Source organism: Ralstonia sp. GX3-BWBA (genome assembly GCF_003290055.1).
Taxonomy (GTDB): Bacteria; Pseudomonadota; Gammaproteobacteria; order Burkholderiales; family Burkholderiaceae; genus Ralstonia; species Ralstonia holmesii.
On record NZ_QMKS01000012.1, the window covers coordinates 1 to 57,208 of the forward strand.

The following is a 57,208-nucleotide window of genomic DNA, read 5'->3' on the forward strand; positions in this document are numbered from 1 at the left end:
TTGGCCTTTGACTTTCCTGCCCTATGCGGCGCCTTGAATTTCTGTGAGCGGGCGGAAAAAGGAAGGAGGCCTGTTTGAGCGCAGCGAGTTTGCCTCCTTCCCCGCACGGTCGCATAAATTCAAGGAATCTTTCGCCGCATCGGGCGCGCCTTTCTTTGCTTACTTTCTTTGGCAAGACAAAGAAAGTGAGTCAGCCCCGGCAGGGGATGAAACAAGGGATGCACCACAAACAAAAAACCAAAACCCAAAACCCAAACCCCCTACATATTCCGCCGATACTCCCCCCCCACCTCAAACAACGCATGCGTAATCTGCCCCAGCGAGCAAACCCGCACCGCGTCCATCAACACCGCAAATACGTTCTGATCCTCGATCACCGCCCGCTGCAGACGCTGCAGCATGGCCGGCGCTTCCCCAGCATGCCGTGCGTGAAAATCCTGCAGCCGCGCGAGTTGGCTCTGCTTCTCCTCCTCGCTTGAGCGCGCCAGTTCAATGTGCGGCGGCACCACGCTCTCTGCGTCCGGATTGCGGAACGTATTCACACCGATGATCGGCAGCGAGCCGTCGTGCTTGCGCTGCTCATACAGCATCGACTCTTCCTGGATCTTGCCCCGCTGGTAGCCGGTTTCCATCGCGCCAAGCACGCCGCCGCGCTCAGCAATGCGCTCGAACTCCTGCAGCACGGCTTCTTCCACCAGGTCCGTCAGTTCATCGATGATGAAGCTGCCCTGGTTCGGGTTCTCGCACTTGGCCAGGCCCCATTCGCGGTTGATGATGAGCTGGATGGCCAGCGCACGCCGTACAGACTCGGCCGTCGGCGTGGTGATGGCCTCGTCGTACGCATTCGTGTGCAGGCTGTTGCAGTTGTCGTAGATGGCGATCAGCGCCTGCAGCGTCGTGCGGATGTCGTTGAAGGCGATCTCCTGCGCGTGCAGGGATCGGCCTGACGTTTGCACGTGGTACTTCAGCTTCTGGCTGCGCTCGGTCGCGCCGTACTTGTCACGCAGGGTCACCGCCCAGATGCGGCGCGCGACGCGGCCGAGCACGTTGTACTCCGGGTCCATGCCGTTGGAGAAGAAGAACGACAGGTTCGGCGCGAAATCGTCGATGTGCATGCCGCGCGCGAGGTACGCCTCCACATACGTGAAGCCGTTGGCCAGCGTGAAGGCGAGTTGCGAGATCGGGTTCGCGCCCGCCTCGGCAATGTGGTACCCCGAGATCGATACCGAATAGAAATTGCGCACCTGGTGGTGCACGAAATATTCCTGGATATCGCCCATCACCTTGAGCGAAAACTCGGTCGAGAAGATGCAGGTGTTCTGCCCCTGGTCTTCCTTGAGGATGTCGGCCTGCACCGTGCCGCGCACGTTCTGCAGCACCCATGCGCGGATCTTCGCCTCCTCGTCCTGTGTCGGCTCGCGCTGGTTGTCCGCGCGGAACCGGGCCAGGTTCTGATCGATGGCGGTGTTCATGAACATTGCCAGGATCGTCGGTGCCGGCCCGTTGATCGTCATGGATACCGACGTGGCAGGGCTGGTCAGATCGAAGCCGTCGTACAGCACTTCCATATCGTCGAGCGTGGCGATGGACACGCCCGAATTGCCGACCTTGCCGTAGATGTCCGGGCGCAGCGCCGGGTCTTCGCCGTAGAGCGTGACGGAGTCGAACGCGGTGGAGAGCCGCTTGGCGTCCATGCCTTCGGAGACGAGCTTGAAGCGCCGGTTGGTGCGGAAGGCATCGCCCTCGCCCGCGAACATGCGCGTCGGGTCTTCGTTCTCACGCTTGAAGGCAAACACGCCGGCGGTGTACGGAAAACTGCCCGGCACGTTTTCCCGCATCAGCCAGCGCAGTACTTCGCCATCGTCTTCATAGGGCGGCAGCACGACCTTGCGGATGGTGGTGCCGGAGAGCGTGGTGTGCGTAAGCTGCGTGCGGATTTCCTTGTCGCGGATCTTCACGACGTATTCGTCGCCGGAATAAGCACGGCGCAGGTCAGGCCACATGGCGAGCAGCTTGCGTTCGGTGGCGCCGAGTTGTGCGTCGCGCTCGGCCGCTTGCTTGTCCAGTGCGGACAGCGTCTGCACGGTGGCGCCCGCCTGCTCCAGCATGCGGTGGCTGGCCCGCAACTGCTGGCGCTCCCGCGCGAGGCGGCTTTGCGCATCGACGCGGCGGTGGTAGCTGCGCACCGTATCGGCCAGCTCCGCCAGGTAGCGCACGCGCGCGGGCGGCACGATGGCGTCGTGGCTGGTGGAACATTTGCCGGCCGGACGCGGCAACGTGCGCTCGGCCAGCGCCATGCCGCGCTCGGTCAGCCGATCGGCCAGCGTGTGATACAGCGCCGTCACGCCGTCGTCATTGAAGTGCGAGGCCTGCGTGCCGAACACCGGCATGTCTTCTGGCCGGGCATGCCATTGCTCACGGTTGCGCTGCACCTGCTTGGCGACGTCGCGCCACGCGTCTTGCGCGCCCTTGCGGTCGAACTTGTTGATGGCCACCAGATCGGCAAAGTCGAGCATGTCGATCTTCTCCAACTGGCTGGCGGCGCCAAACTCGGGCGTCATCACATACAGCGACAAATCGACATGCGGCACGATGGCCGCATCGCCCTGTCCGATGCCGGAGGTCTCGACAATGATGAAATCGAACCCGGCGGCACGGCATGCGGCAATCACGTCGGGCAGCGCGTCGGAGATCTCACGACTGGCCTCCCGCGTGGCCAGCGAGCGCACGAAGATGTTCGGATGATTGATCGCGTTCATGCGAATGCGATCGCCCAGCAGGGCGCCGCCCGACTTGCGCCGCGACGGATCGATCGAGATGACGGCGATGCGCAGCGCGTCCTGCTGGTCGAGCCGGAAGCGGCGGATCAACTCATCGGTGAGCGACGACTTGCCAGCACCGCCCGTGCCCGTGATGCCGAGCACCGGCGTCGGCGTGGCCATCGCAGCCGCGTGCACGGCCTCGCGCAGTGCCGGATCGATACGGCCCGATTCCAATGCGGTGATCAATTGCGCCAGGGCGCGGCGGTCGCCGTTGGCGACGGGCTCCAGCGTGGCCGGCGCATAGATGGAGAGATCGATATCGCAGCGCTGCACCATGTCGGCAATCATGCCGGCCAGGCCCATGCGCTGGCCGTCTTCGGGGCTGTAGATGCGCGCGACGCCGTAGTCCTGCAACTCGCGGATCTCCGTCGGCACGATCACACCGCCCCCGCCGCCGAACACCTGGATGTGCTCGCCGCCGCGTGCGCGCAGCGCGTCGATCATGTACTTGAAGTATTCGACATGGCCGCCCTGGTAGCTGGACACCGCAATGCCCTGCACGTCTTCCTGCAGCGCGGCGTTGACCACCTCGTCTACCGAACGGTTGTGCCCGAGGTGGATCACCTCGCAGCCCATCGACTGCAGGATGCGCCGCATGATGTTGATCGACGCGTCATGCCCGTCGAACAACGATGCGGCCGTCACGAAGCGCACCTTGTTGCGCGCCGGCGCAGGCTCGCTGGCGGGCGTGGGATCGGCCGCGCGGGCAGCGGAAAGATCGGTCATGTCTCCACCTTCGAAAAGTGGGCGCCGGCGTTGGATGTGTTGTACGACGCACAAGGCGAGGCGTGCCGGTCGGCGGGTCGAACAGACAGTATTTTCGGGGTTGACGCACTCGTCAACCGGCCGCACGGTGCGCCAGCACTTCCAGTGCTTCGTTACCTGCAGCTTCATGGTGCCCGGAGCGCGATTCCGTCCAACAGGCACGCCGCCGCCCCGCCGTGGTTTGCGCAAATGGCGGGGCGGGAACGGTCCGATCTCGGTGCAACACCCAGCTTGCACACAATCGATACAAATCGTTAGAGTCAGATTTTGGTCGGAGAGGGGTCCGGCCATAGGGGGATATTCCAATGCCAAGCCGCGCAACGATGCGCTGGTGTCTGACCGCCTTGCTGGCGTGGTCCGGCCACGCCCTGGCGTGGGACTACACGCCTGGCGCCATCCCGGGGCTGATCAGCGTGCTTGGTTTCCTGACCGTGCAATCGCAGGCGCTCGACCGCGCCATCCAGCGCTTTCCCGGCCAGCGTGAAGAGCTGATCCGCGCCCGTACCCAGTTCGACAACACCTTCCCGCAGGCGCTGGCCCGCACGCGCCGCCTGATCGCCGGCATTCCGCTATCCGACGACGAGCGGCAACTGCTGATCGAGCGCGCACTCGATATTCACCAGCCCAGCGTGATGACAGCCACCCAGACTGCCCAGACGGCCCACGCGCTGGCCGAGCGCGTGGTTGCACGTGCGCAAGGCAATCAGGATCGCGCCACGCTGCAGACGCTGCTGGCGGTGGTCTACGACGACCGCCCCGCCGATGAGCTGGGCAGCCGCTTCACACAGGCCGTGACGTTGTCTGACTGGCCGAATGCGCGCGGTGCGAGCCTCGGCCTGCGGCTGCCGTTCTCCTGGGAGCGCGTGCCGCCCACGCCGCCGCGCAAGCCCGACCCGGCGCGGGTGGCGATTGGCGCGTGGGCCAACCAGGGCGGCTCGGGGCTGTCGCGCATTGAACTGATCGTGCATCCCACCGAAGGCGACCCCGAAACCGTCCCTGACAGCCGCGAGCCTCGCTGGATGCGCGATGCCGTCAAGCAAGCTGTGGCCGCCCCTTGCCGGCTAATTGGCTGGGGTACGCAATCGTTCGGCGGGCGCCCCGGCGTGTGGGCCAGCTACATCGGCGAATCGCCCGGCCCGCACATCCCGCGCGCGCCGGGCAACACGCTGGTCGGCCGCGTCTTCATGGTGCCGACCGACGGCGCGCTGCTGATGCTGCACGTGCAGTCTCCCGCCACATCGCCCGAGCAGGCCAGCACCGTGCGCTTGCGGTACGAGCCGCTGTGGAACGCCGTGGCGGCATCGTTTAGCGTCGCGGGCGCCAAGCCGTAACCTTCCCAAGGCGTAACGCACCACTACGGCGCATTTGGCGCGGCGCTCGCACCAATTCAAGGCACTCACGCACCGATTTCGGGCCAACCTCAACGCGCCGCCCGACCACGACCTCGCGCGCACGGCCCTGGTGCGCCATGTCACCTTTTTGCACACCGTTGGAACAAGAATTGCATCTGTCGGCGCTTTTTGCGTCATTTGTGGGCACGCACTGCACCCGGATGGCGCTGATCCCTCAACCCGCACGACAACCGCAATGAACTCCATCAAAACCGGGGGCGACGCGCTCTTCATCCTGCTGGGCGCGATCATGGTGCTGGCCATGCATGCCGGCTTCGCGTTCCTTGAGCTGGGCACCGTCCGCAAGAAGAACCAGGTCAATGCGCTGGTCAAGATCCTGGTCGACTTTGCCGTGTCGACCATCGCGTACTTCTTCATCGGCTATTCGATTGCGTACGGCGTCAATTTCTTTACCGGCGCCGATGTGCTCGCCCAGCAGAACGGCTATGAGCTGGTGAAGTTCTTCTTCCTGCTGACCTTCGCCGCGGCCATCCCGGCCATCATCTCGGGCGGCATTGCCGAGCGCTCGCGCTTCGAACCCCAACTGGCGGCGACCTTCGTGCTGGTGGGCTTCGTCTACCCGTTCTTTGAAGGCATCGCCTGGAACGAGCGCTTCGGCATCCAGCACTGGCTGCAGAGCGTGACGGGCGCGGAGTTCCATGACTTTGCCGGCTCGGTGGTTGTCCATGCCGTGGGTGGCTGGATCGCGCTGCCGGCAGTGCTGCTGCTTGGCGCCCGCCACGGCCGCTACAGAGACGACGGCCGCATCGCCGCGCATCCGCCGTCGAACATCCCGTTCCTGGCAGCCGGCGCCTGGGTGCTGGCAGTGGGCTGGTTCGGCTTCAACGTGATGAGCGCGCAGACGCTCGACAAGATGAGCGGCCTGGTTGCCATCAACTCGCTGATGGCCATGGTGGGCGGCACGCTCACCGCGTGGTGGATGGGCAAGAACGACCCGGGCTTCTCGTACAACGGGCCGCTGGCGGGCCTGGTGGCCGTGTGCGCAGGCTCCGACGTGATGCACCCGCTGGGGGCGCTTGCCGTCGGCGGCATTGCGGGCGTGCTGTTCGTCTGGATGTTCACGCGCGTGCAGAACGTCTGGCGCATCGACGACGTGCTCGGCGTGTGGCCGCTGCATGGTCTGTGCGGCGCGTGGGGCGGCATCGCGGCCGGCATCTTCGGCCTCAAGGCGCTGGGCGGTCTGGGCGGTGTGTCGTTCTGGGCGCAGGTGGCGGGCACGGCAGGCGGCATTGTCATTGCGCTGATTGGCGGCACGGTGGTGTATGGCACCCTGCGCAAGCTCGTGGGGCTGCGGCTGGACCGCGAGGCCGAGTTCATGGGCGCCGACCTGGCGATCCACCGCGTCTCATCCACGCCGGAATCGGAAACGCACTGGTAAGCAGGGGCGTCGAAAGAAGGCGCGCGCGGCGCTTGCTACAGTGAAAGCGTCTTCCCTCGCCCAACTGCAGGAGTGCCGCATGCCCGATATCGATCCGAATCACCCCATTACCGTGGAGTCGAACCCGCGCCGCGTGACGGTGAGCCTCAACGGCTTCACCATCGCCAGCACGCATCTGGCGCGCACGCTGCGCGAGGCGTCGTACCCGCCGGTGCAGTACATCCCGCGTGACGATGTGCAGATGAACCTGCTGGAGCGCACGCAGCATCACACGCATTGCCCCTACAAGGGCGACGCGTCGTACTACACCATCGTGGCCGGCGATGTGCGCGCCGACAACGCCGTCTGGACGTACGAACAGCCCAAACCCGTCGCGCGGGAAGTGGCGGGCTATCTCGCGTTCTATCCGGACAAGGTGACCATCAAGGAGGAATGAGTGCGCAGGCGCGGCTGACATGCCGCTGTCATGCAGGCGGCGCACGATGTGCGTGTTCCTCTTCTCACGGATCCTCTTTCCGTGAAAGTTCCGAGACCCGGCGCAGCATGATCTGTGGCCGGGTATTTTTTTGGGCGGATGCCGGTGCTATTCTCGGCGGCACCATGCTGGACTTCCGCACTTACGGCCTCGCTGCACCTCCGCACTCGCACGACTTCATGCAGGTCGTGATGCCCGCACGCGGCATCCTGGAGATGGACGTAGACGGCCGCGGCGGCCGCGTCGACACGCACCACGCGGCGCTCATTCCGGCCGGCGCCACGCATGCGTTTGAAGCCACGGGCGCCAACCGCTTCATCGTGTTCGACATTCCCGGGCAGGCCGCTGACGCCCCCGGCCTGGGCGGCCTGGCCGATCGCGTGTTCTTTCCGCTCACGCCGGGCCTGCGCGCGCTGACGACGTGGCTGCAAGACGCGCCCATCGTCGACACGGTGCTGGCCAATGCGTGGTCGTCACTCGCGCTGGCGACGCTGGCCGCGCATCCGGCCAACCAATCCACGCAGATACGCGCACGCGCCGATGCGCGTGCCGAGCGCGTATGGCACGCGATTGAACACCGCTACGCCGAGCCGCTCACCGTCGATGCGCTCGCCGCAGAAGTCGGTGTGAGCGCGCGTCGCCTCGCCACGCTGTTCCGTGCGGCATACGGCACCACGCTGCACGCGCATCTGGCCGAGGTACGGCTGCGGCATGCGTTGACGCTGCTGGAAACCACCGCCCTGCCCATCGCCGAGGTTGCCGCGCGCACCGGCTACTACGACCAAAGCGCCCTCACGCGCCACCTCAAAGCCGCACACGGCATCACCCCCGCCGCGGTGCGGCGCTAGCCCCACCCATTTCCGTTTTTGCCAAAGCGCAGCCGTCTTCGCCAAGACGCACGGTGCGCGCACGCGCAGAGTGCCGGTTCGATTGACCTTTCCGGGCAGACGCTCCATGGCTGTTGGCGACACCTCCACTGCAACGCATCTTCATCACGGTCAGCACGACACACGGCGTGACCACCTGAGGGGCATCGGCTACGGCGTCGCGGCCGGGGCGCTGTGGGGCGTCATCTTCGTCGCGCCGAAGATGCTGCCGCAGTTCTCGCCGCTGGCGCTTTCAGCAGCGCGGTATGTGTTGTATGGCGTGTTGTCCCTGGCGCTCGCGCTACCGGTGTGGCGCACGCTGTGGCGCAAACCGACTCGGCGTGATTGGGTGGCGCTGCTGCTGTTATCGCTGCCGGGCAACATTCTTTACTACCTGTGCGTGGCGGGTGGCGTGCAGCGCGCGGGCGTGGCACCGGTGTCGCTCATCGTCGGGTTGCTGCCGGTCACGGTCACGCTCGCGGGCGCAGCCGAACGGGGCAGCCTGCCCATGCGCCGCCTGGCCCTGCCGCTGCTGATGGCCGTGGCCGGTGTGGTGTGCATCTACCTGGATGCGCCCGACGTGCATTCGGATGCGGGCGGCAGAACCTATTTCATCGGCCTGCTGATGGCCGCGGGCGCGCTGGGGTGCTGGACGGTGTATGCGGTGTGCAATGCGCGGTACCTGCGCGCGCGGCCGCAGTTCACCAGTCGGGAGTGGTCGCTGTTGACTGGCGTTGCCACTGGGGTGTTGTCACTGGCACTGGCCGTGCCGGCGTTTTTCATGCCCGGCATGGCGACGGCTTCTGCGCAGCCCGCATCGGCGTGGGGGATGTTCTGGCTGGTGAACATGGGGGTGGCGCTGGGGGCGTCTGTGCTGGGGAATAGCCTGTGGAATGCGGCCAGCCGCAAGTTGCCGCTGACGCTGTCGGGGCAGTTGATTGTGTTTGAGACGGTGTTTGCGTTGGTGTATGGGTTTATCTATGAGGCTCGATGGCCTCATGGGCTTGAGGTGGCGGCTGCGGTTTTGTTGGTGAGTGGGGTGGGGTTGGCGGCGCGGAGGCACGGGTAGGTTTTTTGTTTGGGCTGTTTTGGACGTGGTGGTCCATCCCCTGTTTCATCCCCTGCCGGGGCTGACTCACTTTCTTTGTCTTGCCAAAGAAAGTAAGCAAAGAAAGGCGCGCCCGATGCGGCGAAAGACTCCTTGAATTTATGTCGCAAGGAGGGAGGGGAGGCAAACTCGCTGCGCTCAGACAGCCTCCCCTCTTTTTCCTCCTTGCAACAGAAATTCAAGGCGCCGCATAGGGCAGGGAAAGTCAAAGACAAAAGCCAAACACTCTGGGCGCCAGCTCAGACGACAAGGCCAACCTCGCGATGGGTTGGCCTTTTTCTTTTGACGTTGAGCCCTTGATGGCGCCTTGAATTTTTGTGAGCGGGCGGATAAAGGAAGGAGGCCTGTTTGAGCGAAGCGAGTTTGCCTCCTTCCCCGCACGGTCACACAAATTCAAGGGGATGTCGCCATCTCGGGCGCGCCTTTCTTTTGCTTACTTTTCTTTGGCAAGACAAAGAAAAGTAAGTCGTGCCCGGCAGGGTACGAAAAGCGGATGGACCACCAACCCCAAAACCAAAAACAAAAACAAAAAAACCCCACCCCATTTGACGCCCCAAATTTTTCATGGATAACTGTGTCCCCTCCCCCCAACAACACAGCGAGCCACTCCATGACCGTCCAAACCTGGCTGGCCTTCATCGGCGCCAGCATCATCATCCTGCTCATCCCGGGCCCGACCATCCTCTTGGTGATCGGTGATTCGCTGGCCAACCGTGGCCGTTCGGCGTGGAGCACCGTTGCCGGCGTGGCGGCAGGCGACACGACCGCCATGACCATTTCCCTTGCCGGTGCGGGCGCGCTGCTCGCCGCTTCGGCCACGGCCTTCACGGCACTCAAGCTCATCGGCGGTTCGTACCTCGTCTATCTCGGCATCAAATCCATCCTCAGCGCCCGCCGCCTGCGCGATGACGTACAGGCGGACGCGCCCGAGGCCACCATCCCCGTGCAGCAGAAGTCCGCTGGCCGCCGCTTCCTGTCGGCCTGGACGGTCACCGCGCTGAACCCCAAGAGCATTGTCTTCTTCGTCGCGTTTGTGCCGCAGTTCATGTCGGCCGAGCAGACCTTCCTCTCGCAGAGCGTGATCCTGCTGCCGACCTTCGTCGTCCTGGCCGCCGCCAATGCGTCGATGTACGCGCTGGCCGCCAAGCTGCTCGCCAAGCGCCTGACCAGCGTGGCTGCACAGCGCCGCTTCGGCTACACGGGTGGCGCGGTGATGGTGGGCGCAGGCACGCTCACGCTGGGCATGCAGTCGGCCTGATCGCGCTTCAAGCCGCACCGAGGACACCCAATGCCCCGCAGTTACCTCCGCCCCGCGCCGATCACATCCGGTGGCGCCCACAGCCACCACCGCGTCACCAACATCGAGCTGTTCTTCGATCTGGTGTTCGTGTTTGCGGTGACACAGCTCTCGCACCTGCTGATCGGCAATTTCACGCTGCAGGGCGGCGCGCAGGCGCTGCTGCTGATGCTGGCGGTGTGGTGGGTGTGGATCTTCACGTCGTGGGTGACGAACTGGCTCGACCCCGAAAAACTCGCCATCCGCATGCTGATGCTCGTGCTGATGACGGGTGGGCTGCTGCTCTCGGCATCGCTGCCGCAGGCGTTCGGCTCGCGTGGGCTGGCGTTTGCGCTGGCCTATGTGTTCATGCAGTTCGGGCGCACGCTGTTCTTTCTGTGGGCCGTGCGTGGCGAGTCGCTGCCCTTGCGGCGCAACTTTCAACGCATCGGCACGTGGCTCGGGGTCTCGGCCGTGCTGTGGCTGGCCGGTGGCCTGTCGGAGGATTCCGTGCGCTGGGCATGCTGGATCATCGCGCTGGCCATCGAATGGCTCGGGCCGTCGATGGGCTTCTACACGCCGGGTCTGGGCCGCTCCACCACCAACGACTGGAACGTGGAAGGCGGCCACATGGCCGAGCGCTGCTCGCTGTTCATCATCATCGCGCTGGGCGAATCGGTGCTGGTGACGGGCTCCACGTTTGCCGCGCTCGACTGGAACGCAGAAAACATCGCGGCGATGGCGATGTCGTTCATCGGCAGCCTGGCGATGTGGTGGCTGTACTTCGACACGATTGCCGAGCGCGGCGCGCGCACCATCTCGCATTCGGCTGATCCAGGGCGGCTCGCACGCCTGGCCTACACCTACATTCACGTGGTGCTGGTGGCCGGCATCATCGTCGGGGCGGTGGCCGATGAATTCGTGCTGGCGCATCCGGTCGGCCACGCCCATGCGGGGACGGCGCTGGCGGTGCTGGGCAGCGCAGCGCTATACCTGCTGGGCAACCTGCTGTTCAAGTGGGCGATCTTCGGGCGGTTGCGCCCGGCGCATGTGGTCGGCCTGGTGGTGCTGGGCGGCGCATGGCTGCCAGCGGCCGAGCTTCCGGCACTGGCCGTGTCGGCGCTGGCGACGGGCGTGCTGTGCGGCACCGCGGCCTGGGAATGGTACGCACGCTCTTGCGAAACAGCGGAGCCCGCACAGGCGCACGGCCAGTGAGTGGTCACCTGAAAATTCCAGTTTTTGGACATTACAAAAGGCCACTCGCCCACATAATCTGTCAACCAACATGACAGAACACGAGGGCCCCGCCATGATCGACCTCTACTACTGCGCCACGCCCAACGGCCTGAAGATGGCGCTGTTCTTTGCCGAAACCGGCTTGCAGCACCGCGTCATCCCCGTCGATATCAGCCGGGGTGACCAGTTCAAGCCTGAGTTCCTGGCCATCTCGCCCAACAACAAAATTCCGGCCATGGTCGATCACGATCCGGCCGAAGGCAGCGAACCCGTGGTGCTGTTCGAATCGGGCGCCATGCTGCTTTACCTGGCCGAGAAGACCGGGCAACTGATGCCCTCCGACCTGCACGGCCGCATGGAAGTGCTCAAGTGGCTGTTCTGGCAGGTGGGCGGCCTCGGGCCGATGGCCGGGCAGATCGGCCACTTCAACGTGTATGCACCGGAGCGCGTGCCCTACGCCATCGAGCGCTACACCAAGGAAACGAACCGCCTGTACGGCGTGCTGGACCGCCGCCTGGCCGATCGCCCCTACATTGCGGGCACCGACTACACGATCGCCGACATCGCGGCCTATCCGTGGATCGTGCCCCACGCCGGGCACGGCCAGGACCTGAACGACTTTCCGAATCTGCAGCGCTGGTTCGAAGCCGTCGGCGCACGCCCGGCCACGCAGCGCGCCTATGCCGGGGTCGAGCGCGCCTACTCGCGCCGCCGCGAAGACATCTCCGACGACGAGCGCAACGTGCTGCTGGGCCAGACGGCCAGCTCCACCGCGCGCTGATCCTCGCGGAGCCTCCGCGCTCCGCCTCCGTTCCGCTTTCTTCTTCTGACAGGAGCCGACCATGCCGGCATCGCTGTGGTGGTTGTGCCTGGGCGCGTTCGCCATCGGCACTGAAGGTTTCATGATCGCCGGCCTGCTACCGGTGCTGGCCGCAGACCTGGGCGTGAGCGTGCCGGCGGCCGGGCAGCTCGTCACCGTGTTTGCGGTCACGTACGCCGTGGGCTCGCCCGTGATGGCGACGCTGCTCGGCAATGTGGACCGGCGCCGCGTGCTGATCGGCGCGCTGGCCATCTTTGCGGCCGGCAACCTGCTGGCTGCCAGCGCGCACGGCTTTGGGCAGTTGATGGCGGCGCGCGTGCTGCTGGCGTTGGCGGCCGGCGTCTTCCTGCCGACGGCCAATGCGGTGGCGACCTCGCTGGTGCCAGCTGGGCGCAGCGGCTCGGCGCTCGCCATCATCACGGGCGGCGGCACGGTGGCAGTGGCGCTCGGCGTGCCGCTGGGTGCGTGGATTGCCGCCCAGGGCGACTGGCGCTCGACGTTCATCGCCTGCGCTGTGTTGTCGGCACTGGCCACGGCAGGCCTCGCCTTCGGCCTGCCACGCGCCCTGCCGCACAGCGTGACCACGCTGGCGCAGCGCCTGAGCGTGGCACGCCGGCCCGGCATGCTGGGCGCGCTGGCGGTGTCCGCGTTGTGGGCGGCAGGCGGCTTTACGTTCTACACCTACGTCGCACCGTTCTTTGTGCAAGGGCTGGGGTTCGCGCCCCAGCACGTGGGCATCGTCCTGTTCCTCGTAGGCAGCTTTGCGGCGCTAGGCACAGGCCTGGGCGGCCACATGACCGACCGCGCAGGCGTGGCGCGCGTGCTGGCGGTGAGCAGCGCGGGCATCGTGCTGGCGTTCTCGGTGCTGTCGCTGTCGGCGCAGGTGCTGCACGGCACGGTGGCTGGCGCCATCGCCATCGGTGCGGTCGTGCTGTGGGGCATGGCGGGCTGGGGCTTCGGCCCGGCGCAGGCGACGCGGCTGATCCGCCTCGCGCCCGATGTGTCGCCGATCACGCTGTCGCTGCATGCATCGGCGGTGTATGTGGGGATCGCGCTGGGGTCCACGGTGGGGGCGCTGGCGCTGGCCCATGGCGGGCCGGGCATGCTGGGGTGGGCCGCGGCCGCATGCCATGTGGTGGCGGTGGTGCTGTGGCGAATGGGCGGGCGGCATGAGGCAGTACCGGCTGATGAACCTGCAGCCACGTCGGTCGCCCACTGAGAGTCGCAGCGCAGAACGCGACGCGCCGGGTTCTGAACCCGGCGCTCAAACGTCAAACCCTCGCATTCCGGGCCTGGATGTTGGCGGCCGAGCGTCAAACCCTCGTGCACCACACTTTGGGCTCGACATTTTCGACCTCAAGCACTCGCGCTGCAGGCTTCGAGGTCGACGCTCAGGCCACAAAGGCTCGGCGTCCGGCCTTCGGCACCTCGCGCTCGGCCCTTTGAGCTCGACATTTTCGACCTCGAACTGTCGTGTTCGGCGCGTTGTGCTCGGCGCCCGAACCTCCAAGAGTCACGCTCGACAGTCCGAGCCTGGCAATTGCGCCTCAAAGCCTCACGCGCCGCGCTCAGACCGCCGCAGTAGGCGCATTCCGGTCGTCGGTCGAACGCCGCCCGCCACGCCGATCCAGGTACGGCAGCGCAAACATGTAAAGCCCCGTGAACAGCAACAGCGCCAGCGGCAGCAGCGGCGCATAGGTGATCCACGCCGGCGGCTGGGCGCCCTTGCCCACACCCATGGCGACAAAGTTGGCGACGACCGTGAGCGTGAAGGCCATCGACACCCAGCGATGGAACTGGCGGATTGCGTTGCGGGCGCTCACTTTGCACCTCCGGCGGCCTGGATCATCTTCCAGCCGTTGCCAGCGGGGTCACGAAAGCCGGCATCGACACTGCCGAAGCGCTCGATGGGCTCCTGCGTGAACTCGACGCCGCGCTCGCGCAGTTGCGCATAGGTGGCCCGGCAATCGGCAACGGTCAGCACCAGCGGCGGCATCGCGCCCTTGGCGACCATGGCGCGCAGCGTCTGCGCGGTGGCCTCGTCGTGAATGGGCGGCCCGGGCTGGAACAGACCCAGCTGGAACGATGGCTGCTCCGGATGCTGCACCGTCAGCCAACGGTACGGGCCGTTGCGCACATCGGTATGCACGCGAAACCCCAGCTTGTCGACATAGAACGCCAGCGCCGCGTCCTGGTCATCCACATACAGCCCGACGACATTGATCCCTTGGCTCATCACCGCTCCTTGTTGTTGGTGGGTGACGGATTTGTACCGTCCGCCAGCTGGCGGCGCTTCTCCGAAACTGCTGTGACAAGGTCGGGCCGCTGCGCAGCCTTCAGCACACAGGCGGGCACGCGATCCAGTTGCTGCTGCGGCGCGGTGGCCTGGGCGTGGCGGCGCAGGGCGCTCGGGCTCTGCCCTGTGATGTCGCGGAAGATGCGGCCGAAGGTGCCGAGGCTTTCCCAGCCGGTGGCGTAGGCGATCTCGATGATGGGCAGGTCGGTGTCGCGCAGCAGGGTGGTGGCCTGCTCGATGCGGCGCGTGAGCAGGTAGCGGTGCGGGGGAATGCCGAAGGCCTGCTTGAACGAGCGCGCAAAATGCGCCTCCGACACGCCGCTCACTTCGGCCAGCCGCTTGACGGGCCATGCCTCGTGCGAGGCGGCGTCCATGCGGTCTTTGGCGCGAAGCAGGCGGCGCAGCAGCGCGGGGTCTTGCTGCGCGTCGGTGTGTGCCATTGCCACCGCGGCCTGCGCGAGTGGGTTAGCCCAGCTTGAACTCGCCGATAGCGTGTGCGAGCTTGCGCGCACCCTCTTCCACCTGCGCCAGCGACGAGGTGGCGTACGACAAGCGCAGCGTCGAGCGATCCGGGTCAACGGGGTAAAACGCCGCGCCCGGCACGAAGGCCACACCACGCTCGATGGCCACCTTGGCCACATCGCCGGCATTGCGGCCCGGCAAGGCGCACCACAGGAACATGCCGCCGCGCGGGCGGTTGAAGGTCAGTTCGGATTCAGGCAGCAGCGCACGCAGGCCGTTGGCCATGGCGTGGGCACGTTCGGCATAGGCGGCGCGCGTGCGCGGCAGCACGGTTTCCAGGCGGTTGCTGCGCAGGTAGGCTGCGGCCGTGGCCTGTGCAAACGTGGAGGTGTGCGCATCGGCAAACTGCTTGACCATCACCGCGTTGCCCAGCACCGGCTGCGCGGCGATCATCCAGCCCACGCGCAGGCCCGGCGCCATCACCTTCGACAGGCTGCCCAGGTAGATCACACGCCCTTGCGCGCCGTCGGTCTGCTGCGAAAGCGCGTACAGCGACGGCGGCGGGGGTGCGTCGAAATACAGATCGCCGTAAGGGTCGTCTTCCACGATCAGCAGGTTGTGGCGCACCGCTACGTCCAGCAGGCGCTTGCGGCGCTCCAGGCTCATCAGCGCGCCGCTCGGGTTGCCGAAGTTGGGAATCACGTAGAGGAATTTGGGGCGCGCCGTGGCAAGCACCTTTTCCAGTGCGTCGACATCCAGCCCGTCGCCGTCGGTCGGCACGCCGGCCACCTTGGCGCCGTACAGCTTGAACGCCTGAATGGCGGCGAGGAAGGTGGGAGCTTCGGTCAGCACTGTGTCGCCTTCGCCGATCAGCACCTTGCCCAGCAGATCCAGCCCTTGCTGCGAACCGGTGGTGACGAGGATGTCGGTGTTGGCGACGTTGGCGCCACGTGCCTTCATCAGCGTGACGATGGCCTCGCGCAGCGGCTCGAAGCCTTCGGTGGCGCCGTATTGCAGCGCGCGGGCCGCGTCGGTGGTGAGCGCGCTGTCGGCCGCGGCCTTCAGGCCTTCCACGTCAAACAGGGCCGAATCAGGAAAGCCGCCGGCAAACGAGATCAGGCCCGGCTTGCCGAGCACCTTGAACAGCTCGCGGATGGCGGAGGTTTCAACGTTTTGCAGGCGGGGTGCCAGCAGCGATTGCAGGAATTCCATGGCGTGCGTGTCTCTGTAGTTCGAGTGCCCGCCACTTTACGTGATGTGCGCCCCGTGCGCATGCCTACACGGCGTCACAGCCATGACTAAAATCCATCACCGAATCGGTAAAAAAGGAGCCACGGTATGGCCGTCCGACGCATCGTCCCCAACCTGCATGCCGCCGATCCAGCAAGCGCCCGCGCCTTTTATGCCGAACTGCTCGATCTGGAAGTGGTGATGGACCACGGCTGGATCCTCACCTTTGCCGATACGGCCAGCACGATGACACCGCAGGTCAGCATCGCCAGCGAAGGCGGAAACGGTACGCCGGTGCCGGCGCTGTCAGTGGAAGTGGACGATGTGGATGCGGTGCATGCGCGCGCCGTATCGCTGGGCGTGGAAATCGTCTACCCGCTTGTTGACGAGCCCTGGGGCGTGCGCCGCTTTTACGTGCGCGATCCGTTCGGCAACGTCGTCAACATCCTGGCGCACCGCTAACACGGCGGTATCGAAAAAAACGCCCGCATGCCAGAGGGGCGATGCGGGCGCGGCATTGCCGGCAGAGGTCTACCGGTGGTTGCCGTTGTGGGTGCGCTTGTCCTGGTGTGCGTTCGCGTTTTTGTCCTTGTCGACAACGCGCGTGATGCCGCCCGTGGCGGGCGGGTCACTGGCCGGGAACGTGTCTTCCACGGCCTTTTCCACCAGTTCCTCACGTTTTTCTGCGTGCGGATGCTTCTCTTTCTTGCCTTTCTCCATGGCGCCCTCCTGTTTCAAGCGTGGCTGAAGACACGTAAGCGAATGGCGTGCCTGCGGGCGCTCAGTACCTTAGTACTCTTCCCAGTACGGACGCGAGCCGTAGTACTCATGCACGGACTCGGCCCAGGTCGGGTCGGCCATGGTGGGCCAGCTGTCCTTGTCGAAACCGGGGGCGGCCTCAAGGCGGTCCTTGTTGGCGTCGAGCACGAAGCACTTGCGGTCAACGTCCAGCGACATGGCGCTCCACGGCACTGCAAAGAGCTTGTCGCCGATGCCCAGGAAGCCGCCCACTGACATCACCGCGTAGGCGATCCGGCCGCGCTGCACGTCGAGCATGATGTCGGTGATCTTGCCGAGGTCTTCTCCGTTCAGGTTGACCACGCGATTGCCCTCCAGCGTATCCGCGGCCATCAGCTCCGGGCCGGGGCCGGCCGAATCGGTGTCGGCGCGCCCGATGATGCGCATGCGTATGCCGGCGGTGGTTCCTACACCGGTTCCAGTGCCGGTGCCCAGCGTGGTGCCGGTTGTCGTGGTTTGCATAGCAGTTACCTCCCATCAATCAGTTGACGTTCAGGATGGTGTGCGGCGGCCACGCATGAGCGCGGCGTCTGTCGCACGCAATCAACCGTGTCAGCACGAAGCTTGCCTGCGGCGCATCGCCGTGAAAGACACGCGCACGGCATGGCGCTTGCTCGACGGTACGGCGTATCAAAACAGAAACCCCTACCGGAGAGCCCCATGAACAAAGCTGAAATCCCAGTGGCGCAACGCGCCGTGCTGTCGATGCTGCTGGACGATCACCGCGAGGTGAAAAAACTCTTCAAGACGTTCCAGCAAGAAAAGGACAAGGCTGCCGGCGAGCAAATCGTGCGCGAAGCGTGTGAAAAGTTGACCGTGCACACGCAGCTCGAGGAAGAAGTGTTCTACCCGTTCGTACGGGACAACGGAGGCGAAGCGTTCAAGGACCTCGTCGACGAAGCCGTGGTCGAGCATGCCACCGCCAAGGATCTGATCCAGCAGTTGAACGGCATGCACGCGGGCGACGATCTGTTCGCGGCCAAGTTCACGGTGTTGGCCGAGTACGTCTCACACCACGTGGAGGAAGAAGAGACCGAACTCTTTCCCAAGCTGGTCCGTCAGCACGTCGACCTGACGCCGCTGCAGGAGCCCATGACCGCGCGCAAGGAAGCGCTGCTGGCCGAAACAGCAAGCTGATACGACCACCCGATACTGGACAGAGACCATGCAAGCCACCGTCTGCGACTTCCTCGTCGCCCGCCTGTACGACTGGGGCGTGCGGCGCATCTTTGGCTACCCTGGGGACGGCATCAACGGCATGTTCGGTGCCCTGCAGCGCGCGGGCGGCAAGATCGAGTTCGTGCAAGTGCGGCATGAAGAGATGGCCGCCTTCATGGCCTCTGCACACGCCAAGTTCACGGGTGAGCTGGGCGTGTGCATGGCGACCTCCGGGCCTGGCGCCGCGCACCTCATCACGGGGCTGTATGACGCACGGCTCGACCACATGCCGGTGCTGGCGATTACCGGGCAGCAGGCGCGCACGGCCGTCGGCGGGCACTACCAGCAAGAGGTGGATCTGGTGGCGATGTTCCGCGACGTGGCTGGCGCGTTTGTGCACCAGGCCAGCATGCCGGCGCAGGTGCGGCATCTGTTGGACCGCGCGGTGCGCATCGCCATCGGGCAGCGCCGCGTGACGGCACTCGTACTGCCGAACGACCTGCAGGAAATGCCCTACACCGAGCCGGCGCGCGCGCACGGCACGGTGCACTCGGGCGTCGGCTACAGCGCGCCCAGCGTAGTGCCGCAAACCGCTGATCTGGAGCGCGCGGCGGACATCCTCAACAGCGGCCGCAGGGTAGCAATGCTCGTGGGCGCCGGCGCACTCGGGGCCAGCGCGGAAGTGGCAGCGGTGGCAGAAACGCTGGGCGCAGGCGTGGCCAAGGCGCTGCTCGGCAAGGCCGTGTTGCCCGACGAGCTGCCCTATGTGACCGGCGCCATCGGCCTGCTGGGCACCGAGCCGAGCTGGGAGCTGATGAACCACTGCGACACGCTGCTGATGGTCGGCTCCGGTTTTCCTTATGCGGAGTTCCTGCCCAAGGAAGGCCAGGCGCGTGGCGTCCAGATCGACCTGGACCCCGGCATGCTCGGGCTGCGGTATCCGATGGAGGTCAATCTGGTTGGCGACAGCGCACAAACGTTGCGAGCACTGCTGCCGCTACTCCAGCGCAAGACCGATCGCTACTGGCCCGACCGCATTGCCCGGTGGAATGAGAGCTGGTGGAAAACGTTGGAAAGCCGCGCGCTGCAACCGGCCTACCCCGTCAACCCGCAGCGCGTGTTCTGGGAACTGTCACCCAAGCTGCCGGACAACGTGATCGTCACCAGCGACTCCGGCACGTGTGCGAACTGGTATGCGCGCGATCTGAAGTTCAAGCCCGGCATGATGGGCTCGCTATCGGGCGGGTTGGCATCGATGGGAGCAGCCGTTCCGTATGCAATTGCCGCCAAGTTTGCGCACCCGGAGAGACCCGTCATTGCATTCGTGGGCGACGGCGCCATGCAGATGAACAACATGGCCGAACTCATCACCGTGTCGAAATACTGGAAGCGCTGGAAGTCTGCCAAGTGGATCTGCATGGTGCTCAACAACCAGGACTTGAACGAAGTCACCTGGGAGCAGCGCGTGATGGAAGGGGACCCGAAATTTCCCGCCTCACAGGACATCCCAGACGTGCCGTATCACCGCTTTGCAGAGTTGATCGGCCTGAAGGGCATCTACGTCGACAACCCCGACCAACTGGCCGGCGCGTGGCACGAAGCACTCAACGCAGACCGGCCCGTGGTGCTGGAAGTGAAGACCGACCCCGATGTGCCGCCGCTGCCGCCGCACGTCACGCTGCAGCAGGCACGCAACTTTGCGACCGCACTGGCGTATGGCGACCCGGATACGAGCGGCGTGCTGCGCGGAACGGCGCGACAGGTGTTGTCGGCGTTGTTTCCGGTGCATAGGGAGAAAGAGTGAGCCGGGAGGTGCCGGGCTCATGCCACCTTGATGTGGACGATGCCTATGTGGCTATCTAAAAAGGCGAAAAAGAAGCGCCACGACGATTCGCTGATCTTCTTGTCTTGCGTGTCTCAATCGGTGGTGCTTGCTGCGAGCACACACAGCGCGCGGCATCGCGGGTTGTAAGCGGTCAGGCACCCAAGGTCCAGCCCCACGCTGAAATTGCCCTGCCCGACTTTGCCTTGCCGTGTCGCCCCGTTGCCTTTTGCCGTGGCATCAAACCTTGGCACTGCAACTGGCCTGGGTCGCGTCGTGATGGTGCTCACGCAGCGCGCCCGGTATGCCGGTGCCCGCCAGACCATCGGCCGCCAGCCATGCCGCAGTGGCGGCAGCGGCGCGGTCGATGAGTTCTCCGCAGCGGGCGTAGTCGTAGGGCGACACGTCGAGGGGGCACAGCGGCGGCACCACGGCAATGGGCACCTGCCCGGCCCAGCGCTCCAGGTCTTGCACAAGCTGACGCGCCACCAGCAGTGACAAGGCGTTCAGAGCGTGCTCGATGGCGCTGCGCGGGGCGCGGCGGTCGGCACACGCAAACCCCGCTGGCAATACGACGACACGTGTGGCGCCCAGCCGGATGGCGGCGGAGATTGGCGTGTTGTTGGCGACGCCCCCGTCGATCAACAGGCGATCACCAATGCGCACCGGCGGAAACACACCCGGAATGGCGGCGCTGGCAAGCACCGCTGGCACGATGGCGCCGGAAGACAGCACCACCTCGGCGCCAGTTTGCATGTCGGTGGCCACAACATGCAGGGGGAGCGTGGCCGCCTCCAGCAGGGTCTGCCCGAAATGCCGCGTCAGCAGGCGCTGCAGGCCAGATGCATCGACTAGGTGCTCCCGTTGCCCACCCAGGCCCCCCAGCATGCTGAACATCGCACGCCAGGACCACGGCATCACATCGGCGCGCCGCACACCGCGCCATAGCGCCTCAAGCTGGGCCGTGCCCGCCGCGTGCGGGTTGCACGCAAAAAAGGCTGCGTTGATGGCGCCCGCCGAGGCGCCCACCACCATGTCCGGGACCACGCCCGAGGCCACCAGCTCGCGCAGCATGCCGGCCTCGATGGCGCCGAGGCTGCCGCCGCCGGCAAAGACAAACGCCGTTCGTTCCACTCTGTCCATGATCAATGCTGCGTTGCAGCAAAGAAGTCCAATCGAGTCAATCAGGGGACGACTGGAACTAGAGTAGGTCTGCGCTGCCGTTGCGGCTAGTCAGGCTTTATCGGCGGCGATCAGCGAGCTTGCCGTGCAACGTCTGCCATCGGCTTCCAGTGCAGAAAACCGAACAGCAACGTCAGCAACACGCTGTCGAGCAACGGGCCCTTGTGCAGCGACACCTTACGGAAGCAGAACACCACCTCCAGCGCATGCGCCGCCAGCAACGCCAAGGCCGCGACGCGCAACCAGCCGATGGCATCGGCGGACAGCGGCAGCGGCGTGGCATAGCTGGCCAACGCAACGCCATACACGGCGAGCAGGACGAGCTTGCAGAGGACGTTGAACATGCGGGTCTCCAAAGAGTCGGTGATTGAGTTGTCGTGCAGCATACCGGCCACCCCAATCACGCCAGCCGCTTCAAACACCTGGATAGACGCCGCCCTCCACCTGGCCGTGCCGCCAGCGGGGCAGTTGTCAGGCCGCCGCCGGGCCGAACCACCGCTGCAACGCCTCCTGCAGCCCCCGCGCCGTTCCGTCATCGACCCACGCCACATGGCCGTCAGGCCGGGCCAATGCAAGAGCATGATGCTTGATGCTAGCTGCGCTCGTAAATTGGTACTTCCGTCGCGTAGAGGAAGAAGGACTGGGCCGGACGGTAGAACGTGGTGGTGGCGTTAGCGTTGATCGCGAGCAGCGCGCGTTCATAGGCGCGGAATGCGCCAACGGACGACACATCATCGAACCAGAGACTGGCAACACCTTCGTAGACGGGCACATCCGTGGCACTGAAGTAGGCCAGCATGGCATTGAATTCCGGAACCTGCCTGTTATGTACGCAGCGTCGCAATGCGGCTGCGGCAAGCGGCTCGGCGGCCAAGGCCAGCTCGTGCGCCCGGGACCATCGATCAAAGAACTCGGGTAGTGACAATCCTTCTGCAGCCCGCAGGTAGTGCAGAACCTTGGCCCCACATGCGCGTTTCGGAGTCACAACCGGCTGCTCCGCTTCCACCGCCACCAAACTGAGCGAAACGCTGGCGTCTGCGAAGTTGGCGGCATCAGGCCCAACCTTTGTACGCACGTGCTCATGTGCAAAGGTGGCGGACATGTCCTGCGCATTGTCCCAGTACAGTTCCGTCACCGAATCCCGTGCAACCGTCATCGAATGTTCGGGTTCGGCGGTCGATCCGAACGCCGCATCGAAGACGTGGTTCTGCACGTAGCGCCGCAGGGTGACGGGGTTCTCATTCGAGATCGCGCCATGCACGTGCTGTACATAGGCCACGTATTCGGCATGCGTCATACCAGGGCGGCGGCAGACCGCAGCGATCATCTTGATCATCGTTGTCCTTTGTGAGTTGAGGTTGGGCTATCCATCGGACTCAAGCGGCGTCGAGGCCGTCCCAGCAGAGATATTTGACCTCCAGGAACTCGTCGATACCGAGGTGCGAACCTTCGCGCCCCAGGCCGCTTTGCTTCACACCACCGAATGGCGCGACTTCGTTGGAGATCAGGCCGGTGTTGATGCCGACCATGCCCGACTCGATGCGGGCAGCATTGCGCCAGATGCGGGCAGCGTCGCGGCTGTACAAATACGCGGCAAGTCCGTATTCGGTGTCGTTGGCCATGGCGATGGCGTCATCGTCGGTATCGAAACGGAATAGAGGCGCCACGGGGCCGAAGGTCTCCTCGCGGGCAATCAGCATATCGTGCGTAACGTCGGCTAGTACGGTCGGCTCGAAAAAGTTGCCACCGAGCGCATGCCGGTTGCCACCGTGTAGAAGCCGCGCGCCTTTGTCCAGGGCATCGACCACGTGCTCTTCAACTTTTCGCACAGCCGCCGCGTCGATCAGCGGGCCAAGCTGCACGTCTGCTTCCAGGCCGTTACCCGTACGCAGGCGGGCTACGCGTTCGGCCACACGTTCGGCAAGCGCATCGTAAATGCTGGACTGCACCAGCACGCGATTTGCGCTGATACACGCCTGCCCCGTGTTGCGGAACTTGGCTGCCACTACGCCATCGGCTGCGGCATCAAGATCGGCGTCGTCAAAGATAATGAATGGTGCGTTGCCGCCGAGTTCCATCGAGCATTTCTTCACTGTCTGTGCGGCTTGGGCCAGCAAGACACGACCGACTTCGGTCGAGCCCGTGAAGGTGAGCTTGCGGACCAGCGGGTTAGCCGTCAGCTCACCGCCGATCGCTCGCGTGTCATTGCCCGTCACTACGCTGAAGGCACCGGCCGGAACACCCGCACGCTGTGCCAGTTCGGCAAGTGCCAACGCGGTCATCGGTGTCTGGCTGGCGGGCTTGAGCACCATCGTGCAGCCGGCGGCGAGCGCCGGCCCCGCCTTGCGCGTGATCATTGCGGCGGGAAAATTCCACGGCGTGATGGCTGCGCATACCCCGATCGGTTCGCGCAGCGCGACAATGCGCTGCGCTTCCTTGGCGCCTGGAATCACATCACCGCGCACGCGCGTTGCCTCTTCGGCAAACCAGCGCAGGAACGATGCGGCGTAGTCGATTTCGCCACGGGCTTCGGCCAGCGGCTTGCCCTCTTCCAGCGTGATGAGCGTTGCGAGATCTTCACGATGCGCCAACGTCAATTCGTACCACCGGCGCAGAACTTCACCACGATGCCTGGCGGTGGTGCGGCGCCAGGTGGTAAAGGCGCTATGCGCCGCATCGATGGCGCGGCGTACGTCCTCTTCGCGGCAGCGCGGCAGTTCTACGAGCAACGATTGATCGGCCGGGTTGTGCAGCGCGTAACGACCGTGCGGTGTGCTTTCCACCCATTCGCCGGCAATGAAAGCGGCTTCGCGCCACAGCGTGGGATCTTTCAGAAGGTGCTTCACGGTTGTGCTCCTTCAGCAGGGGAAGCGGCCGGCCATGAAGGCTTCATCCGGGTCCGATGTGACGGGCAAGCCCGACGCCACCAGACCTTGGCGCAGCATCTTCATCAGGCGATCCGGCACGCGCATGGCTGGCGCGCGCAGGGGGCCACCGTTAAAGCCGGCGAGCCAGTCCTGGTACTTCCACATGGTGCGATTGAGCACGCCGGTGCCGCCCGCGTAGGTTTGCGCGGCCGCGCCGTTGGCGCTGCGTGCTGGATTGACCTTCCAGTACATCGCCATGGCCTCTTCCCACCGGCCGGTGCGTGCCAGTTCAAACGCCTTCGGGTAGTAGTCGCCCATCCATGCAGTGTTGCTGGTGCCGGAGAACTGCAACTCCATCAGGCTCATCAGCGGAATCGCGTCGCCTTCGATCGGGCAACTGATGACGACCTCGTTGCGGAAGTGGTGGTACATCTCGCAGATGCCAGCCGGCAGCGGAAATCCTTGCTCGGATTTGATCGCGACGATGTTGGGGCAATCGTCGAGCAGCCGGCGCACCAGGCTGACCGGCATGCCCGCCGGATGTACACGCTCGAAGCCCCACAGCGGGATCGGGAACAGCATCACCGCAAGGTCGGTCGCGTCACAGAAGGTCTTCGTGTAGTTGTAGATTTCTTCCTCGCTCGTCGGCCAGAACTGGGGCGGGTACGACAGCAGGACGATGTCGGCGCCAACTTTCTCGGCCAGCTTTACGGCTTCAATGTTTTCGGCCAGCGTGCCGAACGCCGCATGGAAGAAAAGGCCAAGCCGGTTGCCTGCAGTCTCGCGTGCCCAGGCCGTGAACTGGGCGTTTTCTTCGGGCGTGATGGCAACTTCGCTGCACAGCAACGTGTAGCTGTATCCAAGCTTGGTTGCCAATTCAATGTCGTGCCGGATGCCGTGTTCGTTCAGGCGCTTCAAGTCGGCGCTGTAGCTGGGTATCGTGACGGCCGAGCAGCCGATCAGGTGTTCGCGCGCCCAGGCGCGGGCGTCGGATTTCTTGTAGGTGGCCATAGTTGGCGTCTCCTTGGGAATGTGGGGGTGATTTATTTGGCGATCGGAACAATGCTGGCCGGCAGGGGCACGCCGCGCCCTTGCTCCTTGGCGTGTGCAAAGAGCATCTCGGCAATGACGACGTCCTGAAGCGCGGACCCGACAGACTTGTAGAGCACGATGTCGCTGTCAGCCTGGCGGGGCTTGATCTCTCCCGCAGCGAGCGCCGACAGCGGCACCAGCTTGCTGGCGATGGGCACGCCTGCACGCGAGGCGGCGATGGCATCGCCAGTATCGTGGGCGACTTCCTGTGGCATGTCGGCCACGATGCAGGCGGCGCGCGCCATCGTTTCCTCGTCGACTTCGCGCTGTTCCGGCAGCGTGGAACCCAGCGAGACCACCGTGGCGCCCGGCGACAGCCATGCGCCGTGCAGGACGGGTGACTCGTCCCGGCTGCGCGCGGCACAGATGACGATATCCGCGCCATCCACAGCCGCTTCAGGCGACTCCGATGCGGCGATGTCCAGTGCGGTGCGAAACGATTCGGCAAAGCGCTCGCGGCTCGCAGGCGTGGGGCTGTATACGCGCACGGATTGCAGTGTGCGCACCGCACGCAGGCAATCGAGCGCATTGCGTGCTTCAAAGCCAGCGCCAATGATCGCCACGTGCAGCGGCCGATTGGGTGCCAGCAGGTCCACCGCCAACGCCGCGGTCGCTGCCGTACGCAGGCCGGTGACCCTGTTGCCATCGACCAATGCGCTCAGGGCCATGGTCTGCTGATCAAACAACGAGATCAGGTAACTTGCCCGGCGCGCACGCGGGGATGCCGCGATCAGCTTGCAGCCCATGTGGCCGCCGGCCGGCGACACGGCGGTCAGGCTGCGCAGCCAGATGCCGTCACCGCGTGCCATCGAGCGCGGCGGCACCATGGCGTCGGACGTGGGTTTGGCGTAGGCCCGGGCGAGGGCAGCGACGGCCGAAGGCCAGTCGGCAAGCGATGCGACATCGGCATCGCTCAGGAACAACGTGGGGGCGAGCAGTTCGCTCGGTTGCAGGTCGGACATGGCGCTGGGCGTGGAAGTCAACGGCCAGCCGACTATAGGAGGCCGCACCTGCGCGAGGTACTGCCTGGCAGCGAAAGCAGCTATGCACCAGATCGATAGCTGCGGAAAATGCCGCTCAGGTGATGTGAGACTCCGCCACGCGATGGATCAGGCGGCGCACTTCCAGCGTGGCCCGCGTGTGGGGTCGGAGCGGGGATTCCGCCAAGACCACGAAGCGCTCAAGCAGAGGCTGGACGATCTGCGACGACGCCAGCCGCGCATCCAGCATGCCGGGCTGCACCGATGCGATAGCGTAGCCGCCGCCGGCTGCGGCAATCTCGTATTGCAGGCGGACGGAATCGGCCTCTACCGCCACTTGCAGTGGCAAGGAGTGGTCTGCGGCCAGACGATCCAGCCGTGCACGCAACAGATGAGGGCGACTGGGTACGACAAGAGGAACACCGGCCAGCGCGGTCAGCGCGACATCGCTCTTGCTGACCAGGGCGTCCCCACGTCGACCAACCAGATGCAGAGGTACGCGCGCAAGCACGTGTGCGTCACCAATGCTCGCCTCGTCTTCCCGCAGAACAATGCCCATGTCGAGCCGGCCGTCCCGCAATTGCTCCTCAAGCTGCGCGCTGGCACCTTCCACCAGGTGTAGCCGCACGCCGGGCAGTTGCTCGCGCACGGCGGCGAACAGCGGCGCTGCAAATTGCCCGACCGCTGAAGGCAGCAAGCCGACCAGCACCTCCCCAACGGGTTGACCACGCGCATTGCGAATGTCATCGGCAAGAGCGTCGGCCTCATCCACAAGACGGGCGACACGCGGCAGTGTCTGTTCACCAAACTCTGTGAGCACGACACCGCGACCGGTTCTGCGAAACAGGCGCTGCCCACACTGCTGCTCAAGCTGGGCAATGTTGCGGCTGACCATGGACTGCGGCATGTCGAGCATCGCGGCGGCTTTGCTCAGGCTCCCTGATGCGGCAACGCGCACAAACAGCAGCCAGCGTGGGTCGATGATCGGTAGCGTGCTGAGCATGTCCGGCATGGCCACCTTGCCGGGCTTTGGCGAAGGTGTGGGCTTCATTTCTGCGGTGTGGATTGTGATGCCGACAGCGATGCACCAGGCGCGGCAGCGTCCATGGCCGCTGCCGCTTCCTTGATGAGCGCACGCAGCCAGCGCAGGCCAAGATCGGCGCTGCGGTGCTTGTGCCACTGCATGGATTGCTCCATGAGAGGAATGGGCACCGGCACCGGGCGAATCGTGATGGGTAGGCTGCGGACGGCCTGGGCGGCGAGCCGCTTGTGCATGGTGGCAATCCGGTCGGTGCCGATCAACAGGTGCGCCGGTGCCACAAAGCTGAATGTGGTGGTCTCTATCCGCCGGACGATGCCCAGCTTGTGCATGAACCATTGCTCCAGCGCGGAGTGTTCGTCCCCTGGCTGCACGACGATGTGGCCGGCGCCCATGTAGCGCTCGGCGGTCAGTTCACCCCTGGCCAGCGGGCTTTGGTCCCACAGCACGCAACAAAAGGTTTCCTCAAACACGACCTCGGCTGGATGCTCGGCCGGGCAGTAGTCCTTGGGGATGATAAGCAGGTCGACTTCACCGCGCTCCAGTGCACGCTCGGGGTAGGCGACCTGCGGGCGCAGTTCAAAGCGGACGCCCGGTGCCTGGTGGTATGCGAGCCGCAGCAGATGCGGCATCAGGGTCATCGTCGTGTAGTCCGAGACCAGGAGGCGGAAGATCCGATCCGATTGGCGTGGCAGGAAAGCCGGTTGTGCGGCGACGGTGGCATCGATCCGAACAAGGATGTCGCGCACGGGGTCTTTCAGGCCTTCTGCCCGTGCCGTCAGTTCCATCTTGCGGCCGACTTGGACCAGCAGCTCGTCGTCAAAGTACTCGCGCAACCGCGCCAGCGCATTGCTCATCGCGGCCTGGCTCAGATAGACCTTCTCTGCGGCGCGGCTGATGTTCTGTTCGGTCAGGAGCGCGTCGAGAGCGACGAGCAGATTTAGGTTGAGCTTGTTAAAGCGCATGGGCGCCGTCTCCGTTGAAGGTCTTCTCCCGAAGCGACTGGGGGAGCCCCCGCAGCGTGGTCTTGTGGTCTCGCGCTAGGGTTTCCCCTGAAAGTATTCAGGGCGCCAATACAGCGGATGGAAACAATCAATTTGAGCCATTCGCGAGCGCATCTTAATCTAAACCCGTCCTGGCACACACGCGAATTGCGGTGCACAACCCAGGATGATGTGCGCCCCAAATAGACGCTGGCAGCGGCTTGGTTACGCGCATTCAACGACAAGACAGACACCCGAAACGAGGTGTCGAAAAGTGAGGAGACAACATGAACAAACGACTAGCCGCGGCGTGCACTGCCGCAGGCTGCATGACGCTGGCCGCGCTGGCGTCGAACACCGCGAATGCATTTGAAGGGGGCGTTTCGCCGTACCCGGCCGGTGCTGCGGGCACCAGCATCGCAGCCATGCCGCCGATCCCTGGGTTGTTCGTGCTGGAGCAGTTCAGTTACAGCCACTCCAACGGGTTATACGACAACAGCGGCAACAAACTGCCGATTCCGTTCAGTATCTCGGCACCGTCGATGACGACGCGCTTGCTGGCGGCGTATCCGGTCACCGTGCTGGGTGCGGGCCTGTATTCCCAACTGGTTGTGCCGGTGGTCTCGCTGCATACGGACATTGTCGGGCAGAGCCAACGCCATAACGGCTTGTCGAATATCACGGTATCGCCTGCCATCTTGAAGTGGTCGGTCACGCGCAACCTCGCCATCGTCACGGGCTTTGATATCGCGCTCGCCAACGGTGCATACAACCAGGACCGCCCAAGCGTGGCGGTGGGCTACACATCATGGCAGCCGGTCTTCTCGTTTCGTTACAACGTGCCAAACGGCATTGATGTCGGCATGACCAACCGCTTTCTCATCAACCGGGAAAACGGCGATACCGGATACCGCTCGGGTTCGGCCTATGTGGCGGATTTCACGGCGGGGTGGAACTTCGGCAAATGGAAAGTCGGCGTAGTGGGCGGCTATCTGAACCAGTTCACCGACGACAAGGTCAATGGCGCGACCGTCGCCAACAACCGTGCCCGCAGCTTGGCACTAGGGCCATCCATTGCGTACGACGCAGGCGCCTTCAATATCAACATCAACTATCAGCAAGGAGTGTATGCAGCCAACACGTCCAAGAGCAGCGCAGTGTGGCTGAACATCGCCATCCCGCTGTGGGCGAAGCCGCCTGGCCCGGGCAACGGCATCTGAAAACGCATCAAAGGAATCGGGATGTTCCGCTATTTCCCTACGAACTACGTCTGGAATCTGTCCGTCGATCTTGCCATCGAAATGGGGGCGCGCATCGGCGAAATTGAGGCGATGTGCGCACCATTGCAGGAGGCAGCCACGCAGCCTGATGCCGCCGGTACGCGCGCGTTTCGCGAAACGTGGTCGCGCATGGCCGACAAGCTGTGCGAGCTGGCCGCGGAGGACGAAGCGCGAGGGCGCACGCTGTCCGCCGGCGACAAGTACAACCGTGCCGCCACGTACTACCTCACCGGCGAGCGCTTGCAAGCGCACGGCGCGGAAGGCCGTCTTGAGCTGTACAAGCGCTTTCTGGCGGTGTTTGCCAAGGGCATTGCCGCGACGGGCGAAAACTGCGAACGCGTGGAGATCCCGTATGGCGATGCGCATCTCTCAGCGCTCTATGTTCGTGCGGAGGGCGTGACCGGGCGGGCCCCGATTCTCGTGCAGATCAACGGGCTGGACTCGACCAAGGAGATGAAGTACCGCGTCGGGCTGCCGCAGTGGCTGGCGCGGCGCGGGGTGTCGTCGCTCGTGGTTGATCAGCCTGGTACGGGCGAGGCCTTGCGCCTTCACGACATGCATGCGGTCTACAACACCGAAGTGTGGGCCAGCAAGATCGTCGACTGGCTGGAAACGCGCGATGACATCGACCCGAACCGCATCGGCCTGGAAGGCGTTTCACTCGGCGGCTACTACTGTCCGCGCGCGGTGGCTTTCGAGCCGCGCTTTGCGTGCGGCGTGGTGTGGGGCGCCAACCATGACTGGCGCGACGTGCAGAAAAAGCGCCTGGCGCGCGAGGGAAGCTTTCCCGTGCCGCACTACTGGGAACACGTGCGCTGGGTGTGGGGCGCGCCCGACATGGACACCTTCATGCGCATTGCCGAACACGTGCATCTGGATGGCGTACTTGACCGCATTCGTGTGCCGTTCCTCGTCACCCATGGCGAGAAGGACTCGCAAATTCCCGTGCACTGGGCCCACCGCACGTATGAGCAACTCGTCAACAGCCCCAAGCGCGAGCTGAAGATTTTTACCGACCGCGAAGGCGGCGTGCAGCACAGCAGTTTCGATAACTCGGCCAACGCTGGTGCCTACATCGCCGACTGGGTCGCAGAAACACTGGGCGGCCGGACGGCCCCCTGATCATCAACCCATGACCGATAGGACTTCCATGAACATCATCGGACCCGATGCACTGCTGTTTGGCGTCGACGACGTTGCCGCGTGCGCGCAATATCTGACCGACTACGGCCTGAAGCCGGTTGGCGTGACAGCCGCCGGCGGCAGCTTCGAGGCGCTGGACGGCACGTCCATCCGCATTGCGCACAAGGACGATGCGACCTTGCCGCCCTCGCTCGGCACCGCGAGCTTCCTGCGCCAGACCATCTACGGCGTGGCCGACCAGCAGACGCTGGAGGCGATTGCCGCAGAGCTGCAGAAAGACCGCCCCGTCGAACGCCATGCGGATGGCTCCATCCACACTGTGGACGATGCGGGCTTTGCGCTGGCGTTTCAGGTGACGGTTCGCCGCCCGCTGGAATTACCGGCGGAGCGTGTCAACGCACCGGGCGCACCTGCGCAGCGGCCGGCGAACGTTGTAGGCGTGGACGACGATGCCGTGGTGCAGGCCCGCACGCTCTCGCACGTTGTCTACTTCGTGCCGGATGCCGCGAAGGCGGAGGCGTTCTACGTCAAGCGCCTGGGCTTTGTCTGCACCGATCGCTTTGTCGGCGTGGGGCCTTTCCTGCGCCCCGCCGGCACGCTCGACCACCACACGCTATTCATGATCGAGACGCCGCCGTTCATGAAGGGCTGTGAGCATTTCACGTTTCATCTGGGCGGCCCGACCGAGGTGATGCAGGCCGGGGCGCGACTGGTCGAGAAGGGCTATCAATCGTTCTGGGGCCCGGGGCGCCATCGCTTCGGCTCGAACTGGTTCTGGTACTTCAACAGCCCGCTCGGCTGCCATGTGGAATACGACGCCGACATGGACTTGCACGATACCGACTGGATCGCACGCGAAGCCCCCATGGGGGCGGACACCTCGCAACTGTTCCTGTTCCAGCATCGCGAGAACTGGGCACCGGGCGGTCCGCCGGCAACCGATGCGGCGCACGCCGCATCCTGAGGGATCGGAACTCAGCCATGTCGACATCCAACCGCGTACCGCTATGCCAGTTGCATGAGTTGATCGATGGCCATTCGCGTGGCTTTGACCCGCGCGGTATCGGCCGGGACACTGTCTTCGTGGTGCGGCGAGGCGAGGCACTTCATGCCTACCGCGATGCCTGCCCGCATCAGGGTGGAACGCCAATGGCATGGCGCAAAGATGCCTACCTCAATGGCGACGGCACCCGCATCGTCTGCCATGCGCATGGCGCGCAATTCGATATCGGCTCCGGCGTTTGCGTTCTTGGCCCCTGCCTGGGACAAGCGCTGGAGCCCATCAAGATCGAGGTTGCCGGAAACGGCACCGTGTTCTTGATGCCAGACAACAAGGAGACACCACAATGACATCCCCAGTGCAGAAGATCCTCGTGATCGGGGGCGGCTTTTCCGGCATGGCCGCAGCCATCCAATGCGCCAAGCTCGGCATGCAGGTCGACATGGTCGAGATTGATGCGAAATGGCGGGCCTATGGCGCCGGCATCAGCATCGGCGGCCCAACGCTGCGCGCCTTGAAAACTATTGGCGTACTCGATGCGTTCCGAGAGCGCGGCTATTGTGGCGATGGCGTCAATCTTTTCACAGCGAGCGGCCAGGCGCTGGGGCAGTTACCCACGCCGCGTGTGGCCGGGCCGGATGTGCCGGGCGGCGGCGCGATCATGCGTCCGGCGCTGGCTGACATCCTGGCCAAGGCGACAGTCGCTGCGGGCGTGAAGGTGCGCCTGGGCTGCACATTCACGGCAATTGAGCAACGCGCCGACGGGGTGGACGTTGCCTTTACCGATGGCACGCAAGGTCGCTACGACCTCGTGATCGGCGCCGATGGGTTGTACTCGAAGGTGCGCGAGGCAGCGTTTCCCAATGCACCCACGCCGCAGTACACCGGCCAGGGTGTCTGGCGTGCCGTGGTTCCTCGCCCCGCAGACATCACGTGCGCAACGATGTGGCTCGGGCAGAAGGTCAAGACAGGCGTCAACCCCGTATCGCAAGACGAGATGTACCTGTTCGTGACCGAAGACCGCGAGGCGAACGAGTACATCGACCCGCAACGTTGGCCGCAGATGCTGTCGGATCTGCTCGCACCGTTCAGCGCGCCGTTGATGCAAACCATCCGCGCGCAGATCTCGGCACAGTCGCTCATCAACTATCGCCCGCTGGAAAGCCTATTGATGCCGCGCCCGTGGTTCAGCGGCCGCATCGTGCTGATCGGGGATACGGTCCATGCCACCACACCGCACATGGCGGCCGGTGCCGGTATCGGCCTGGAAGACGCCATCGTGCTAGCCGAGGAACTGGAACGCGCTGCCACGCTCGATGCCGCACTGCAAGCCTTCCAGGATCGCCGCTGGGACCGTTGCCGCATGGTGGTGGAAAACTCGGGCCGCCTGGGCGAGATCGAGATTGCCGGCGGTGACAAGGCCGAGCACGCCCGCATCATGCGCGACACGCTCATGAGCCTGGCAAAGACCATCTGACGCGGCGGAGACCACCATGGAATCAAATCTTGAGACCAGCGGCGCAGCGCGATTGGGCGGCCGGGGCACGTTCGCGCTACTGGCTGCACATTGCGCCGGCATGGTCGACATGGTCGCCTTGCCGGTATGGGTTGGCACCCTGATCGGAAGCTATCACCTCGACCCGCAAGAGGCGGGTGGCTTGGTAACGTTGTTTTTGGCGGCGGCCGTGGCAAGCAGCGTCGTCTTCGCGCCGCGCCTGAATCGTCTGCCAGCCCGCGCTTCCGTATCCGCCGGTTTTGGGGTGGCCATGCTGGCGTTTCTCAGCATGGCCGCCGTGGGCGACAGTTATGCGGCCATGGCGGGTTTGCATGCGGTTGCGGGTTTCGCCGTGGGATGCAGCCTGAGCTTTACGCACGGCACGATCGGGCGCAGTCGCAATCCGCATCGGTTGTTTGCTGCGGCGGGCTTGGCGCTGGGCTGCTTTGCCATCGCTTTTCTGGGTGTGACACCGGGCTTGGTAGCGTTGCACGGTGGACCGATCCTGTTCCGCGTCTTCGCGGGTGTGATGGCGGTTGCGGCCGCGGTGTGCGCGATGGCGTTTCCGGTCCTTAAGGCGCCGCACCTTGAGATGTCCACAGCCGAACCAAGCTTTTCGCCAACCGTATGGAGCGGCATGCTGGGCGTGGCCTGCATGGCAGTGACTCAGGCCATGGTGTTCAGTTTTGTCGAACGCATTGGCGTGGATCGAGGTTTCGGCCTGGCCGCCGTCACCTCCGTATTGATCGCAACGGGGTTGGTGAACCTGCTGCCAGCGCCACTGGCGGGGTTCCTGGAGTTGCATGTGCCGGCCCGGCGGGTTGTGCTGGGTGGGCCGCTCGCGCAGGCAACACTTGCGCTCGTCATCACGCAGAGTTCAACGCTGGCCCCGTATGCGGCGGCTGGCGCGGTGTTCGTTGCCGTCATGATCTTCACGCACACCTTCGCGTTTGGTGTGCTGGCCCGGTTGGACGTCACCGGACGCGCCGTTGCCGCCACGCCCGCCATGCTGATGACTGGCGCCGCCGTCGGGCCGATCCTTGGCGGCACGCTGGTCAAGTTTCTTGGCTACGGCAGCCTTGGCATCGCCGCTGTCTTGATGGCCGTTGCCGCCATGCTGTGTTTCTCACGTCTTGAACGCCGCGCTGTGCCAGCAGGAGCTTCCGCATGAAGCCAACTCGACGCTTTATCGATCTCTCCATCTATCTGGAGAACGACGTGCTCTCCGACCCGCCGCCGCTGGCACCGAAGATCACCTACCAGAAGCATGCCGATACCTTGCCCGAGTTCATGGCCATGCTGCCCGGCACGAAGCCCGAGGACTACCCCGATGGCGAAGCCGCTGCGGCCGAGTGGGTCACGCTCACCACGCACAGCGGCACGCATCTCGATGCGCCCTGGCACTTCCATTCGACCATGGACGCCACCCTTGGCGAGGCCAAACCGTCGATCACCATCGACGAAGTTCCGCTGGAATGGTGCTTCCAGCCCGGCGTGAAACTCGACTTCCGGCACTTTCCCGACGGCTACGTGGTGACAGCCGCCGATGTGGAGGCAGAGCTTGCACGCATCGGCCACTCGCTGCAGCCGCTCGACATCGTCGTGGTCAACACGCGGGCGGGCGCGCGCTATGGGCACAACGACTACGTCAACGCAGGCTGCGGCATGGGCTACGAGGCGACGATGTACCTGCTCGAACGCGGCGTGCGCCTGACCGGAACCGATGCGTGGAGCTGGGATGCACCGTTCTCCTACACCGCCAAGAAGATCGCCGAGACGGGCGATACCTCACTGATCTGGGAAGGGCACAAGGCCGGTCGCGACATTGGCTACTGCCACCTGGAGAAGCTGCACAACCTCGAGGCCCTGCCTCCGCATGGATTTGTCATCAGTTGCTTTCCGCACAAGATTCGCGGGGCATCCGCGGGGTGGACGCGCGCGGTCGCCATCTTCAACGCTGAACAGGACATTGCATGAGCTTTCCAACAATTCAACGTATCGTGACGGGCCACGACGCCGACGGGCGCGCGGTGATCGTCTCGCAAGGGCCATTGCCGACCGTGGTGGAAATTGCTGCCATTCCCGGCACGGTGTTCCACGAAGTGTGGAGCACGTCGGGCAACCCGGTGCCGATCGACAACGGTGCGGATCCCACCGTGGGCGCGCTGATGTTGCCGCCGCCAAAGCAAGGCACGCGCTTTCGATTTGTCGATATTCCGCCCGATACCTCGGAGTTCCTGGCGCGTGGCGCGACCCGGATGCACGAAGCGTTCACCCAGGTGGGCGATGCACATGCATCTACCGTGCGCGCCGATTCGCCGCATCCGCTGATGCATCGCACGGAATCGATCGACTACGGCGTGGTGATCGATGGCGAGATGACGCTGGTGCTCGATGATTCCGAGGTGGCGCTTGCGCCGGGAAGCGTGGTCATTCAACGTGGCACCAATCACGCCTGGGCCAACCGCTCCAGCCGGCCGTGCAGGATGCTCTTCGTGCTGATCGACGGCGTGTACGACCCGGCCATCGCCGAGGCATTGCAGGCCCGGACGCAACCGGAGGCGCGATGAAGTTCGCCACATTGCCCGGCAGCGGAACTGATGGTCGCCTTGTGTTGGTGTCGCGCGATCTTCGGCGCGCTATCGATGCCGCCCCAATTGCCGCCACGTTGATCGATGCACTGGAGCGTTGGGAGGATGTCGCCCCCAAGCTGCAGGCGCGCTACGACGATCTCAATGCGGGGCGTATTGCCGATGCACGTGCATTCGATGCTGCTGCGTGTCTGGCACCGCTGCCGCGTAGTCCGCAATGGTGCGATGGATCGGCGTTTCTCAACCACGGTCGACTGATGGAGCGCGCATTCAATACGCCGCCGATTCCAGATTTCGCCACCATCCCCGTGATGTACCAGGGTGCGAGCGACGACTTTCTCAGCCCGACGCAGGATGTGCCGTTGCCCAGTGAGGCCGACGGTATCGATTTCGAAGGCGAGTTTGGTGTGGTTGTCGGTCGCGTACCGATGGGCGTCTCTGCCACGCAGGCCTTGGAGCACATCCGCCTGCTCGTGCAGATCAACGATTGGAGCCTGCGCGCATTTGGGCCACGCGAGATGAAGACCGGCTTTGGGTTTCTACAGGCCAAACCGTCGACCAGCTTTGCGCCGGTCGCCATCACGCCCGACGAGTTGGGCGGAAATTGGCGCGAAGGCCGCGTGCAACTGCGTCTGCATATCGAGTGGAATGGTCACTGGTTTGGTCATCCATGTGGCAGCGAAATGAATTTCAGCTTTGGCGACCTCATTGCACATGCCGCGCGTACACGCCAACTGTCCGCTGGAACCATCATCGGCTCCGGCACGGTATCGAATGTGAGCCGCACAGCTGGATCGGCATGTATTGCAGAGCGGCGTGTGATCGAGATCATCGATGAAGGCGAAGCCAAGACTGGCTTCATGCGCTTCGGCGATCGGGTCAGGATGATGGCGCGCGACGCAGAAGGTGAGATGCCGTTCGGCATCATTGAGCAGCGTGTTGTTCAAGCGGGTGCAGCTAGTGCAAAAGAGGAGCAACGATGAGAGCCTTGGTGACGGGTGCCAATGGTTTCGTGGGATCAGCGTTGGTTCGCCGGTTATTGCGCGATGGGGTCGCTACCACAGGCGATGTCGCAGAGTTAATGCTTGTGGACCAGCATATCGACGCCATCCCCGCAGATGCGCGCGTTACTGTCATCAACGGAGACTTTGGCGCGCCGCACACACTTGATGCTGTGCTGTCAAAGCCCGTGGATCTCGTCTTTCACTTGGCGAGTGTGCCGGGCGCACAGGCCGAAGCCAATCGGGATCTGGGCGACCGTATTAATTTGCATGGCACCCTGGCGTTGTTCGAATGCCTCGCGAAACAGCCGAGCGTTCATGGGACCGTGCCGCGAGTCGTCTTTGCCAGCAGTGTCGCGGTTTATGGAGTCCCTCTGCCGTCGCATATGGACGAGCATTCGGCGGTACACCCCACCATCAGTTACGGCGTGCACAAGTTGGTTGGCGAGCAATTGTTGGCCGATTGGACGCGTCGCGGCTCAGTCGATGGCCGCTCGTTACGCTTGCCGGGCATCGTGGCGCGGCCCGGATTGTCCCTAGGACATGGTTCCGCCTTCATGAGTGCGATCTTTCGCGCCGCTCAACACGGGCAACCCTATGTATGTCCTGTCTCGCCATCGGCAACAGCATGGTGGATGTCGCGTGTCTGCTGCGTCGACAACTTGGTACATGCTGCGCGGTTGTCTTCGGACGGTCTACACGCGGAGCGCGTCTGGACGCCCCCCGTGCTGCGATTGGAGGTTGGTGCGCTCGTCGACGCGCTAGCGCATAGGTTCGGCCCGATGCAAATCAGCTATGCCCCCGAGGATGGGATCGAGCGGTTGTTTGGCCGCCAGCCACCGCTGATCGATCGTCGCGCTGTCGCGGCTGGCTTTCAACACGACGGCACTGTCGAGGCGTTGATCGAACGGGCGCTGATGGAGGGCTGAAACGGTTCAGCCAGCCCACATGGCTGCCTTCGGCGACATATTTTTAATAGAACGCTGAGTATCGACGCATCATCCATGCGGGTCAGAAGCGTTCCAGATCGTTGACGAGACTCGCTATGAAAGGAGCACACGTGAGCGCTCGACCTACTTGACACATGATGTATGAAAACCGAAGCGCGCAGTCTGTTTGATCTTTCCGGCCACGTGGCACTGATTACAGGCGCCACGAGCGGTCTGGGCTTCGCCACTGCGACGGCACTCGCTACTCAGGGCGCCACCGTTATTGTTTCAGGTCTGGATGAGGCAGCCTGTTCTGAGACGGCGACTCGCCTGTGTCAGAGCGGCCTGAATGCGTTCGGTATTGCTTGCGATGTATCCGACCAGCGCCAGGTTGAGCAATTGGTTGGTGAGGTTCTGCAGCGCCATGGCCGCATCGATACGCTCGTCTGCAACGCAGGAATCCAGGGGCCGGCAGGCCCATTCAGTAACGTTACAGACGACACGTGGCTGCGGGTAATGGAAGTGAATCTCCATAGCGCCGCTCGGTTGACCTCGCTTGTCATTCCGGACATGGCACAGCGCGGTTCTGGAAGCGTGATCTTGATGTCGAGCATCGCAGGACTCCGCGGCAATCGAAGGATAGGCCTCTATGGAATTTCCAAGGCTGGCCTCGCGCAGCTGGCGCGTAACCTGGCAGTTGAGTGGGGTCCACACGGCGTGCGAGTGAATGCCATCTCGCCAGGCCTCATCCGCACGCCGTTTGCTGCGGAATTGATTGCCGACAGCACCTTCATGAGCCGGCGACTGTCATTGACCCCGTTGCGGCGCGTGGGAGAACCGCACGAAATCGCAGGTGTGGCCGTCATGCTTGCTAGCCCAGCGGGTGGTTTTATGACGGGTCAAAACATCGTCGTGGACGGAGGGACGACTATTAGCGATGGAAGTTGACACACGTCGATGATTCGTAGCCGGCGCTCGTTGAGGTCATTCTGGCGTACACATCACGAAACGCGAGATGTATCGCTCCACTACTGAAGCGCACGTGCCACATAACATGCTCGCGAGCGGAGGAAAAACCAGGGTGCTAAGCGGGGGTGAAAAGCACTGCGCGAAGCTGGCGCGCCCGCAAACATTAAGTGGTGTTTAAAGCCTTGCAGTACAGAGGTTTCTGGAGGGGCTTACCCCCCAGAAACCAAACTATTTCAGCGAGATTGAAACGCTTTCATTTCCTCGCCACACATCTGTGATCAGTTGCAATTATGTTCGCCCTACGAAACGCAGAGGAATCAATGTGTTGCGCGGGACACCATAAGCAAGCAAGTTTGTCCTCGAACACTAGTTTCGATCCGGTCCGTGGGCGGCGGCGACAAATATGTTTGCCCCGTCTCGGACTGGATGACTTCGATAGCTAGGAACGGACACTCTACACTGCGACCGTACCGATCTCGGGTGGGTATCAGGCTGAGCTAAGCGGGTAAGAACATTCGGGACACCGCCGCAAACGGCAACCGGAGCAACGCGAATCCCTTCACCCAAGTGGAGGCTATCCTAGTCGAGGAACATAATCATCGACGAGGCTTCGCTGGCGAGCGAGACCTGAGCGCTTTCCGCAGACGTATTTCCATGCCCTTTCGTGTCACAACCAGGGTATCGCCAATACGCCATCCCATGGCAGCCATCACCGCATCAGGGATTTCAAGGATGCGGTCCCCACTCCCGTCCCCGGGATCCAGGAGCCTCGTAATGCGCTTGCTCGCTCCACGCGATGCTCTGTGTCTTTCCGGCATACGAAATCCCTGAATCACGAGACCTACTGCCGAACGCTGCTTGGCGGCAAGGCATAAGCAGCCAACGATTCAATTTACGCCAAAACAGGGTTCGCGAGGGAGTATTCCTCACTTATCGTTCGCCAACTGGCACATCCGGTGATGGAAGGCGATCTTGTCGCCGGTCGGTGGAGAAATATCCCCTTCTCGCCAATCCGGCATGAATACCCAACCATGTCGTGCGCAGGCAGCAAACATGAGCTCGGCGATTTCACGGGGGTCATGCAACTCAAAGATCGGTCCACCTTTGATGCTGCCGATCAGCATGTCAAGTTTGTAGTCGTACGTCACCCTTCCCAGGGGGATATTGGGTTCGTCCATACAAGTCAGCATCATTGATGCTTCTTGCAGCCCCTAGAATAGGCGGAGGAACGGTAAATTGACCAAATCCATCGTTAGGCCGATGAGCTATCGTCAGACTATCAAGCCCGTGCGCAACAGGATGCGCAAGTTCGACTACCACTCGGTCCTGACGGCGGCCTCGAACTACTTGATCGAGACGGACGCGCACGGCGCCGATCGTGAGCGTGCGGCAAGGTTGCCCTGGGTGGCAGAGCGGATCGCGGTGTGGGCTCTGCGCGATGAGCCGTCCATGTACCGGCACGCCAAGATGTCGCAGAACGACCTGCGGGCGTGCATCAACCAAGCGTGGAACGGGATCGACGCGTCTGATGTGTGGCGTAAAAGCGGCCACCCGCTGCCACTGTTCATGCGGCAATGTCTGCTCGCACAGGTGCCCCATCAGCAGAATCGCGGAATGGGTGCGTTTGCCCGCCAGATCGATTTGCTTAGCCGGCTCAAATCGAACAGCCGCCTGCGTCAAGTGATTGAGAACCATGTCGGGATGCGTGCCGAGGTCTATCTGCAGGTAGCAATGTTTCTGTGGCTGAAGGCCTCGGTGGGGATCGGGGATGTCTTCGAGCCGGCCTATTTGGAGACCCTCACGCGTGCCTTCGGCCCTGGGGCGATGCAAAGCTTCTGGCGCACAGTGATTACACCGCGCCATGTCGCAGGCCTTGCATTGAAGGACTTTGACGACGACGAGTGGTTCCAGCCCAATGTGCTCTACCGCTTCCCCTTCGTCGAATTGCACGGGCGGCTGTATTTCTGGGGCGCGCCGTGTCTGCACCGGCATATCGAATTCGCTTTCAGCGACATCGTCGCGAACGCCAAGGATAAAACCGCCAAGCAGGCTTTCGAGGACGCGTTCGAAGCGTACACCGGGGAATCGTTGAGGCGTAGCGGCTTTCCCGTGCTCGACGAAGACGATGTCCGCCGGCGATTCCAGGTAGGCGGGCCATGCAGCGATTTTATGGTCATCGAGGATGATGCAACCATCGTGTTCGAGGTCAAGAACAAGTCGCTGTCGCTAGATCTCCCCGCGTCGGCCTCGGTGAACAAGTACAAGACAAAGTTCAAGGAGACGCTGCTCAAGGCGAATACCCAACTGGCCAACGTTGCCTCTCACGTCCGGAAGGTGCCAGAGTTCGTCAACAAACCGATCCATCGGGTCATCGTGACGTATGGTGATCTGATGCTGGGTCGGTCAGACTACCTGTTTCCCGACGAGGATCAAGCGCGCGATCCCGTCTTGATTCTGAGCATCGACGAACTGGAGCAGATCGTCGAAGCGGTTCTCCCAGGGACAACGCTAGCTGACGTTGATCAACTCTTTCGATACTGCGTTTGGCAGCACCTCATCGAAATCGACATGACGAGACCCATCGGGCCGCGTTGCTCCATCACTGTGCTTTACGTGAGCACCATTTACGACTCCAACAGCAATGAAGCAGACTTTGCTCAGCTTAGCTCCCAATCAGGTGCTGGTCTCGACGCCCGGCATTGAGCCTCCTACGTTCGCGCATCCTCAACGGGTTCTCTGGGTCGTTACGGCGGCCGACGCTCTCGTCATGATCGGCATAGAGCCGATACCTAGGCAGCCTCGCACGTATCGATACAGTGCGATCCTCGAAGCGATCAACTCTGGACAGCTGGAGATCACCGAGATTCGGCCGCGCCCATTTACGCTGAAAAGCCTGGACGCGATTCCATCCAGGTACGTCGAAATGCGGGATCGCGCCTGGGACGTAATCGCCCCCCTAGTCGATGAGAGAAGTATTCCGGATATCTTTGAAGAGGAAGCGCGTGGCCGGCTCATTGCGCTGCGTGCCAAACAACTTGGCATTGCCGCGAAAGCAGTGCGTCGACCGCTGTATCGCTACTTGGCGCACGGCTCGACTAAGGCAGCACTCATCCCTTTCTATGACCTCTGTGGCCCACAAGGGACGCGAAGCGAACGTAAGCAGAAAGAAGGAACGGCAAAACGCGGCAGGCGCCCAGATCGATTGCTGTCTACCGACGACGCAATTCTGATTGGCGTTTCCGTGGCCGACGTCCGCGAGCGGATCATCGCGGGCATCACTTGTTTCTACAAAAGCGGCACTTCCCGCATGAAAGCATGGCGGGACACCAAGACGAAGTACTTCAATGCCGGCTACGTCCAGCAAGGCAGCATCACTGTTCCGATTGAGCCAGCGCCTCATCAAGCGCCATCGTATCGGCAGTTTAATTGCGTTATTGACGAGTTGGATTTGGACTTGGCAATCACTAAGCGCAACGTTGATACGTCGACATGGAATCTTCGCATGCGCGGCGTAATGGGAACATCGCGTCAGCACATCTTCGGGCCGTGCGCAAGATTCGAGATCGACGCGACGCTTACGCGCGCGTACCAGGCAGAGCTCTCGGGTCAATGCTGGATTCTCAGCAACCTTGCGCGTGCAATAGCTGACGAACTGTCGCGCCAAGTCCTCGCAACCTTCGTACCGCTCCAGCCACTCCTCATCGGTGAGCCCAATGATGTACTGACCGTTGACCAAGCGCGCCACGACTTTTGGCTGCACACCGGGCACAGAGGCCAGGGGCTTCTCGCGCGGGAAATCTGCAGGAATCGTTCTGTTCAACATCAAAACCTCCGCAAGGCCTGGTCAAACTAAGGCGCAATCAGGAAGCTGCGCTGGGCACTCATGTGTCTGCAAATAGCTAGTAGTAGTGGCCAAGTATTGGGAGCCGGCCTGACATCGGCTGGATCTGCCAGCGACACAAAGCTCCACCGAGACCTAGCGAAGCCCCCCCGATCTGCGGCATTGGTCAGTGCTCGTTAAGGCACTCAAGAAACAGGCCAAGTATGCAATTCCAACTGTGCCGCTCCGATTCTTTTCGGACCGGGCAAGCAAACTGTATGACCTGGCCAGTTGAGCTGGAGCGATCCAATGATTGCGTGACTAGAAAGCATCTGTTAGCCGAATCCGCTTCCCTGGCCTAGTCAGCCGATACATCACACATGGTCGCTCCTGGGAACGGTTCGCCCCGTCGATTGAGGCCTTTCTTTACGAGATTGAACTAGCGCGGACACCGCCTGCCAAGCAGCGCCGAATCACCATCCTCGACGACCCATCGGTTGTATCCCAAGTGGTCCAACTGATGACGCGCGAGCAGAAATCTGCCCGGCTTACGGCTCGTGAGCTAGGGGTCGACGTCCAAACGATCCTAACGATCGCTCGCCGCCACGGCATTGAAGTGGCTCGACGCAGCAAGTGCATCTTTTTTGGTCAACGCGAAAAGGTCAGGCATCTGCTGAGTACAGGTTGCGCTTTTGCCGATATCACTCGGGAGATTGGGATCTCCATATCGACCATTAGCCGCGTGCTTGCCGAAGACCCTTCCCTTCAACGCACGCGTAGCGAGGTTCGGCTATCTTGGCGACGCAACAAAGCTAGACAATGTCTGCTTGGCGTGCTGAAGCAACGTCCTATGCCGTATCCAACAGAGCTGCGCAAGCGGATGCCAGCCAGCTACATGTGGCTTTACCGCAATGACCGTGCGTGGCTCTATGCGCAGTTGAAGGGGCTGTCCCGATGGCCAAGGGTAGAGAACCGTCGAGCGGATTGGGCAGCACGAGATGTCGATTTGGCGAAAGCCATTCGATCCGCCGCGCATGCGATTCGTGCATCCAAACAGGCGCCCGTCCGGATCACGTTGAGCGAACTAGGACGGCGAACGGGCCGACCATCCTGGCTGGAAAAGCATCGTGCCAAATTGCCGATCTGCACCATCGTGCTACAAGGAGCACTCGAAACAGTTCCAGAATTTCAGGCTCGGCGCTTGGAATGGTGGGATCGATACTTAACCGAAAAGGAGGGCCTTACGCCTGCCCCGTCACGGTTGCGCCGCCTTGCCGGCATTTCTAATCGTTGCTCTCGTTCCAGCGTTGCCGCGGCCGCCTAACGAACACCCTCTCTGGGCAGGGCCCTTCCCACTTTAGATCGATCTGCCAATCCCGCAGTATCGTCATCACGCTCGACGAGGTGGCATTTCGCGGAATTCCCCTCTTCTCGCAATAGTCCACCAAGACCGATGCTCTATGCCACTCAACCCCGGATGGGATAATGATCTGGGAACGTGTCCAAGTGCGGGCGGACGGTTGCACTAGCATCCAGAGAATCTTGCGAATGTAGGAATGCCAAACCGACTCGCATGCGGCCTCTAAGGCGAGATCTAGCTGGGGAAACTTCGGCAGCGCCACGTCGTGACGCGCCCATCCGATTCGCTTCAGCAGACGACTCCGATTGCCGTGTTGAGGCCTCTCTGATCCATTGTAGAAACTGGATACGGATTGCCGAAGCCTCTCGGTCCACAATGCATCGTCCGGATGCGCATCCAAGGGAGCCCGCGCAATAGGTTTAGGCCTACGCCCAGTGTCTCGTTCGATGTGCGGTTGCAGTCTGAGAAGAGCCCCAGGATCTTGTCGAACGAGTCGCTTCATTAGCCCGTAATGCTCACGCCACAGAGCATCAAGGTCACAGTTCGGAATCTTTTTCGATGCATCAATCACGTCCTGCATCAAATCGCTTTGTTCAAGGGATGGCGCTTCGGGAGTCTCTCTACACCGTCTTTCGGGAGTCGTTCTACGCCGGCTATACCGGGTAACTGGTGAAGCTGGAGCAAGCGCAACTTGGCGGTACCGGCTCAAAAAATTCTCGGCGTCCTCGAAGAGGAAATAGGACAGCAGCAAATGTCTGCCAAGGTGAACTTTCCAGGTCGTGTACTCGACTAGCATATGGAACCAGCCCGACAACCGATCGGAGCGATAAGCCGGATCAACGCGCTTGATAAAGTCACCCCCAAATTGAGCGACCAGTTGTTGAATTAGCTCTCCGCGATCAATCAGGCTTCCCCGCATCAAATTCAATTCTCTGATACGTGCCCGGTAAAAACCGACCAATCCGGCGCGAGTGGCTCCCTGAACCCCCGAAGCCAACAACTGGGCGGAGAAGCGAGCAAAACCAACACTCTTCTCGTCGACCAGTGGCATAGACGCGTCCAACGTTGCGTTGGTTAATTTTGTTCGGCACGCTTGGCACCCGTGCCAAGGGGTCATGACCAGATCCCCCCTTCTCTCAAAGGGGCAGCGGCATACGGGGCATCGATCCAGAAGTGGAAGGCCATGACGGAAGCAGGCCGTAACCCCTGGAATCTGATGTGCACTCAGGATCGCCGGCGTCCCATACGCTAGCTCATCCTCCACTAAGCACCGAAGACAAAGGCGGGTCCCCTCAGATGCGCCGTTCATCCTTTTGGGGAGAGTCTGAAGCACCTGATCGATGTGATCCAGATCATCTCGCGCGGAAAACTGCGCGCCGGTGAACATCTCAAGTAGCGGGAAAAGAGTTGTTTCCCGGAGAAGACGCTGAATCGCTTCAGGCTTCCTGCCGGCGAACCTCTCGGAGAGAGCGCCGATATATGGCGGCACCCATTGCGTAAGCGGAAAAGGCTTCCGCCGAAACAATTCCGCAAACGTCTCCGGCGTAGTGCGGTTGCCACTTATAACGTGATAGCGGCCGACCTGGGAAATCAAGCCTTCCCCTGGAATGGCCGGAGCACACAAGGTCAGCGGCTCGCGGCTGGCTTGCGCCAGCGCCTCATGCGTACCGCTAAGTTTTTGTCTCTCCCCAAGGCGACTATGCGTCGCCACCCCTAGTTCACTGGCTCGTGCCAAACGTCGACAACCTCACGGCAAGCCCCTGGGGCACCCACCCCAGGGCAAACATATTTGTCAAAACCCAAACATATTTGTACAAGGACAAACATATTTGTAATTAATCAATCTGTTTCTGCGCCTGCCAGAACTTATTCGACAGTCACCGATTTCGCCAGGTTACGCGGCTTGTCGACGTCCGTGCCGCGCGCCAGTGCCGTGTGATACGCGAGCAATTGCAGCGGCACCACGTGCAGGATCGGCGAGAGCTGGCCGTAATGCTCCGGCATGCGGATCACCTGGATGCCGTCGCTCGACTGGATCTGCGTATCGGCGTCGGCAAACACGTACAGCTTGCCGCCGCGCGCGCGCACTTCCTGGATGTTCGACTTGAGCTTTTCAAGCAGCGCGTCGTTCGGGGCGACGGTAACGACCGGCATCTGCTCGGTCACCAGCGCCAGCGGTCCGTGCTTGAGTTCGCCGGCGGGGTAAGCCTCGGCGTGGATGTACGAGATTTCCTTGAGCTTGAGCGCGCCTTCCAGGGCGATCGGGTAATGCAGACCGCGACCGAGGAACAGGGCGTTTTCACGGCGAGCGAACTCTTCCGACCACGCGATGATCTGCGGCTCCAGCGCCAGCACGGCATTCAGCGCCGACGGCAGATGGCGCAGATGACGCAGCGCGTCTTCTTCCTGCTCCGCATTCAGATGGCCGCGCAGCTTGGCAAACGTCAGTGCCAGCATGTACAGCGCTGCCAGCTGCGTGGTGAATGCCTTGGTGGACGCCACGCCGATCTCGGTGCCCGCGCGCGTGAGGAACTTGAGCTGCGTCTCGCGCACCATGGCGCTGGTCGCGACGTTGCAGATCGCCAGCGTGTGCGTGTGGCCGAGTTCGCGTGCGTGGCGCAGCGCGGCCAGCGTGTCGGCGGTTTCGCCCGATTGTGAAATCACGACGACCAGCGCGTTCGGGTTGGGCACCGTCTCGCGGTAGCGGTATTCGCTGGCGACTTCCACCTGCGTCGGGATCTTGGCGATCGATTCGAGCCAGTACTTGGCCGTGCAGCCCGAGTAGTAGCTCGTGCCGCAAGCCAGAATCAGCACGCTATCGACCTTGGGCAGCACCTGGGCCGCCTCGGGGCCAAACAGATCGGGGCCAAACCCTTGCACGCCTTCAAGCGTATCGCCCAGGGCGCGCGGCTGCTCGAAGATTTCCTTCTGCATGAAGTGGCGGAAGGGGCCGAGTTCCACGGCGGCAGCGTAGGTGCCGACTTCCTTCACTTCGCGCTCGACGATCTTGTCGTTTGCATCGGCCACGGTGAAGCCGTCGCGGGTGAGTTCCACCACGTCGCCTTCTTCCAGGTAGGCCATGCGGCTGGCGGTGCCGGCCACGGCCAGCGCGTCCGACGCCAGGAACGATTCGTTCTCGCCGATTGCCACCACCAGCGGCGAGCCGGCGCGCGCGCCCACCACCACGTCGGGGTTGTCACGGGCAAACACGGCAATCGCATAGGCGCCATGCAAGCGCTTGACCGACGCACGCACCGAGGCGAACAGGTCGCCACGCGTGGCGCTGCTCGGGTACGTGTAAGCCTGGTGGATCAGGTGCGCAACGACTTCGGTATCCGTCTGCGATTCAAAGCCGTAGCCGACGGCCTTGAGTTCTTCGCGCAGCGACTCGTAGTTTTCGATGATGCCGTTGTGCACCAGAGCGATGGTGTCGCCCGAAAAGTGCGGGTGGGCGTTGACCGTGTCCGGCCGGCCATGCGTGGCCCAGCGCGTGTGCGCGATGCCGATGGCGCCGTCCAGGTGGCTCGTCTGTGCCTGGGCATCCAGATCAGCCACGCGCGACACGGTGCGCGCGCGCTCTAGCTGGCCATCACGCTGAACGGCAACGCCGCAGGAGTCGTAGCCGCGGTATTCCAGGCGGCGCAGGCCTTCGATCAGGACGGGAACGATATTGCGCGTGGAAACCGCGCCAACGATACCGCACATGTTGATTTCTCCAGTTGGGGTGTGGCAGCACGTTGAATGTGCGCCGCACTCGGTAATTCAGTATCGATGCTCGCGCGCCGAAGCGGCATCCGCTGTTCGGCGCAGGAGAAACCCTGTCAGCCTTCCTTCTTCTGCTTGACCGGGCGCTGCCAGCTGTCGATGGTGACCTGGCGCGCCCGCGAGACCGTCAGCTTGCCCTCGGGCGCGTCCTTGGTCAGCGTGGTGCCAGCACCCAGCGTCGCGCCCTTGCCCACGCGCACCGGCGCCACGAGCTGCGTATCGGAACCGATGAAGGCGTCGTCTTCGATGATGGTGCGGAATTTGTTTGCGCCATCGTAATTGCACGTGATGGTGCCAGCGCCGATGTTGACGCGCGAGCCCACCGTGGCGTCGCCCACGTAGGCGAGGTGGTTGGCCTTGCTGTGCGCCGCGACCTGGCTGTTCTTTACCTCGACAAAGTTGCCGATGTGCACGTCTTCGGCCAGCTCGGTGCCCGGGCGCAGGCGCGCGTACGGGCCGATGCGCGAGTCGGCGCCAACCTTGGCGCGCTCGATGTGGCAGAACGGCAGGATCTCGGCGCCGGCCTCGATGGCCGCATCGCGGATCACCGCATTGGCGCCGATGCGCACGCCATCCGCCAGCGTGACGTTGCCCTCGAAGATGCAGTTGACGTCGATCACCACGTCGCGGCCGCACGTGAGCTTGCCGCGCACGTCGATGCGGGCCGGGTCAATCAGCGTCACGCCGTCTTCCAGCAGTTGCTGCGCGAGATTGCGCTGGTGAATGCGCTCCAGCTCCGCCAGTTGCACCTTGCTGTTCACGCCCAGCGTTTCCCACTCGGCCAGCGGATGCGCGGAGGTAATGGGCACGCCTTCGCTGGCGGCACGCTCGATCACGTCGGTCAGGTAATACTCGCCCTGCGCGTTGTCATTCGACAGCGTCGCCAGCCAGTTCTTGAGCTTGGCGGTCGGGCACACCAGGATGCCGGTGTTCACCTCATGGATGGCGAGCTGCGTTTCGTTGGCGTCTTTCTGCTCGACGATGCGCGTGATGCGGCCGGCGGCGTCGCGCACGATGCGGCCGTAGCCGGTCGGGTCGCCCAGGTGCACGGTCAGCACGCCCAGATGGTCGTTGCCGGCGGCGCCGACCAGCGCACTCAGCGTTTCGGCGCGGGTGAGCGGCACGTCACCGTAGAGCACCAGGGTGGGCACGCTTTCGTCGAGCTGCTCCACGGCCTGCATGACGGCGTGGCCCGTGCCCAGTTGCTTGTCTTGCGTGGCGAAGGCGATGTCGGACGCGCCGACCATCTCGCGCACCCGATCGCCGCCGTGGCCGACCACCACCACCAGCCGGGTCGGCGACATGGTGCGGGCGGTTTCAATGACGTGCGCCAGCAGCGGTTTGCCGGCCAGGGGGTGCAGCACTTTCGGCAGGGCGGAGCGCATGCGTTTGCCCATGCCTGCAGCCAAGATGACGATATTCACAAGGAGGTTCCTAGAGTGACTCGAAGCGATAGCCTGCGACGGGTTGCCGGCGCCTGGAATGGCTGCCTGAAACCCACCGCCTGCCACCTCCCCTCAGGATGGCCGGACCGCCTGCAAACCCTTCTGCGGGGCGCTTTTGCGGCGTATAAGACACAGATGCAAAAATTCTAGCATGGGGCCCACCCTCCCCCTGAACCGGTCAAACGGTGGAATTGTTGCAACCGCGCCATTACCGAGACGGTTAGCCCGCCCGCCGGTCAGGCGGATGGCGGACCCTCGGCACGGCACGGCGCGCCGAGGCGGATGTGGGCAGCGTGCGCCACCTGTGTGACGGGGGCCGCGCTCAGCTTGCGGCTGTCTCGCCGGGCACGGCTTGGTCGGCGGGCTTGTCCCCTGGCTTGCGCTCAAACCGCACGAACTCGATGCGATCGTCATGCGAGCCGGCAAACACCAGCGGGGCCTGGTCGTAAGCAGTCTGGCCAAACAGCGCGTCTTCACCGATCTTCGCCAGGCCCGTGGTCAGGCCGTTGAAGTCGAACAGATCGGTATCGGCCAGGTGCGACGGCACCACGTTTTGCAGTGAAGCGAAGATGTTGTCGATGCGGCCCGGCGTCTGGCGCTCCCACTCCAGCAGCATCTCCTTGACCTTCTTGCGTTGCAGGTTTTCCTGCGAGCCGCAGAGGTTGCATGGGATGATCGGGAATTCCATCGCGCGGGCGTAGGAGGCGATCTCCTTCTCTGCGCAGTAGGCCAGCGGGCGGATGACGATGTGCTCGCCGTTGTCGGTGGCCAGCTTGGGCGGCATCGCCTTCATCTTGCCGCCGAAGAACATGTTCAGGAAGAACGTGTTGACGATGTCGTCGCGGTGGTGGCCCAGCGCGATCTTGTTGGCACCCAGTTCCTTGGCGGTGCGGTAGATCACGCCGCGGCGCAGACGCGAGCACAGTGAGCACGTGGTCTTGCCCTCGGGCACCTTCTCCTTGACGATCGAATACGTGTCCGCCTCGACGATCACATACTCCACGCCCAGCTTCTTCAAGTAGTTGGGCAGGACCTCTTCCGGAAAGCCCGGCTGCTTCTGATCGAGGTTCATCGCGATCAGCTTGAAATCGACCGGGGCGCGCTTCTGCAGCGCCATCAGGACCGACAGCATCGTGTACGAGTCCTTGCCGCCGGACAGGCACACGAGGATGGTGTCGCCGTCTTCGATCATCTTGAAGTCGCCGATGGCGCGGCCGACCTGCGACTGCAGACGGGTTTCTAGGCGGTGGAAATTATTGGAAAACGTCATGGCATCTCGACCCCGCCAGCGCTGAATAATGGCCGAACGGGCGTCAAATCGTGAGGAAAATCAGCATTTTAGCGCGCGCGGTGCGCCGTCTGCAGGGTCGGGCGAACAGGCCTAGAATCGTTTGCCTATCTTCTCCTCGATGGAAACGAACCCCATGACGACAGCAATGCGGATTCTGGTGCTTGGCGCCGGTGGCACCGGCGGCTATTTCGGCGGCCGGCTCGCCCAGGCGGGCGCAGACGTGACCTTCCTGGTGCGGCCAGCACGCGCGGCGCGGTTGCGCGAACACGGTCTCGTGATCCGCAGCCCGCACGGCGATGCGCAATTGCCCGTGCAGACCATCACCGCGGACCAGGCCGCGACTTGGGGCCGTGCCGATCTGGTGCTGCTGAGCTGCAAGGCCTACGACCTGGAAGACGCCATCACCGCAATCCGCCCCGTGGTGGGCGAGCGCACGGTGGTGTTGCCGGTGCTGAACGGGCTGGCGCATCTGGAACGGCTTGATGCCGCGTTCGGTGAATCGCGCGTGCTCGGTGGGCTGTGCCACATCAGTGCAACGAGCGCGCCGGACGGGGCGGTGCTGCACCTGAGCAACGGCCAGGGCCCGGCCGTGCACTCCATTACCTTTGGCGAGCGCACGCCGCATGCGCCGCGCGAGCGCACCGAAGCAATCCGCGACGTGTTTGCCACGGCCAACTTTGATTCCGTGCTGGCCGAAAACGTCATGCAGGACATGTGGGAGAAATTCACCTTCCTGACTTCGCTGGCGGCAATGACTTGCCTGATGCGGGCGACGGTGGGCGAGATTGTTGCCACGGACGAGGGCGCTGCGTTGAACGAGGCGATGTTCATGGCGTGCGAGCGCGTGGCTGCGGCGTCGGGATATCCGAATCGGCAGGCTGCGCGCGAACGCGGGCTCAATGTGCTGACGCAGGCTGGGTCGCCGCTGACGGCATCGATGCTGCGCGATCTGGAGAGTGGTGCGCGCGTTGAGGCCGATCACATCGTGGGGGACATGCTGCGCCGTGGGCGGGCATTGGGGACAGATGTTTCGTTGCTTCGGGTGGCGTTTGCGCATTTGCAGGCTTATCAGCAGCGGTTGCTGCGGCCGGCGGTGGGCTGATTGTTTGTGCTTTCTGTTAGCCCCTGTTTCATCCCCTTGCGGGGCTGACTCACTTTCTTTGTCTTGCCAAAGAAAGTAAGCAAAGAAAGGCGCGCCCGAGATGGCGACAGACTCCTTGAATTTATGTCGCAGGGAGGGAGGAGAGGCAAACTCGCTGCGCTCAAACAGCCTCCCCTCTTTTCCTCCCTGCAACAGAAATTCAAGGCGCCATCTAGGGCAGGGTACGGCCAAACCATCTGGCCGCTAGTGTTGCCGACTTGGGCTGCTTTGTCGTTTTCCTACTGCCAGCCGCCGCCCAATGCCTGCATTAGCGCGGCCGAATCCAGCAACCGATCCGCTTGGCTCTGTACCTGCTGCAGCGTGGCCTGATCGACCTGGCGTTGGGCGTCCAGCAGCGTTAGCGTGCTGATGCCACCGGCAGCGTGGCGGGCTTCGGCGGCGTGCAGGGTCTGTTGCGCCTGGTCGGTTGCCAGGGCTCTGGCCTGCAGCGTTTGGGCGTCGTTGTGCACGGCGTGCAGGGCGTCGGCCACTTCCTGCAAGCCTTGCAATACGGCTTGCTTGTAGGCGGCGCCCGCTGCATCGTAGGCGGCTTCGGCTTCGCGCTTTTTGGCGCGCAGGGTGCCGCCGTGAAAGATCGGTTGCGTGAGCCCGGCGCCAAGGTTCCAGATGCTTGATCCGGCGCCCAGCAGATTGCGGAAGCTGGTGGTTTCCGAACCCAGTCCTGCAGACAAAGTGATGCGCGGGAACAGGTTGGCCGTGGCCACGCCCACGTTGGCGCTGGCTTCGTGCCACATCGCTTCGGCGGCGCGGATGTCGGGGCGCCGCTGCGCGAGCGTCGATGGCAGCGACACCGGCAGCGGGTCGGGCAGATGCAGCGCATCGAGCGACGGCAGGTCCGGCAACCCAGCACCGGGTTCACGGCCCAGCAGTATCGATAGACGATGCCGCTGCTGCGCAGCCTGCTGCATGAGCGGTGGCAGCGTGGCATCGGTCTGCGCGACGAGCGTGCGCTGCGAGAACGCATCGACCTGCGCGACGCCACCAAGGCTGAGGCGGCGCTCCGTGATCTCCAACTGCCTGCGCTGCTCGGCCGCCAATCGCTGCGTGGCCGCAATCTGCGCATCCAGCGCCGCAATCCGCACCGCCGCCGTCACCACATTGCCGGCCAGCGACAGGCGCGCCGCCTCCATTTCATAACGCTGCGTATCGAGCTGCGCGCGCGATGCCTCCAGCGCGCGTCGCACGCCGCCAAAAATATCCAGCGCATACGACACCGACAGCGACGCCGAATACAACGTGAACGGCCCCGGCTTGGGCGTATTGAACCCGAACGCCTCGGGGTTGATCTGCTGACGCACCGCCGACACGGTGCCATCCACCGACGGCATCACATAGCCGAACTGCGCCTCGGCTTCGGCCTGTGCCTGACGCAAGCGGGCTTCCGCCTGCATGACGGACGGGCTTGCGCGCAACGCCTCGTCCACCAGCGCATCAAGCGCGGGCGATCGGAACAGGTGCCACCAATCGGCCGGCACGTTGGCATCGACAAGATGCTGCGCTTCGCCGCCCACAACAGGCGCGGATGCGGTTTCCCGCAACACGGGCTGCGCCGAGTAGCCGACGGCCGCAGGCCCGCCTGGCGTCTTGAAATCGGGACCGACGGCACAGCCGCTCAGATACAACGCGGCGATCAAAAGCACACCAATCGCCCGCCCACCACTCGCCAACGCTCGCCGCGCCGCCAACCCCGGCGCCCAGACGGTGTGGCCGCACCCTGCCCTAGATGGCGCCTTGAATTTCTGTTGCAGAGAGGAAAAAGGAAGGGAAACTGTTTGAGCGCAGCGAGTTTTTCCCTTCCCCTCTGTGCGACATAAATTCAAGGAGAAGTCGCCATCTCGGGCGCGCCTTTCTTTGCTTACCTTTCTTTGGCAAGACAAAGAAAGTAAGTCGGCCCCGGCAGGGGACGAAACAAGGGATGCACCATCATCTTCCTGACAACACGAAATCCGCAGCGTCCGCATACCCCACCTCAATCCAGCGTCTTGCGATAAAACCGCAACGCAACTCCCAGCACCACCACCGTAAACACCATCAGCGGCCAAATGCTCGGCCACAGCTCAAACCAGCCATTGCCTTTGAGCAGGATGCCGCGCGTGAGCCGGTTGAAGTACGTCATCGGCAGCAGGTTGCCGATTGCCTGCGCCCACTTGGGCATGCCCACGAACGGAAACATGAAACCCGACAGCAGGATGTTGGGCAGGAAGTAGAAGAAAGTCAGCTGCGTCGCCTGCAGTTGGTTCTGCGCGAGCGACGACAGCGTGATCCCCACCGTCAGGCTCGCCACGATAAACAGCAGCGCCGAGACGTAGACCATCCACACGCTGCCGACAAACGGAACGTGGAAAACGAAGACCGCCATCAGCAGGATGATGGTCACCTGCACCAGCCCGATGAAGATGTACGGCACGATCTTGCCCGTCATCACCTCCAGCGGATGCACCGGCGTAGCGAGCAGGTTTTCCATCGTGCCGCGCTCGCGCTCGCGCGTCATGGCCAGGCCCGTCATCATCACCATGGTCATCGTCAGGATGGTGCCCATCAGGCCGGGGATGATGTTGTACTGCGTGATGCCTTCCGGGTTGTAGAGCTTGTGGATGCGTACATCGAATGGCGGCGCCGCACCGTTTGCGCCCGCGCCTCCGGCCAGTTGTGACAACGCGCCCTTCATATCCTTGCTGACGACGCCCTGCACCAGTTGCGAGAGCGAGGCCACGGCCAGGCCGGTCGCGGCGGGGTCGGTGGCATCGGCCTCCACGAGCAGCGAGGGCTTCTCGCCGCGCACGAGCTTGCGCGTGAAGTCCGGCGGGATTGATACGACAAACTGAAGCTGGCCTTTGGCCAACGCTTCGCGCCCGGCGGTTTCGTCTGTCAGCGTGGTCGCCAAGTCGAAGTAGTCGGAGTTGCGCATGCTGGCCAGGAAGCTGCGCGTGAACTCGCTCTGGTCTGCGGCAATGACGCCAGTCAGCAGATGCTTCGGGTCGGCGTTGATGGCAAAGCCGAAGAGGAACAGTTGCATGATCGGAATGCCGATCATCATGGCGAACGTCACGCGGTCGCGGCGCAGCTGCAGAAACTCCTTGAGCACCACGCTCCACCAGCGCACCAGCGAAAATTGATTGCCGTCTGGCCTCATGGCTGCGCTCCGTAATTGTCTGAGGAGCGCTTCATCATGTGGATGAACACGTCTTCGAGGCCGGTGTTGATCGGCTCGGCGCGCATGCCGGACTCACCTGCGAGCTTGCGCAACGTGCCCTCCAGCGCGTGCGCATCCGCGCCAGTCACGTGCAGCACCGAGCCAAACGCGACGGTCTGATCCACGCCGGGCCGCCCTTCCAGCTTGCGGCCCAGCTCAACCAGATTGCCTCCCGAGATCGACCACGTCGACAGGTGCTGGCCGGCAATCACCTCATCGGCGGTGCCTTGTGCGAGCAGCTCGCCATACGCGATGTAGGCGAGCTTGTGGCAACGCTCGGCCTCGTCCATGTAGTGCGTGCTGACGAGTACCGAGATGCCCTCCGCCGCCAAGCGGTGTAGCTCTTCCCAAAAATCGCGGCGCGCTTTCGGGTCGACGCCGGCGGTGGGTTCATCGAGCAGCAGCAGTTCGGGCTTGTGGAGCATGCACGCGGCCAGCGCCAAACGTTGCTTCCAGCCGCCCGACAGCGAGCCCGCCAGTTGCTTGGCACGCGACGCCAGCCCGAGATGTTCCAGCGCGTGGTCAACCACCTCGCGTCGATTGGGCATCTCGTACAGGCGTGCAACGAAATCCAGGTTCTCGCGAATGGACAGATCGTCCCAGTACGAAAACCGCTGCGTCATATAGCCGACGCGCCGCTTGATCTGCGCCGACTGCTTGAGGATGTCGTAACCCAGGCACGAGCCACTGCCGCTGTCGGGCGTCAGCAGCCCGCACATCATGCGGATCGACGTGGTCTTGCCGCTGCCGTTGGGGCCCAGGAAGCCGAAGATCTCACCACGCGCGACCTGCATGGAGAGGTCTTTCACAACATGCTTGTCGCCAAAGTGCTTGTTCAGGCCATGCACGTCGATGGCGTAGCCGCCGTTGCGTGTGTGCGGTTGACCGTCGTGGCTGGCAGCGCTCATGGCAGCATCACCTCCACGGGCTGGCCCGGACGCAGCTTTGGACCATCGGCCACGGCGGGCCGTGCTTCCACCATGAAGACCAGCTTGTCGCGCGTCGTGTTGCTGTAGATGACGGGCGGTGTGTATTCGGCTTCCGTTGCGATGTACGTGACCGTGGCGTTGATATCGGCCGCGCAGCCATCGCAGTGCAGGCGCGCAGCTTGACCGGGCTTGAGCGCGCCCACCACGCCTTGCGGCACGAAGAAGCGCACCTTCACGTTCGCCGGCGGCAGCATGCGCACCACGGGGCTGCCCGCGCCAACCCACTCGCCTTCGCGATACAGCGTGTCGAATACGAGGCCGCCCTGCGTAGCCTTCTGCGCCTTCTGATCGAGCCGCCATTGCGCTTGCGCCACCGCCGCACGCGCCGCTTCCACCTGTGCCGATTGCGCGCGAATCTGGTCATTGCGCGCCGGCAACTGGGCAATGCGCAACTGGTTGGTCAGTTCACGCACGCGCTGTGCGTTGGACTGTGCGGTGGAGCGGCTAGCATCGAGCTGCGATTGCGCGATGCCACCGGCGCGGAACTGCGCCTCGTCTCGCACCAGTTGCGTCGATGAGAGCTTGTCCGCCGCCACGGCTTGTGCCAGTTGCGCGCGCACCGCATCCACCTCCGGCACACGCTTGCCGACATTCAGGTCGGCGAGTTGGGCTTCGGCGCCTTGCAGTTGCGCGGCTGCCTGCTGGCGGGCCGCCGTCTCGTCCACTGATTCCAGCGCGAAGAGCGGCGCACCAGCGTTGACGCTCTGCCCACGCTGCACGCCAAGATGTTCGAGCCGCCCACCCACGGGCGATGCCACGTAGACGAACTCGCCCTCCACATAGCCCTGGTAGATGTGGTCGTCTTGTTTGGCGCAACCCGCCAGGGCCATTGCCGCGGCAAAGGCCACCGCAAACCACCCTGCCCTGCCAATGCACAACGCTTGCCGCATACCGCCCTCCGCGGGATTCGAATTGACGCGATTGATTCGATTGCCTGCCGTGTTTGCCTACTTGCGCCCCTTGCTCTTTAGCTTGGGCTTCGGCTTCGCTTTCTTGCCGGCGCCGTCCTCAGGCGCGGCGACGGGGCCAATGCCGTGCAGCAGCAGCGCGGCCACGTGCCGGCCGATGTCCTCGTCGCTCACCTGATCCGCCAGTGGCAGACGCCCCCACAGCGCGCGCGTCGCCAGCGGCAGCATCGCCAGGCCGATCACCGACACCATCACCAGCGGCGGCTGCAGTGCCGCGTTCACCGCGCCCGCCGCTTGTGCACGGGCAATGCGGTCGACCAGCAACGTGGCGCGCTCCAGCGCGATGCGCGCAAACACGCGCTCGCGCAACTGGCCGCCTTCGCTGGCGATCTCGCGAATCCACAGCGTCGGAAACCACGGCGTGGCCGTGGCCACCGCCACCATGCGCTGCGCCACGCCGGCCACGGTCTGCGCAAGGTCCGGAAGATGCGCGTCATCGGCGATGATCGCCAGCGCCGGGCCCGTCACCTGGTCGACCAGCGGGCGGATGCGCCCCTCCACCACGGCATCGAGCAATTGATCGCGCGTCTTGAAGTGGTAATGCACCATCGGTGCCGTCACCCCGGCTTCGCGAGCGATGGCGGCAAGCGTGGTCGGGCCGACGCCGTCTCGCGCAAACAAGGTGACGGCGATGTCGAGCAGGCGGTCACGGAGGTCGTCCTGCGTGGCGCCATCCTGACGACGGGGGCGGCCTGGGCCGCGAGAGGAAGGTTTGCGGGTTGCCATTCCGCAGATATTAA

At 63.5% G+C, this 57,208-nt stretch carries 52 protein-coding genes; 27 read left to right on the forward strand and 25 right to left on the reverse strand.

Annotation, left to right across the window (positions count from 1 at the left end):
• Nucleotides 1-260 precede the first annotated feature (260 nt).
• Nucleotides 261-3,548, reverse strand: coding sequence for a fused isobutyryl-CoA mutase/GTPase IcmF (gene icmF, locus DOD19_RS14265; protein WP_112186209.1), 3,288 nt, complete (start codon nt 3,546-3,548; stop codon nt 261-263).
• Nucleotides 3,549-3,892: 344 nt separating this feature from the next.
• Between icmF and DOD19_RS14270 the strand changes: the two genes are divergently transcribed.
• The 9 genes from DOD19_RS14270 to DOD19_RS14320 all read left to right on the forward strand — a co-directional run bounded on the left by DOD19_RS14270 (nt 3,893) and on the right by DOD19_RS14320 (nt 13,377).
• A complete protein-coding gene (locus DOD19_RS14270) occupies nt 3,893-4,918 on the forward strand; it encodes a hypothetical protein (RefSeq protein ID WP_024976883.1) in 1,026 nt (341 codons plus the stop codon).
• Between the two features lie 256 nt (nt 4,919-5,174).
• Nucleotides 5,175-6,377, forward strand: coding sequence for an ammonium transporter (locus tag DOD19_RS14275; RefSeq protein WP_024976884.1), 1,203 nt, complete (start codon nt 5,175-5,177; stop codon nt 6,375-6,377).
• Between the two features lie 79 nt (nt 6,378-6,456).
• Nucleotides 6,457-6,813 carry a DUF427 domain-containing protein gene (locus tag DOD19_RS14280; protein WP_024976885.1) on the forward strand — a complete coding sequence of 119 codons (357 nt, stop codon included), beginning with the start codon at nt 6,457-6,459 and terminating at the stop codon, nt 6,811-6,813.
• 164 nt (nt 6,814-6,977) lie between these two features.
• Nucleotides 6,978-7,700: an AraC family transcriptional regulator gene (locus tag DOD19_RS14285; RefSeq protein ID WP_112186573.1), complete on the forward strand. Its 723-nt coding sequence runs from the start codon at nt 6,978-6,980 to the stop codon at nt 7,698-7,700.
• Between the two features lie 106 nt (nt 7,701-7,806).
• The gene (locus DOD19_RS14290) at nt 7,807-8,787 is read left to right on the forward strand and encodes a DMT family transporter (protein WP_112186210.1); all 981 of its coding nucleotides are present in this window, start codon (nt 7,807-7,809) and stop codon (nt 8,785-8,787) included.
• A 649-nt stretch (nt 8,788-9,436) separates the two neighbouring features.
• A complete protein-coding gene (locus DOD19_RS14305; protein WP_024976888.1) occupies nt 9,437-10,084 on the forward strand; it encodes a LysE family translocator in 648 nt (215 codons plus the stop codon).
• 30 nt (nt 10,085-10,114) lie between these two features.
• Complete coding sequence (locus DOD19_RS14310) at nt 10,115-11,317, forward strand: low temperature requirement protein A (protein ID WP_112186211.1); 1,203 nt, start codon at nt 10,115-10,117, stop codon at nt 11,315-11,317.
• A 94-nt stretch (nt 11,318-11,411) separates the two neighbouring features.
• A complete protein-coding gene (locus tag DOD19_RS14315) occupies nt 11,412-12,119 on the forward strand; it encodes a glutathione binding-like protein (protein ID WP_112186575.1) in 708 nt (235 codons plus the stop codon).
• A 61-nt stretch (nt 12,120-12,180) separates the two neighbouring features.
• On the forward strand, nt 12,181-13,377 hold the full coding sequence (locus tag DOD19_RS14320; RefSeq protein WP_112186212.1) for an MFS transporter: 1,197 nt from the start codon (nt 12,181-12,183) through the stop codon (nt 13,375-13,377).
• Between the two features lie 349 nt (nt 13,378-13,726).
• On the opposite strand, the gene DOD19_RS14325 is transcribed toward DOD19_RS14320, so the two are convergent.
• From DOD19_RS14325 to DOD19_RS14340, 4 genes are read right to left on the reverse strand one after another with little or no spacing between them, the layout of a single operon-like run.
• Nucleotides 13,727-13,981, reverse strand: a complete 255-nt coding sequence (locus DOD19_RS14325) for a hypothetical protein (RefSeq protein ID WP_112186213.1) — start codon at nt 13,979-13,981, stop codon at nt 13,727-13,729.
• A complete protein-coding gene (locus DOD19_RS14330; RefSeq protein WP_112186214.1) occupies nt 13,978-14,394 on the reverse strand; it encodes a VOC family protein in 417 nt (138 codons plus the stop codon). The genes DOD19_RS14325 and DOD19_RS14330 overlap by 4 nt, the downstream gene beginning before the upstream one ends.
• Nucleotides 14,394-14,894: an AraC family transcriptional regulator gene (locus tag DOD19_RS14335; RefSeq protein WP_235193188.1), complete on the reverse strand. Its 501-nt coding sequence runs from the start codon at nt 14,892-14,894 to the stop codon at nt 14,394-14,396. The genes DOD19_RS14330 and DOD19_RS14335 overlap by 1 nt, the downstream gene beginning before the upstream one ends.
• A gap of 25 nt (nt 14,895-14,919) precedes the next feature.
• Complete coding sequence (locus DOD19_RS14340; RefSeq protein WP_112186215.1) at nt 14,920-16,128, reverse strand: PLP-dependent aminotransferase family protein; 1,209 nt, start codon at nt 16,126-16,128, stop codon at nt 14,920-14,922.
• A 126-nt stretch (nt 16,129-16,254) separates the two neighbouring features.
• Here DOD19_RS14340 and DOD19_RS14345 point away from each other — a divergent pair, with 126 nt between their 5' ends.
• Complete coding sequence (locus tag DOD19_RS14345) at nt 16,255-16,608, forward strand: glyoxalase superfamily protein (RefSeq protein WP_112186216.1); 354 nt, start codon at nt 16,255-16,257, stop codon at nt 16,606-16,608.
• Between the two features lie 69 nt (nt 16,609-16,677).
• Here DOD19_RS14345 and DOD19_RS14350 read toward each other — a convergent pair whose 3' ends face one another.
• Both DOD19_RS14350 and DOD19_RS14355 read right to left on the reverse strand, forming a co-directional pair.
• Nucleotides 16,678-16,866: a hypothetical protein gene (locus DOD19_RS14350; RefSeq protein ID WP_024976897.1), complete on the reverse strand. Its 189-nt coding sequence runs from the start codon at nt 16,864-16,866 to the stop codon at nt 16,678-16,680.
• A 69-nt stretch (nt 16,867-16,935) separates the two neighbouring features.
• Nucleotides 16,936-17,406, reverse strand: a complete 471-nt coding sequence (locus tag DOD19_RS14355) for a PRC-barrel domain-containing protein (RefSeq protein WP_024976898.1) — start codon at nt 17,404-17,406, stop codon at nt 16,936-16,938.
• Nucleotides 17,407-17,604: 198 nt separating this feature from the next.
• On the opposite strand from DOD19_RS14355, the gene DOD19_RS14360 reads away from it, so the two are divergent.
• On the forward strand, nt 17,605-18,081 hold the full coding sequence (locus tag DOD19_RS14360; RefSeq protein WP_024976899.1) for a hemerythrin domain-containing protein: 477 nt from the start codon (nt 17,605-17,607) through the stop codon (nt 18,079-18,081).
• Between the two features lie 28 nt (nt 18,082-18,109).
• Nucleotides 18,110-19,906, forward strand: coding sequence for a thiamine pyrophosphate-requiring protein (locus DOD19_RS14365; RefSeq protein WP_112186217.1), 1,797 nt, complete (start codon nt 18,110-18,112; stop codon nt 19,904-19,906).
• 258 nt (nt 19,907-20,164) lie between these two features.
• Here the strand turns inward: DOD19_RS14365 and DOD19_RS14370 are convergent, their stop codons facing one another.
• The 9 genes from DOD19_RS14370 to DOD19_RS14405 all read right to left on the reverse strand — a co-directional run bounded on the left by DOD19_RS14370 (nt 20,165) and on the right by DOD19_RS14405 (nt 28,049).
• The gene (locus tag DOD19_RS14370) at nt 20,165-21,067 is read right to left on the reverse strand and encodes a patatin-like phospholipase family protein (protein ID WP_037031825.1); all 903 of its coding nucleotides are present in this window, start codon (nt 21,065-21,067) and stop codon (nt 20,165-20,167) included.
• Nucleotides 21,068-21,177: 110 nt separating this feature from the next.
• Nucleotides 21,178-21,450, reverse strand: coding sequence for a DUF1145 domain-containing protein (locus DOD19_RS14375; protein ID WP_112186577.1), 273 nt, complete (start codon nt 21,448-21,450; stop codon nt 21,178-21,180).
• Between the two features lie 127 nt (nt 21,451-21,577).
• Nucleotides 21,578-21,808: a hypothetical protein gene (locus DOD19_RS28240; RefSeq protein ID WP_343226183.1), complete on the reverse strand. Its 231-nt coding sequence runs from the start codon at nt 21,806-21,808 to the stop codon at nt 21,578-21,580.
• Complete coding sequence (locus DOD19_RS14380; RefSeq protein ID WP_024976903.1) at nt 21,699-22,442, reverse strand: EthD domain-containing protein; 744 nt, start codon at nt 22,440-22,442, stop codon at nt 21,699-21,701. The genes DOD19_RS28240 and DOD19_RS14380 overlap by 110 nt, the downstream gene beginning before the upstream one ends.
• Nucleotides 22,443-22,482: 40 nt before the next feature.
• Nucleotides 22,483-23,952: an NAD-dependent succinate-semialdehyde dehydrogenase gene (locus tag DOD19_RS14385; RefSeq protein ID WP_112186218.1), complete on the reverse strand. Its 1,470-nt coding sequence runs from the start codon at nt 23,950-23,952 to the stop codon at nt 22,483-22,485.
• A gap of 12 nt (nt 23,953-23,964) precedes the next feature.
• Nucleotides 23,965-24,984 carry a dihydrodipicolinate synthase family protein gene (locus DOD19_RS14390; protein ID WP_112186219.1) on the reverse strand — a complete coding sequence of 340 codons (1,020 nt, stop codon included), beginning with the start codon at nt 24,982-24,984 and terminating at the stop codon, nt 23,965-23,967.
• A gap of 32 nt (nt 24,985-25,016) precedes the next feature.
• The gene (locus DOD19_RS14395) at nt 25,017-26,027 is read right to left on the reverse strand and encodes an NAD(P)-binding domain-containing protein (protein WP_024976906.1); all 1,011 of its coding nucleotides are present in this window, start codon (nt 26,025-26,027) and stop codon (nt 25,017-25,019) included.
• Nucleotides 26,028-26,142: 115 nt separating this feature from the next.
• Nucleotides 26,143-27,096, reverse strand: a complete 954-nt coding sequence (locus tag DOD19_RS14400; protein ID WP_235193190.1) for a LysR family transcriptional regulator — start codon at nt 27,094-27,096, stop codon at nt 26,143-26,145.
• Nucleotides 27,093-28,049, reverse strand: coding sequence for a LysR family transcriptional regulator (locus DOD19_RS14405; protein WP_024976908.1), 957 nt, complete (start codon nt 28,047-28,049; stop codon nt 27,093-27,095). The genes DOD19_RS14400 and DOD19_RS14405 overlap by 4 nt, the downstream gene beginning before the upstream one ends.
• 305 nt (nt 28,050-28,354) lie before the next feature.
• On the opposite strand from DOD19_RS14405, the gene DOD19_RS14410 reads away from it, so the two are divergent.
• The 11 genes from DOD19_RS14410 (at nt 28,355) to DOD19_RS14460 (ending at nt 38,454) form a co-directional block, all read left to right on the forward strand.
• Nucleotides 28,355-29,287: a transporter gene (locus tag DOD19_RS14410; RefSeq protein ID WP_024976909.1), complete on the forward strand. Its 933-nt coding sequence runs from the start codon at nt 28,355-28,357 to the stop codon at nt 29,285-29,287.
• 21 nt (nt 29,288-29,308) lie between these two features.
• A complete protein-coding gene (locus DOD19_RS14415; RefSeq protein WP_112186220.1) occupies nt 29,309-30,469 on the forward strand; it encodes a prolyl oligopeptidase family serine peptidase in 1,161 nt (386 codons plus the stop codon).
• 28 nt (nt 30,470-30,497) lie between these two features.
• Nucleotides 30,498-31,454 (forward strand): VOC family protein, encoded by a 957-nt coding sequence (locus DOD19_RS14420; protein WP_112186221.1) that lies wholly within the window; start codon nt 30,498-30,500, stop codon nt 31,452-31,454.
• 17 nt (nt 31,455-31,471) lie between these two features.
• Nucleotides 31,472-31,840, forward strand: coding sequence for a Rieske (2Fe-2S) protein (locus DOD19_RS14425; protein ID WP_024976912.1), 369 nt, complete (start codon nt 31,472-31,474; stop codon nt 31,838-31,840).
• Nucleotides 31,837-32,967, forward strand: a complete 1,131-nt coding sequence (locus DOD19_RS14430; protein WP_024976913.1) for an FAD-dependent oxidoreductase — start codon at nt 31,837-31,839, stop codon at nt 32,965-32,967. Before DOD19_RS14425 ends, DOD19_RS14430 begins: the two co-directional genes overlap by 4 nt.
• Nucleotides 32,968-32,983: 16 nt before the next feature.
• Entirely contained in the window at nt 32,984-34,156 is a 1,173-nt protein-coding gene (locus DOD19_RS14435) for an MFS transporter (protein ID WP_024976914.1), read from the forward strand.
• A complete protein-coding gene (locus DOD19_RS14440; protein ID WP_112186222.1) occupies nt 34,153-34,962 on the forward strand; it encodes a cyclase family protein in 810 nt (269 codons plus the stop codon). The genes DOD19_RS14435 and DOD19_RS14440 overlap by 4 nt, the downstream gene beginning before the upstream one ends.
• Nucleotides 34,959-35,555 (forward strand): cupin domain-containing protein, encoded by a 597-nt coding sequence (locus tag DOD19_RS14445; RefSeq protein WP_112186223.1) that lies wholly within the window; start codon nt 34,959-34,961, stop codon nt 35,553-35,555. Before DOD19_RS14440 ends, DOD19_RS14445 begins: the two co-directional genes overlap by 4 nt.
• A complete protein-coding gene (locus DOD19_RS14450; RefSeq protein ID WP_112186224.1) occupies nt 35,552-36,559 on the forward strand; it encodes a fumarylacetoacetate hydrolase family protein in 1,008 nt (335 codons plus the stop codon). Before DOD19_RS14445 ends, DOD19_RS14450 begins: the two co-directional genes overlap by 4 nt.
• Complete coding sequence (locus DOD19_RS14455) at nt 36,556-37,506, forward strand: NAD-dependent epimerase/dehydratase family protein (RefSeq protein ID WP_112186225.1); 951 nt, start codon at nt 36,556-36,558, stop codon at nt 37,504-37,506. The genes DOD19_RS14450 and DOD19_RS14455 overlap by 4 nt, the downstream gene beginning before the upstream one ends.
• A gap of 162 nt (nt 37,507-37,668) precedes the next feature.
• Complete coding sequence (locus DOD19_RS14460; protein ID WP_024976919.1) at nt 37,669-38,454, forward strand: SDR family oxidoreductase; 786 nt, start codon at nt 37,669-37,671, stop codon at nt 38,452-38,454.
• A 947-nt stretch (nt 38,455-39,401) separates the two neighbouring features.
• On the opposite strand, the gene DOD19_RS14470 is transcribed toward DOD19_RS14460, so the two are convergent.
• Complete coding sequence (locus tag DOD19_RS14470) at nt 39,402-39,653, reverse strand: hypothetical protein (protein ID WP_137884808.1); 252 nt, start codon at nt 39,651-39,653, stop codon at nt 39,402-39,404.
• A gap of 58 nt (nt 39,654-39,711) precedes the next feature.
• Between DOD19_RS14470 and DOD19_RS14475 the strand changes: the two genes are divergently transcribed.
• The 3 genes from DOD19_RS14475 (at nt 39,712) to DOD19_RS14485 (ending at nt 43,619) form a co-directional block, all read left to right on the forward strand.
• Complete coding sequence (locus tag DOD19_RS14475) at nt 39,712-41,178, forward strand: hypothetical protein (RefSeq protein ID WP_162634372.1); 1,467 nt, start codon at nt 39,712-39,714, stop codon at nt 41,176-41,178.
• Nucleotides 41,117-42,328, forward strand: coding sequence for a hypothetical protein (locus DOD19_RS27525; RefSeq protein ID WP_162634373.1), 1,212 nt, complete (start codon nt 41,117-41,119; stop codon nt 42,326-42,328). Before DOD19_RS14475 ends, DOD19_RS27525 begins: the two co-directional genes overlap by 62 nt.
• A 487-nt stretch (nt 42,329-42,815) precedes the next feature.
• Nucleotides 42,816-43,619, forward strand: a complete 804-nt coding sequence (locus DOD19_RS14485) for a TnsD family Tn7-like transposition protein (RefSeq protein ID WP_112186228.1) — start codon at nt 42,816-42,818, stop codon at nt 43,617-43,619.
• A 1,902-nt stretch (nt 43,620-45,521) separates the two neighbouring features.
• Here the strand turns inward: DOD19_RS14485 and glmS are convergent.
• The 3 genes from glmS to ttcA all read right to left on the reverse strand — a co-directional run bounded on the left by glmS (nt 45,522) and on the right by ttcA (nt 50,135).
• A complete protein-coding gene (gene glmS, locus DOD19_RS14495) occupies nt 45,522-47,360 on the reverse strand; it encodes a glutamine--fructose-6-phosphate transaminase (isomerizing) (RefSeq protein ID WP_024976929.1) in 1,839 nt (612 codons plus the stop codon).
• Between the two features lie 116 nt (nt 47,361-47,476).
• The gene (glmU, locus tag DOD19_RS14500) at nt 47,477-48,844 is read right to left on the reverse strand and encodes a bifunctional UDP-N-acetylglucosamine diphosphorylase/glucosamine-1-phosphate N-acetyltransferase GlmU (RefSeq protein WP_024976930.1); all 1,368 of its coding nucleotides are present in this window, start codon (nt 48,842-48,844) and stop codon (nt 47,477-47,479) included.
• 343 nt (nt 48,845-49,187) lie between these two features.
• Nucleotides 49,188-50,135: a tRNA 2-thiocytidine(32) synthetase TtcA gene (gene ttcA / locus DOD19_RS14505; RefSeq protein WP_024976931.1), complete on the reverse strand. Its 948-nt coding sequence runs from the start codon at nt 50,133-50,135 to the stop codon at nt 49,188-49,190.
• A gap of 166 nt (nt 50,136-50,301) precedes the next feature.
• Here ttcA and panE point away from each other — a divergent pair, with 166 nt between their 5' ends.
• A complete protein-coding gene (panE, locus tag DOD19_RS14510) occupies nt 50,302-51,258 on the forward strand; it encodes a 2-dehydropantoate 2-reductase (RefSeq protein ID WP_204360068.1) in 957 nt (318 codons plus the stop codon).
• A gap of 278 nt (nt 51,259-51,536) precedes the next feature.
• Here panE and DOD19_RS14520 read toward each other — a convergent pair whose 3' ends face one another.
• From DOD19_RS14520 to DOD19_RS14545, 5 genes are read right to left on the reverse strand one after another with little or no spacing between them, the layout of a single operon-like run.
• Nucleotides 51,537-53,279 (reverse strand): efflux transporter outer membrane subunit, encoded by a 1,743-nt coding sequence (locus DOD19_RS14520; RefSeq protein ID WP_239498014.1) that lies wholly within the window; start codon nt 53,277-53,279, stop codon nt 51,537-51,539.
• Between the two features lie 8 nt (nt 53,280-53,287).
• The gene (locus DOD19_RS14530) at nt 53,288-54,451 is read right to left on the reverse strand and encodes an ABC transporter permease (protein ID WP_024976934.1); all 1,164 of its coding nucleotides are present in this window, start codon (nt 54,449-54,451) and stop codon (nt 53,288-53,290) included.
• Nucleotides 54,448-55,419 (reverse strand): ABC transporter ATP-binding protein, encoded by a 972-nt coding sequence (locus DOD19_RS14535; protein WP_112186230.1) that lies wholly within the window; start codon nt 55,417-55,419, stop codon nt 54,448-54,450. Before DOD19_RS14535 ends, DOD19_RS14530 begins: the two co-directional genes overlap by 4 nt.
• Nucleotides 55,416-56,390, reverse strand: a complete 975-nt coding sequence (locus DOD19_RS14540; RefSeq protein ID WP_024976936.1) for an HlyD family efflux transporter periplasmic adaptor subunit — start codon at nt 56,388-56,390, stop codon at nt 55,416-55,418. Before DOD19_RS14540 ends, DOD19_RS14535 begins: the two co-directional genes overlap by 4 nt.
• A 57-nt stretch (nt 56,391-56,447) precedes the next feature.
• Nucleotides 56,448-57,194, reverse strand: coding sequence for a TetR/AcrR family transcriptional regulator (locus tag DOD19_RS14545; RefSeq protein WP_024976937.1), 747 nt, complete (start codon nt 57,192-57,194; stop codon nt 56,448-56,450).
• Nucleotides 57,195-57,208 lie beyond the last annotated feature (14 nt).

Coding starts and splice junctions, on each gene's coding strand:
- icmF (WP_112186209.1), bottom strand. CDS start 3,548: ATGACCGATCTTTCCGCTGCCCGCGCGGCCGATCCCACGCCCGCCAGC.
- DOD19_RS14270 (WP_024976883.1), top strand. CDS start 3,893: ATGCCAAGCCGCGCAACGATGCGCTGGTGTCTGACCGCCTTGCTGGCG.
- DOD19_RS14275 (WP_024976884.1), top strand. CDS start 5,175: ATGAACTCCATCAAAACCGGGGGCGACGCGCTCTTCATCCTGCTGGGC.
- DOD19_RS14280 (WP_024976885.1), top strand. CDS start 6,457: ATGCCCGATATCGATCCGAATCACCCCATTACCGTGGAGTCGAACCCG.
- DOD19_RS14285 (WP_112186573.1), top strand. CDS start 6,978: ATGCTGGACTTCCGCACTTACGGCCTCGCTGCACCTCCGCACTCGCAC.
- DOD19_RS14290 (WP_112186210.1), top strand. CDS start 7,807: ATGGCTGTTGGCGACACCTCCACTGCAACGCATCTTCATCACGGTCAG.
- DOD19_RS14305 (WP_024976888.1), top strand. CDS start 9,437: ATGACCGTCCAAACCTGGCTGGCCTTCATCGGCGCCAGCATCATCATC.
- DOD19_RS14310 (WP_112186211.1), top strand. CDS start 10,115: ATGCCCCGCAGTTACCTCCGCCCCGCGCCGATCACATCCGGTGGCGCC.
- DOD19_RS14315 (WP_112186575.1), top strand. CDS start 11,412: ATGATCGACCTCTACTACTGCGCCACGCCCAACGGCCTGAAGATGGCG.
- DOD19_RS14320 (WP_112186212.1), top strand. CDS start 12,181: ATGCCGGCATCGCTGTGGTGGTTGTGCCTGGGCGCGTTCGCCATCGGC.
- DOD19_RS14330 (WP_112186214.1), bottom strand. CDS start 14,394: ATGAGCCAAGGGATCAATGTCGTCGGGCTGTATGTGGATGACCAGGAC.
- DOD19_RS14335 (WP_235193188.1), bottom strand. CDS start 14,894: ATGGCACACACCGACGCGCAGCAAGACCCCGCGCTGCTGCGCCGCCTG.
- DOD19_RS14340 (WP_112186215.1), bottom strand. CDS start 16,128: ATGGAATTCCTGCAATCGCTGCTGGCACCCCGCCTGCAAAACGTTGAA.
- DOD19_RS14345 (WP_112186216.1), top strand. CDS start 16,255: ATGGCCGTCCGACGCATCGTCCCCAACCTGCATGCCGCCGATCCAGCA.
- DOD19_RS14350 (WP_024976897.1), bottom strand. CDS start 16,866: ATGGAGAAAGGCAAGAAAGAGAAGCATCCGCACGCAGAAAAACGTGAG.
- DOD19_RS14355 (WP_024976898.1), bottom strand. CDS start 17,406: ATGCAAACCACGACAACCGGCACCACGCTGGGCACCGGCACTGGAACC.
- DOD19_RS14360 (WP_024976899.1), top strand. CDS start 17,605: ATGAACAAAGCTGAAATCCCAGTGGCGCAACGCGCCGTGCTGTCGATG.
- DOD19_RS14365 (WP_112186217.1), top strand. CDS start 18,110: ATGCAAGCCACCGTCTGCGACTTCCTCGTCGCCCGCCTGTACGACTGG.
- DOD19_RS14370 (WP_037031825.1), bottom strand. CDS start 21,067: ATGGACAGAGTGGAACGAACGGCGTTTGTCTTTGCCGGCGGCGGCAGC.
- DOD19_RS14375 (WP_112186577.1), bottom strand. CDS start 21,450: ATGTTCAACGTCCTCTGCAAGCTCGTCCTGCTCGCCGTGTATGGCGTT.
- DOD19_RS28240 (WP_343226183.1), bottom strand. CDS start 21,808: ATGAACGCGCGCTGCTCGCGATCAACGCTAACGCCACCACCACGTTCT.
- DOD19_RS14380 (WP_024976903.1), bottom strand. CDS start 22,442: ATGATCAAGATGATCGCTGCGGTCTGCCGCCGCCCTGGTATGACGCAT.
- DOD19_RS14390 (WP_112186219.1), bottom strand. CDS start 24,984: ATGGCCACCTACAAGAAATCCGACGCCCGCGCCTGGGCGCGCGAACAC.
- DOD19_RS14395 (WP_024976906.1), bottom strand. CDS start 26,027: ATGTCCGACCTGCAACCGAGCGAACTGCTCGCCCCCACGTTGTTCCTG.
- DOD19_RS14400 (WP_235193190.1), bottom strand. CDS start 27,096: ATGAAGCCCACACCTTCGCCAAAGCCCGGCAAGGTGGCCATGCCGGAC.
- DOD19_RS14405 (WP_024976908.1), bottom strand. CDS start 28,049: ATGCGCTTTAACAAGCTCAACCTAAATCTGCTCGTCGCTCTCGACGCG.
- DOD19_RS14410 (WP_024976909.1), top strand. CDS start 28,355: ATGAACAAACGACTAGCCGCGGCGTGCACTGCCGCAGGCTGCATGACG.
- DOD19_RS14415 (WP_112186220.1), top strand. CDS start 29,309: ATGTTCCGCTATTTCCCTACGAACTACGTCTGGAATCTGTCCGTCGAT.
- DOD19_RS14420 (WP_112186221.1), top strand. CDS start 30,498: ATGAACATCATCGGACCCGATGCACTGCTGTTTGGCGTCGACGACGTT.
- DOD19_RS14425 (WP_024976912.1), top strand. CDS start 31,472: ATGTCGACATCCAACCGCGTACCGCTATGCCAGTTGCATGAGTTGATC.
- DOD19_RS14430 (WP_024976913.1), top strand. CDS start 31,837: ATGACATCCCCAGTGCAGAAGATCCTCGTGATCGGGGGCGGCTTTTCC.
- DOD19_RS14435 (WP_024976914.1), top strand. CDS start 32,984: ATGGAATCAAATCTTGAGACCAGCGGCGCAGCGCGATTGGGCGGCCGG.
- DOD19_RS14440 (WP_112186222.1), top strand. CDS start 34,153: ATGAAGCCAACTCGACGCTTTATCGATCTCTCCATCTATCTGGAGAAC.
- DOD19_RS14445 (WP_112186223.1), top strand. CDS start 34,959: ATGAGCTTTCCAACAATTCAACGTATCGTGACGGGCCACGACGCCGAC.
- DOD19_RS14450 (WP_112186224.1), top strand. CDS start 35,552: ATGAAGTTCGCCACATTGCCCGGCAGCGGAACTGATGGTCGCCTTGTG.
- DOD19_RS14455 (WP_112186225.1), top strand. CDS start 36,556: ATGAGAGCCTTGGTGACGGGTGCCAATGGTTTCGTGGGATCAGCGTTG.
- DOD19_RS14460 (WP_024976919.1), top strand. CDS start 37,669: ATGAAAACCGAAGCGCGCAGTCTGTTTGATCTTTCCGGCCACGTGGCA.
- DOD19_RS14470 (WP_137884808.1), bottom strand. CDS start 39,653: ATGGACGAACCCAATATCCCCCTGGGAAGGGTGACGTACGACTACAAA.
- DOD19_RS27525 (WP_162634373.1), top strand. CDS start 41,117: ATGAAGCAGACTTTGCTCAGCTTAGCTCCCAATCAGGTGCTGGTCTCG.
- DOD19_RS14485 (WP_112186228.1), top strand. CDS start 42,816: ATGACGCGCGAGCAGAAATCTGCCCGGCTTACGGCTCGTGAGCTAGGG.
- glmS (WP_024976929.1), bottom strand. CDS start 47,360: ATGTGCGGTATCGTTGGCGCGGTTTCCACGCGCAATATCGTTCCCGTC.
- ttcA (WP_024976931.1), bottom strand. CDS start 50,135: ATGACGTTTTCCAATAATTTCCACCGCCTAGAAACCCGTCTGCAGTCG.
- panE (WP_204360068.1), top strand. CDS start 50,302: ATGCGGATTCTGGTGCTTGGCGCCGGTGGCACCGGCGGCTATTTCGGC.
- DOD19_RS14520 (WP_239498014.1), bottom strand. CDS start 53,279: ATGCGGACGCTGCGGATTTCGTGTTGTCAGGAAGATGATGGTGCATCC.
- DOD19_RS14530 (WP_024976934.1), bottom strand. CDS start 54,451: ATGAGGCCAGACGGCAATCAATTTTCGCTGGTGCGCTGGTGGAGCGTG.
- DOD19_RS14535 (WP_112186230.1), bottom strand. CDS start 55,419: ATGAGCGCTGCCAGCCACGACGGTCAACCGCACACACGCAACGGCGGC.
- DOD19_RS14540 (WP_024976936.1), bottom strand. CDS start 56,390: ATGCGGCAAGCGTTGTGCATTGGCAGGGCAGGGTGGTTTGCGGTGGCC.
- DOD19_RS14545 (WP_024976937.1), bottom strand. CDS start 57,194: ATGGCAACCCGCAAACCTTCCTCTCGCGGCCCAGGCCGCCCCCGTCGT.